Genomic DNA, 57,671 nt, shown 5'->3' with positions numbered 1-57,671 from the left:
TTATTCTCATTTTCAGATTTTTCATACACATATCATTAAAATCCAACATTCAAACCAATAGTCACAGACCGGGAAACCGGATAAGTAGCTCCCGGGACCTCCGGGTCTATTCCGGAATATTTCGTTATGGTGAAAAAATTATTCAATGTCAGGTTCAGTGCGGCAGAAGAGAAATTTATCCGTTCTAATACTCTTTGCGGCAAACTATAAGACAAGGCAATGGTATTGATCCGCAGATAGGAAATATCTTCCAGTAAAGCTCCCCTTGTAATCGTAGTTAAGGTGGGATTAGTCAGGTCTAATCCCAATTTTTTTCCATAAGCATCTATTAAACGGGGATATTTCACTCCCGTCCTATTTTCCGGAGTCCATCGGTTACGAACCTCACGTTTTACATTCAGATGATTTCTGTACAAGTCATTATGGGGAGTCGGGATAGATTCCAACTTACTTCCACTGAGCAATTCATATCCAGCCGGAGATTCTATATTATCCACCATCTTTGCCTTTACTGAATAACTTCCGCCTACACTCAGCCCGATATTTTTATAAGAAAAGTTCAAATTAAATCCACCGGTAAAAGGAGCTACCGAAGTCCCCAGATAATAATAGTAATTATTAGGCTCACGTAAATATCCGTCTTTATTCGTCACAGCATCCGGACGAAGCTTAAATTTATACATCCCGGTTTCAGGGTCTATTCCTTCATATTTCCCGGAAAAGACGGCTCCCATAGGATAACCTACATATTTATCCAAAGCCAGCGAAGTATTAGGTGAATTATATTTTTTCAGTTTGTTTTGATTCCAGGCAACATTGGCCGATACCGACAAATTATAATCCTTACTTTTAAGAACTGCTACCGATAATGAAAATTCAACTCCATTATTCTGCAATACAGAGGTATTATACGACTGGTTAAAAAATCCGGTAGTTACCGGAACATATTCACTGGTCACACAATCTTTACTTTTCCGCCAGTAAGCTTCAACAATACCGTTAATCCGGTCTTTCCACAATCCGAAATCCAAAGCCACTTTCACATCCCTGGTCTTTTCCCATCTCAATTTCGGATTCGGTGCATTGTTAATATACCCCATGCGGTAATTCTCATCGTCGGATATCCGGAAATTTTTATAATACTTCATCATCAGGTTGGGTTTCACCGTCTTATTGATATTTCCGGTATAACCGGTAGCAACCCGCAATGACAGCCGGCTTAATACCGGACGAACAACTTCCATAAATGTTTCTTCACTCACATGCCAGACAGCACCTGCCGACCAGGTCGGATTAAACTGTTCATCACTACCGAAATTATTAGATCCGTCTGTTCGGAACGATACATTCAAAACATACCGGTCAAACAAAGAATAATCCAACGCTCCATAAAAAGAAGCAAAACGATTTTCTTCTATTTCCTGTCCTGACAATTGATCCATTGCATTGGCATAAGACACCAGATCCGAATATTTAAAACCTTCTCCATTACCAGGATCTTTAGGAACCGGCATAGCTGAATTACCGGTCACAGGGTCATATCCGTAACGTTTTTCAAAAATACCTTCGGCTTTCTCGCCACGAATCTCAGCACCTGCCAAAACAGAAAAACGGTGTATTTCCCTGTAGACATCGGAATAACTCAATTGACCGCGCAGACTGTAACTTGAATTGTTGGTATTGGATTGCGATATCGAAGAATACGTCCGCGAACTATTCCCCTGGGTATCGAAATACAAACGGTCAACAAACGCAGCGTAAGTATCTTTCCCTTTATAATTATCGCTTTTATTGTTCGTAAAAGAATAAGAAGCCAAACCCGAAAATTTGAGCTGCTTAAAAAAAGAATAATCGAGGTTAAAACGGGACGTTATTGAAAAATTATCAGTTTTACTTTCAGTTTCATTCATCTCCCTCAACATATTAAAACCATTGGGAGGGATAGTGGGATCATAACTCCCGTTCACTTTGGGTAATTTGTAATAAGTGTAATCTGCACGATATGAGCCATCTTCATTAAAAGGACGTTCGTACGGATTTGCAAAATAAGCATAACTGAATGGATCTGTTGATGGTCCTGTAGAATTTTGCATAGCCATATCGAATCCCAGTTGGAAATGCAAATGTTTGTTCGGATTAGCATCTATTTTACCACTTAAGTTATAGCGGTCGTAATCTGTTTTTTTTACGGCACCGTTATCTTTTGAATAACCGAAAGATACATAATATGTATTTTTCTCACTTCCTCCTGAAAATGATAAATAATGATTGGTAGACACCGCTGTCCGGAATAACAAATCAATCCAGTCGGTATTCACAGAAGCCAGCTCTTGAATATATGCCTCTTGTTCAGTGACACTCATATCCCTGAACTCTTCTTTTCCCGAACGGATCATACCGACAATCCCCACTACAGGATAACGATCTCCCCCGGCATATCCCTCTGCCGCAAATTCATCCCACAACTCCTGTTCCCATTCCAATTTCTCCCGGGAATTCATAAGCTCCGGGTCGCGTCCGGGTTTCATCACCATCGAAACATTCATAGAATAATTCACTGCCATCTTTCCCGATTTTCCGGTCTTGGTCGTAACAACAATCACTCCTCCGGCAGCCCTGGAACCATAAATAGCCGCTGCTGCCGCATCCTTCAGAATCGTTACATTCTCTATATCATTGGGATTGATACCGGCAACTCCATTGGTAAAAATATCGCTGAAATCTCCGGCCTTGATCTGTCCTGTAGAAATAAGAGGAATATTTTTTTGCAAGGGAACCCCATCCACGACCCATAAAGGCTCTGCATTCCCCGTGATGGTATTAGTTCCCCTGATCCGTATTTTGGCAGATTCTCCCGGACGTCCGGAGCGGGCTTGTACACTGACTCCGGCAATCTGTCCCTGCAACAGCTTATCCATCGTCGGCAAAGCTTTATTCTCAAACACTTTTTTATCCACAACAGCTACCGATCCGGTTGCCCTCCACTTGGCCGTCTGTGTATATCCGGTACTGACAATCACTTCCTCCAACTCGCTGATATGCGGACGCATCACAACATTCAACTCATTCATCTGCGGAGAAATCTTAATCTCCTGAGTCTCCATTCCGATAAAGGAAATTTGCAGGACTTCAGTTTCTCCGGGTAAATCCAGCGTAAAACTTCCGTCTATCGCCGTAGAAACCCCTATCAAAGTCCCTTTGATCAACACAGTAACCCCCGGTATAGGTTCTCCATTTTCATCTCTCACCGTCCCCCGGAGTGTCCGGAAACGAGGTTGTTCTACCCTATTTTCCTGAAGGATAATGATATTATCCTGAATCCTGAAATTCAATCCTGTTCCCTTCAACACCTTTTCCATCACTGTTTCCAGAGGTAAATTTTTTACTTCCAAAGTAATTCTACCCACATTTCTGGTAAACTTTTCGTTATACATAAAATTGTATCCCGACTGTTTTCTGATCTCTTCCAAAACCTTGACAAAAGGGACATCCGATACTTTCAGGGAAATCAGATCCTGTTGCTGTCCCAAAGCATATCCCGGGGACAAAACCACAAACATCAGCCATCCGCAGATAACCGCAACTCTATTTTTTTTACCCATTTTGAGAAAAATAAAATTATACACTTCTTTTCATTATATTTGTATTATAGGATGCGGTTCGGCAAAATCAATCAAACAAGTTTGTTGTTTTTGCTCTCACCTTTCACTATATTTGTGGGACATGTTTGTATAAAACATTTTGTGTTAAAGAGATTAGGAGAAAGGCCAAATTCACCCTAATCTCTTTTCTTTGTGATATACACAGTCCTGTTCACTATTTTAAATTGAATATCCGTTGTCTGTGCGCTAATAGCCCCGAGCAATACTTCCAAAGATACGTTCCGGGAGATATCACCGGTATAAGCTTCTCCTTCAGCATCTTCCAGATTCATAAAATGCACATCATAATACCTCGCCACCTGTTTCAAAATATCCGGCAAAGAAGTTTGTCTGAAACAGAACAAACCTTTTTTCCAGGCGACCAGTTGTTCTACCGATACCTCCGACATCCTGACACATGCTCCCGGGCGGCGTACATCCAGTTCGGCAACCTGTCCGGGAGCCAGAATCAAAGTATTCTCCCTGCCACAGTCCATCTCCACAACGCCACTTTCCAAAGCCGTATAAACTTTGCCATTATCACCGAAAGTATTGATACAAAAAGAAGTACCCAATACTTTTACATTAAAATTTTCTGTTTGTACAATAAAAGGCTGACCAGAATTCTTGGTAACTTCAAAATAAGCCTCTCCGGTAAGAATTACTTTCCGGGCATTACCTGAGAAAACAAGCGGATAAGTGATTTTTGAATCTGAATTCAACCACACTTTTGTACCATCTGAAAATATCAGATGATAAAAAGCTCCTTTGGGAATAATCAAAGTATTGGTCTCTTCAGAATTCCGCTTTACAGAATCACTACAATATTCCAACTGCCCGTTATGCAGAATGACTTTTCCTTCGATTTCGCGTACATCTACATTTTCACAGTCCGAAAGGTCCAGGATTCTCCCTGAAGAGAGCACCAACCGTACAGCTTCCGGAACCGTTGCTGCAATTTCCGGCTGAGGAAAAAGACGGGCTTGCCGGTAAAACAACCAACCCGTTCCCAACAATAAACATATTCCGGCAGCAACAACACCGACTCTCCACCAGATATAAGTACGCCAGGCCGTCCGTTTCTGAAAATTTTTCCATTGACGGTCTATGTCTATCTTTTCATAACGGTCAGCTAACCCCTCCGGGTCAATATGCTGTAGATTTTTAAATGCTGATTTATCACGTGGATTCTCCTTCAGCCATGCTTCTAACTGCTCTGCTTCTCTCCCGTTTAACCCCCAAAGCCGGCGCTTGCAAATCAGACGGGCCAGCTCAATGTATTTCTGAATAGTTTCCATTTATTCCTGTTTTATACCATAAAAACAATTCAGAAAAAAAAAGGTATGAGCTAAAATTGATTTTTTTTCACACTATTTACACAAACAAGCAAAATAAAAGAAACAGAATGTGCTAATATTTTTCTCAATTCCTTGTAAGCCATCATTTTATGAGATTTCACCGTAATAACACTAATCCCCATTTCTTCAGCTATTTCTTTATTTTTTTTCCCTCCAAGATGTAATTTTATGACAGTCTGACATTGCGGAGTCAAACACCGGATGGCCTCATAAAGGACATAATGTGCTTCTTCATCCAATACGGAGCTGAACATATACTCTTCTGATTCCAGCTCTTTCAAATATTTCTGTGAATATTGTTCTCTGATTTTATGGTGTTTTAAGTAATTGAGCGCTTTGTTACGGATAGTTTTATAGATAAAAGCATGCAGCATTATCGGAGAATCGTACTGATTACTACCCGACTCCCATACAGAAATAAATGTTTCCTGAACCAGATCTTCACAAATATAGCTGTCTTCAACAAAACGAACAGTAAAAGCATAAAACTTGGAGAAATTCTCCTTGAAAAACTTTTCAAAAGACAGAATTTCTCCGGTACCAAACCTTATCTGTTTATCTTTATTCAATGGCACCTCCCAAAAGATGTTCTGCAAAATAATGCCGTAATAAATTAAAATAATACGGGGAATCTATACTGTGGTCAGCTCCCGGAATAACCATCATATCAAACAATTTATCCGCCTTGATCAAAGCATTTGCCAGACGGAAGGTATTCGCAGGATGTACATTAATATCCATATCCCCTGTCACCAGCAATAATTTTCCCTTTAAATTCGCTGCCAATTCCATTATTGTAGGAATCTTCGATTCAAAAATATATTTTTTTATACCATCTGCATCTTTTTTGACCTTCATTTTTACTCCATGATACATCTCTCCCCACCATTTGGTATAAATATTATTGTCATAGTTACCGGAAGCAGCCACAGCCACCTTGAAAAAGTCGGGATAAGTCAGGATTGCTGCTGCTGCCATCATCCCACCTCCCGAATGTCCGTATATTCCCACCCGATCCCGGTCAATATAAGCATAACGGTCGGCCAGTTGCTCAATGGCAAATTTGCAATCGGCCAAAGGATAATCCCGCAAATTACCATAACCGAAATTATAGAAATTTTTCCCCCGGAACATAGAACCTCCCCGGTATCCGATATGGATCACAATAAGCCCCAATTGTGCCAGAGCCTGATTTCCATTATCATCCATAGAAAAAGCCTGGGGTACCTGATCCTCCTGAGGCCCAGGATAAACATAAACAACCAAGGGATATTTGCGGGTAGAATCCATGTCAAAGGGGGTATACATCACGCCATACAAATCAGTTATTCCGTCAGCTGATTTTACCGCTATTTTTTGCGGTTCCCGCCAACCGGTGCTATACAATAAACTCAGATCCGCTTTTTCAAGCGGTAAAATCTCCTTCCCTTTCATATCGCGGACAACCGATACCGGCGCCATATCCACTCTGGAATAAACATCCAGCAAATAATTTCCCTGTTTGGACAATTCGATAGAATGATATCCATTCCCCGGAGTCAGCAAAGTCAGGCCGGAACCATCGAAATTTACCCGATAGAAAAAACGATAGGCGGGGTCCATCCCTTTTTCACGTCCATACCCTTCAAAAATAAAACGACGTTTCAGTTTATCCAAATGGGAAATCCTGCAGGCGGTAAAAGTACCGGAAGTAATGGTATTTTTCAATTTTCCATATTTATCATACAGATAATATTGCCCCCAACCGGTACGTTCCGACCACCAGATAATATCTTCCCCACCGTTCAGAATCCGGCAATCAAACAATTGTTCGGTAAAATAAGGCATGGAAGTTTCGCTGATCACTTCAAAAACGTCTCCCGTACGGGTATCCACCCGGCATAAATCCATTTTATCACAAGTCCTGCTTTTACGGGTAAAATAAAGATCCTCCGGACAATTTTCCAAATCAGATGCAACAATCCGAACCTCCTGATCGGGGTATTTATCAATATTCACAACAATATGTTGGCAGGTTTCCGGATAAAACAAATGCAGATCGTAGGTAAAAACATATTTTTCACCCGGCATAGGGAATTTATAAGTACGCAATTTAGGACGTGGTTCGGCCAGATTATCAACTACCCAGCAATTTTCAACCTTACGCCTGTCCTGACGTAAGCAGTAAAACACCTTAGAATTTCCAGCCCACACAATATTGGGAGTTGTATTTTTATCCGAATCGCTGTCCTTCTGATTACTATAGGAATAATACTTCTCTCCATCTGTGGTCAACTGTACCGGAACCGTATCCTGCCTGTTCAGCAGATACAGATTGTGCCGGTAAGCATATATACTGTAACTACTGTCAGGGGAAAACTTTAACCAATAAGGGGATGCCGGAGGATAAAAACGGCAGGCTTGTTCAGGGTCCAGTTTTTTCAGCTCCCGGGTTCTGATATTGTAATGAAAATCCAGTCCTCCCTTGGAAAAAGAAAAACAATACGGATCCCCCTCATCAAATTTCAGCCCTCCCAATCGGAAATCTTTGATATTAAATGATATCCCCGTAGCTTGGGTTAATTTACCGATCATATCTTCCATGTCAAACATTTCCAGTTTTTTTTTACGGACCGGATCGACCAGATAGTATTTAGCACCTCCGGGCGTAATATAATTATACCAAAACATATCTGTCCCGGATATCCAGGAAGGAAATACACTCAAAGAGTGATAATACTTCTTCAGATTTTCTTCCGAATACTTGTAACAATTTTTTAAATCTGCTTTCTGTGCATAAGAAAAAAAAGCACAACAGAAAAAAGCGAAAAAAAGGATCTTTTTCATCATGTTTACATTTTGCGTTCTACTTATTATCATATACACATACTTTCATAAAGGCCAATAAATAAAAGTACATGGTGACCAAAAGTAGTAATCTTTATTTATTCTTTTTATAATTTGGACAAAATTAACAGGATAAAGTGCCTAAAATACTATCTTTGTAGCAGCATCGGTATCCCCGCATGGGAATTTGGGAATTCGGTGAAAACCCGAAGCTGTCCCCGCAGCTGTAAAGTCATTACTGTCATTTTGCAGGTCTTTTCAATGATCCACTGAAACCCGGGCGTTTTGGGAAGGAGAAAAGATGACAAGCCAGAAAACCTGCCGATCATAGCTAATAAACAAATTTCTTTCGGAGGAAAAGAGCATGAAAAAGATTTATTTTTTATCACTGGTATTTACCATCGGTTTTTGTCTGGCCTTAGGTTCCTGTCGTTCAGGTAACCGCAAAAAACAAAACCCTGTCGCTACACAAACAGATCGTTCGAATATTCGTTATGCACAAGGCTTCTGGCTGGAACAACACGAAAATTACCGACTCCTTCATATCAAAGATCCTCAAAGCGAAACCGGTTCGGAATATACCTTCGCCCTAAGACAGCGAGGCACACATCCTGAGCTTCCCCCGCATATACCTGTACTCGATCTGCCGATCCGGGGCGTCATCTGTATGACTTCTTTACAACTCTCTAATTTTATCAAGCTCGGAGCAACTTCCCAAGTCGTGGGAATCAGCAGTACCCGCTTTTTGAATAATGCAACGATCAAACAACAGTTAGCCGAAGGGAAAACTCAGAAAATCGGTATCGAGGGTAATTTCGATGCGGAAATCATTATGAACCTCGCTCCCGACCTGATCCTCATCTCTCCCTTCAAACAAGGGGGCTACGACGCTATGAAAGAAGTAGATATTCCACTAGTCCCTCATTTGGGTTATAAAGAAACGACTCCATTGGGACAAGCCGAGTGGATTAAATTTGTCGGTCTTTTAATCGGAGAGGAAGAAAAGGCGAATAAAATATTCAATGAGATAGAACAAAAATACAATGATCTGAAAAGATTGACAGCCCGGGTCGAACACCGGCCGGTCGTGCTCAGCGGTGAAATACACGGAGGAACATGGTATGCCGTAGGAGGACAAAGCTTTCTGGCACAAGTATTCGAAGATGCCGGAGCCGATTATTTCCTGAAAGACGATCCCCGTTCAGGCGGCGTATATCTCGATTTCGAAACGGTATACAATCAAGCCGACCAGGCAGATTACTGGCGCATCCTGAATAGCTACCCGGGACAATATACCTACGAAACACTTTTAGCCCAGGACGAACGTTACGGTGACTTTAAGGCTTTCAAACAAAAAGGAGTGATTTATTGTAATATGCGTGAAAAACCCTATTACGAAAATATGCCCATGGAACCGGAATTATTACTTGCCGATTTCATTAAAGTGTTTCACCCGGAATTATTACCGGATTACGTACCGGTATACTATCATCAGTTAAACGACTAATCACTATGGCTTCAACCGGACGAAATACAACTTTTATCCTGCTTATCATATTGAGTATTGTTGTATTCTTATTCCTCAACATGGTATTGGGTTCGGTTCGTATACCGATGAGTGCGGTATGGCACATCTTCACCGGTACAGGAGATGAGCCTCAAACCTGGCAGAATATCATTTGGAAATCGCGTTTTCCGCAGGCATTGACCGCCTTGGTCGCCGGAGCAGGTCTGTCGATCAGTGGTTTGCAGATGCAAACGGTATTTCGCAATCCCCTGGCAGGACCTTCTGTATTAGGAATCAGCTCAGGAGCCAGTATGGGAGTTGCTTTCGTCGTACTTTTTTCAGGTAGCATAGGCGGAGTAGCCCTCAGCCACCTCGGTCTTTTCGGAGAAGTGGCGCTTTCGATCGCTGCCGTCGCCGGTTCGTTATCCGTTATGGCACTGATTGTTTTCGCTTCACATAAAGTAAAAGGAAACGTTACCCTGCTTATTATCGGAGTGATGATCGGTTACCTGGCGAATGCCATCATCGGTATTTTAAAATTTTTTAGTGTAGAAGAAGATATTAAAACCTATGTTATCTGGGGGCTGGGAAGTTTCTCACGGGTATCCGGTAATCAAATGATGCTTTTTGTTACGATCATGGCCATCTTGATCCCCTTGTCTTTTTTGTTGGTGAAAACATTAAACTTATTGATGCTGGGAGATGGTTATGCCCGGAATCTGGGATTGAATATCAAACGGGCCAGAGTTCTGGTGATCACCTGTTCGGGCGTATTGACGGCTATTGTTACGGCCTATTGCGGTCCGATCATCTTTTTAGGCTTGGCAGTCCCTCACCTGTGCCGGGCTGTTTTCCAAACTTCGGATCACCGGCTTTTGATGCCGGCCTGTCTGGTTATGGGCGCCTCCCTGGCTTTGGCCTGTAATCTGATCGCACGCATGCCGGGTTTCGAAGGAGCCCTGCCGGTTAATTCGGTCACGGCACTCATCGGAGCTCCGGTTGTTGCTTCGGTATTATTCCGTAAACGTAAAAACGAACTGAATGAATAAGACCGCCACCATACAACTCCGTAACCTGACGATCGGCTATAAAGGGAAAGTACGCCCTAAAATTGTAGCCGAAAATATTTGCAGTGATATTTATGCCGGTGAACTGACCTGTCTTTTAGGAACGAACGGTATTGGAAAATCCACCCTACTGCGCACCCTTTCGGCCTTCCAGCCCAAATTAAGCGGAGATATTTACCTGGCTGGAAAAAAATTGGAAAAATATACGGACAAAGCCTTATCCACGGTGATCAGTGTCGTTTTGACCGAAAAATGTGATATCCGCAATATGACGGTCCGGGAATTAATCGGTATGGGCCGTAGTCCTTATACAGGTTTTTGGGGTAAATTAAGCCGGGCTGACGATGAGATCGTGGATAAAGCGATCGGGCTGGTCAATATTCATCCTCTGGCTTCCCGAATGCTTCATACCCTAAGTGACGGTGAACGTCAGAAAGCAATGATCGCCAAAGCTTTGGCTCAGGAGACACCGGTCATTTATCTGGATGAGCCGACCGCTTTCCTCGATTTCCCAAGCAAAGTCGAAATCATGCAACTGCTTCATCACCTGACCCGCGAAACCGATAAAACGATTTTTCTTTCGACTCATGATCTGGAACTAGCCCTCCAGATCGCCGATAAGATTTGGCTGATGGATAAGGTGAACGGTATCACCTCCGGTACGCCGGAAGACCTTGCCCTGGAAGGATACCTCAGTCGTTTTTTCGCCCGCAAAGGGATTACTTTCGACATGGAATCAGGACTTTTCCGCATCACCAACAATTATCGGTACGAAATCCGTCTGACCGGACACGGCTATCGCTATGCCATGGTACGTAAAGCCCTTCAACGAAATGAGATCCTGGCCAATCGCGATATTGACTCAGCTGTTTACATTGAAACCAACAGGCAGCCTGATCAATTCATATTGCATTTTCCTCACCAGGAAGATATTATAGTCCATACAATAGAAGAATTATTAGAAAAACTAACACTGTAACATACAGAGACAGGGGTTTTGTGCTAATTCGATCGACGCATTGTTGGAATAAATACTGTCCTGTCTCAAATAATCCGGTCGAAATATCTATATACAACTCCCTATTTTTAGGGTATTTCTCTGATCAATTTCACTAAAAGAGGGGATTTTCCAACCCGATAGAATCGCGTATTTTCGTTCCGATCTTATTAATTAAAACATGAAATATGAAAAAGATTGGAATATTTTACGGTTCAACAACCGGAACAACCGAATCAGTAGCGGAGCAGATCGCTTCTCATCTGGGGGTCGGTAGCAGTGAGGTGTACAATGTAGGAAATACCGATGCTAAAGTAGCTGAAGAGTATGAACTGCTCATCTTAGGAAGTTCGACCTGGGGATCGGGAGAATTGCAGGATGATTGGTATGATTTTCTGGAACAATTAGCCGGAAAAAATCTAAGTGGTAAAAAAATAGCCCTATTCGGTTGTGGGGATGCCATGTCGTTCGGATCTACTTTCTGTGATGCCGTCGGGATCATCTATGAAAAATTACAGGGTACAGGAGCTACGTTTATCGGAACTGTCGATCCTTCGGATTATACCTATGATGCCTCCACTGCCGAAATCGACGGACAGCTGGTCGGATTATTGATCGACGAAAACAACGAAGCGGATAAAACGGAACTCCGTATACAAAACTGGACCGATGCGTTGAAAAAAGAAATTTAATGCCCTGATCATGGATAGTTGCATTTTATCCGGAGACATGAAAATATTCGTACACCATATCTACGAATTACAAAAAGGTATACGGTACATGGCATTGTGTACGATAGACAAAACCGATGAATCTTTTGCCATACAAAGATTAGAAAAATCAGGTCTTGAATATGAAATCTGTCCCATCAATGCCCACCGACTGAACTTGTTTTTCGGAAAAAAAGAATGTATCGATATTGTCCGGTTAATCTGCAACCGTCCATTAAACCTGTTAACCCCCGAAGAAGATTTTATCCTGGGTACCATGCTGGGATATGATGTGTGTCAGCAATGCGAACGTTATAACCATCGTAAAACTTTAATCCAAAGTGCCTGATAATCAATCATAAGGACTCTTCAGAAATCAGCATCAGTTCAATTATACACTTTTTTTCTCCCTTTATATAGGAATAACAAACTTCCTCGCATTTTTTCAAAAGGAAGGAGAAAAACGGATGATCGGCCGGTAACATGTTCCATAATTCCCGGGCTAAAGTCATTTCAGAAATGCGGGCACAAATCCCGTCATCACAACCGGCTTCCTTCGCCAAACCGATGATAAAATCGCGGTTCATAACTACATTCCGGCTATGCGTATCCCCATGCCCCTCGGCCAATTTCACCGCTTTGCCGATCATAATCCCCATCGTTACCCGCCCGATACCTTCTTCCTCTATGATTTTCAAGGTCTCTTCGATATAATTACCATAATGGACAAAAGCCTGAGGTATCATTTCAGGGAAACGTTCACGGAGGATCCGCTCACTTTTAGCTCCCGAATTAATGACGATATGCCGGCATCCCAATGCTTTAGCTACCTGTATTTCTTTACGGATGGTCGCAACGAAAGCTTCGGACGAAAAAGGACGGACCACTCCGGAAGTACCGATAATGGAAATTCCCCCGACAATACCTAATTTCGGATTGAAAGTTTTGAGAGCCAGTTCTTCTCCATCGGGTACCGAAATCTCGATGACTACTCCTTGTTTCGGTATACGATGAGCTTCCAGAATTTTTTCTGTCTCGGCGGCCATCATCTTTCGGGGAGTCGGATTTATAGCCGGTTCTCCTATCTCCAAACCCAATCCGGGCAAAGTTACGATACCTACTCCTTTCCCTGCGGCAAAACGAATACCGGTTTCTTTAGAAAGCATTACTTTTGCACAGATTTCCCGTTTATTAGTCACGTCAGGATCATCTCCCGCGTCTTTGACCACCGTGCAGATTATACTCTGTCCGTCCTTCTCTGTACGGCTCACAGGCAATTCGACTTCTTCGCCGTCAGGTAGAGTGATCGTCACCTGATTCAACACTTCTCCCGTCAGCAGAGTCGATAAAGCCGCTTTTGCAGCAGCACAGGCACAGCTACCGGTCGTAAAACCACTATGCAATGGATAAAATCCGGGCAACAGACGTTCTATGCGGTGCCGCAAACCGTTGTTCCCGGTTACGACATAGAATCCCTCGGGCAATGCCGGACGTTTGATCACGACAACCGGAATACCTGATTTCCGGGCAGCTTCGACCTTTTCACGGAAATAACCGGACCGACCGCTCTCCTTGGTCAGGATAGCATCGGGGCGTAATTGCAATAACACCCCCCTTTCCTCTTTTCCCTCTTCCCAAAAAATCAGCTTCCCTGCCGGAAATCCATATTTTAAAGCCAATTGCCGGGACTCCGGCCGATCGAGTACCCGGAACCAACAAGGATTTTCCAACCAATAAGCCTTCAATTTAGGTATGGTCTGCACACCGGACAACGCCAGTAAATTCCGTATTCCCTGATTTTTCAACCATACACAAGCTTCTGCATACGAATCACACCAGATCAGGTCCGGATCACGGGGAGGATAAATCCGTTCGTAACGAACAACCGGAATATTCAATTCTTCAGCAGCTTGTCCTATATTCTTGTGCAGTTGTTCGGCAAACGGATGAGCAGCATCTACCAACAATTGAATCCCATGTTCCCGGCAGAAATCGATCATCTCTTTCACTTCCATAGCTCCCGCCAACCGAATGCCGTGTATACACTCCACTTGCTGTCCGTTTCCCCGGGTTGAATAATAATAAGTTTGCCCGGCTTCATCCAAAGTCTCTACTGCAGCCCTACCTTCTGTAGTTCCACCAAATACCAATATCATTTTTACCTTTTTAAAACAAAGGGACGGGGGTAATGTTTCATTTACAAACGATGGATTATACCTAAACTGATCCCTGTAATACGGGCAAGTTGCCGTAATCCAATGTTCGGATTCTGTTTCAATACTTTCAGCACCTGTCTCTGTTCAACTTTAGTTAAAATCTCAAAACTTTCCCCTTCCAACATTTCTTCCAACAATTTCCGGACCTCATGATCTTTAAATTGATATCCCGCTTCCATGAATTCCCCGTCTTCATCTTCTAACATATAGGCCTGAAAATCTGCTTTACTATCGAAAAACAAAGTTAAAAATTCAGTGGAAACAAAAGAATCCACCGGATTAAAATATACCGAATAACTGTTCCACCGGTATTCCGAAATTTCATGACACAAACCTGCTTTCAAGGGATTTTGCAGCACATACCGAAAACAACGCAACAAGTAACCCTGATCTTCAATGACCTCACTTTTAAAACGATCTTGAAAAAGATAACCCTCCCGTTCATATTTATGATTAAACCATATCGCATACGCCGTCAAAATCCGATGAATATAAAAACTCAAGCGACTGGTTTTTACGATAAGATGAATGTGATTATCCATCAAACAAAAACAGTACACTTTGAAAAATTCACCAGCCTGTGATTTCAAAAGATCGAGAAACATCCGTCGATCAGCATCTTCATGGAATATCAACATACGATTAACACCACGTTGGATGACGTGGTATACACCTGTATTGGACTGTTGACGAGCCTGCCGGGACATTTTTTTGCCAATTTAACTACAAGTTAAATTTACAAAAAAAATTCCAGAAAACAAAATGAAACATTATCCCCGTCCCTTTGTTCCACGAAACAGGTGGGTGAAATGGCTGGAGTAGAGTTTTGACAAACCTTCCCGGTTACCGATTGCTTCGCCGACTACAATCATGGTGGTCAAGGTCAAATTGTTCTCTTTCATTATTGCCGCCAAATTACGGAGTTCGCCCCGGAAAATCTTTTCGTCTTTCCAGGTCAGGTGATAACAGGCTGCCACAGGAGTCTCGGGAGGATAACATTCCAGTAATTCACGCTGTACTTCTTCGGCAATCGAAGCACTCAGGAAAATGCACATCGTGCTTTGTGACCGGGCCAACAGATGGAGTTTTTCCTTTTCCGGCATCGGTGTACGCCCCTCTCCACGGGTGAGAATAATACTCTGAACCTTTTCAGGTATGGTAAACTGTGAACGCAATGCAGCAGCAGCAGCCAGGAAAGAAGAGATTCCCGGTGTAATCCGGTAACGCATACCGTACCGGTCGAAAAAGGCCATTTGCTCCTGGATAGCCCCATAAATACAAGGATCCCCGGTATGTAACCGGACAATAAATAATCCCCGGTCATAAAACTCTTTCATCAATGCAAATTGCTCTTCCAGGGTCATGGAAGCCGAGCTACGCACAGTCGCCCCCGGCTTTGCATAATAAGTAAGCTCGATTGGCACCAGACTTCCTGCATAAAGAATTAAATCGGCTTTTTCCAATAACCTTTTCCCCCGGACAGAAACCAGTTCCGGATCACCGGGACCTGCCCCGACGATCTCGATAAAACCGCTTCGTTCCGCCTCTCTATCCAGAGCAACGGCAAAAGTAAAATCATTCCCCGGAGTAACCTGTCCCTTCTGTTTTTCCAGCAATAATTTCGTATTCCCGGCACTTTTCAAAGCAGTTGCTTCGGAAACACTATAGGCGCCTGTCACCTCGAATACCTTCCCGGAGGGATTCGGTACTTCTATATCCTTCAGTTCCTCAGGCCTGTAAATCTGCATTTTAGCAGACAGATTCCGAACCAGATCGGCGACCATAGGTTCATCTTTTTTCAACTCAATAGTTGTCACTACCTTAACAGCTAAAGGAGAAAGTCCATGCCGTTTCAATTCATCACCAATATAAGCCCAAATACCGGTCGGGTTACACTGCTTACGGCATCCTACCCCCAAATGAAGTACAGCCGGATGATAATATAAAATCGGTGTTTCACATTCATACAAACAGGGAGTAACGGCAATAATCAGCTCATAACGTCCTGCCGGAATATCCTCGAAATGATAATAGACATCCACATGGGCCGGTCGTGAATGTTCGAGCCGGTCGGTTCCCTCATCGCGTATATCCAACAACAGGGCCGTCGGCCGCTGGTTGACGAAAATGGAAATCAGCTCATTCAAGGAACGCCGGTATTCCATTTTCCAGCCATTCTCTTTACCTAACAAATCCAAAGCCCACAATCCGGTATTATCACTTTGGGTCGTAACCACAGGCTGAGCCCCTAATATACGGGCTAACCGTTCGGTCAGGGCATTTGCGCCACCGACATGGCCGGCCAGAACCGACACAACAAAATGTCCGGTAGCGTCCACATTGACTACGGCAGGATCTGCATATTTCGAAGTCACACAAGGAGCGATCGCCCGTACACAAATTCCCATCGCCCCGATAAAAACAAAAGCTTCGTAATCCCCGAAATGCCTTAAGGTAAAATCAGTGATCGAATCGATCCGGACACACCCGCTCCGTTCCGATACAGAGAACAGGTCCACTTCCTTACCTAGTTCTTCCCGGATAATTCCGGCAGTTCGTGCCCCGGCATCCGAAGCGATTATCATAGCTGTTTTCATTGTATTTATTATCATATTTAATTAGCTACAATTATAATTCAATTATATTCTCATCCAATAAAGTCATTTTTTCCACACCGGAATCTGTCACTAAAAATGTATTTTCAATTCCCACGGCTCCGATTCCTGCCAATACGAACTTCGGTTCAAAAGCAAAAGTCATTCCCGGTTGTAGTATATCCTTCGAGCGGGTGGTCAATACAGGCAATTCATTTATTTCCAATCCAACCCCATGTCCGACGAATTTCGCCTGCAAATGAGTACCCATAAAACAATCCTTCAGCCCTTCTTGTCCGGCCATTGCCAAAGCATCCCTATACAATTCGGCACAGGACACCCCGGGTTTTGCCGTTCGTTCCATGCGAGCCTGTATTTCCAAAGCGACACGATGCACCCGGTAGGCCCGGTCCGGTAATTTCCCGATTGAAAACACCCGGGTCATATCCGTTTGGTAGGCGGTATAGTTTCCCGACATATCCGCCATTACCGTAGTTCCTTCCCTCAACAAAGTCCCGTTCGCTCCCAAAGGCCCCGAAGCATGTATTCCTTTCCCCCCCAAGGCAAAGTCAAAAGGGGAAGGTTCTCCGGCATTTTCTCCTGCCAACAGACTTCCCATAAAGATATCCATATTCGAACCAAAAGCCCGGAAATAACCCAGGGAACCATGCATCCGCATCCGCTTTTCAATTTCGATCTGCAATTCAATATCCCTCATCCCAGGCCGGTAACAGGCCGGAATCTCACGATAAACCGCCTCATGCCTCCTGGCAGAGATACGCATTTGCTCTATTTCCCAAGGCGTTTTGATCATTCGGATGTGCCGTATCAGGGCAGAAGCGTTACCCGTTGCTTCAGCCCGGAATACATGTTGCAAACGGATACATTCATTATAAGAAAGCTCGTCCTCCTCAAGAAGTAGCTTGCGGGGCATTGCCAGATTCAGGTCCCGAAAAAGTTCCGGCATTTGTTCCGGTTTCCGGATAACATGTACCTGATTTGTTTCGGGTACAGTCAGTCGTTTGACAAACCAATAAGGCCGTCCCTCCGCCGGAAGATAAAAATAACCGTTAAACACCTGCCCTGACACATAGTACAAATTCATATTCATCGTCAGCAAACATCCATCAGCTTCTTCCTGCCGCATAGCCTGCTGAATCCGTCGCCATTTCAACTCCAACTCGTTCTCCATTTGCTTTCTTTCCATCTATCTTCAAAACATACTGATAAATAACATCACATTCAATACGGTCACAATCCCTCCCAAAATATATAAGATCCATTTTGTAGAAGTCCGGTTTTTATATTTACCCATGACTTTCCCGGAAGAAGTCAGATATACCTGCAGGAAAATCGTAACGGGCAACTGAATACTCAGGATCATTTGGGAATAGATGAGTCCCATAAACGGATTAGAAACCAGCATGATAATAATCAATGCCATCACCAGTGAAAGCAATACCCCCCAACGGGAATGACTGTCTTTTATATCGTAAGGCTCCCGGTAAATGCCGGCAAAGATCGAACCGGCAGCCATTCCCGAAGTAATGGTCGAAGCGATGCCGGCAAACAACAAAGCCACGGCAAAAATCACAGCGGCATTATTTCCTAAAAGCGGTTGCAATAAAGCACTGGCATCCTGTAACTCATTGACCGTACTACCGCTTTTGAAAAAAGTGGCTGCCGCCAATAGGATCATGGCACTATTGATTGCCCAACCGATCATCATGGATAAGAAAGTATCCCAAAACTCATAACGCAACTGCCTGCGAATCACTTTATCGTCTTCCAGATTCCATTGCCGGCTCTGGATTACCTCCGAATGGAGAAAAAGATTATGCGGCATCACCACAGCTCCCAAAACACTCATGATCACGACCATCGAACCTTTAGGAAAAGAAGGAGTCACCCACGCGAGAACCGCTTCTCCCCAATCGATATGTACCAGGGACAGTTCGTAAATAAAAGATAATCCGATAATAGACACAAAAGCGATGATCCAACGCTCGATCACCCGATAGGAATTGGTAAAAAGCATAATACATACGAAAACGGTAGTCAATATAGCTCCGATCCGCACCGGAATACCGAACAACATTTCCAAAGCGATCGCTCCTCCCAAAATTTCGGCCAGGGAGGTGGACACCGAAGCTCCCATAGCCGTCCACAATATCATTTTAGCATATTTCGGCCGGATATAGGTCATGGTGGCTTCGGAAAGACACAGCCCGGTAGCAATCCCCAAGTGAGCCACATTGTGCTGCAAAATGATCAACATGACCGTAGACAACGATACCATCCACAAAAGGGTATAACCATAATCGGCACCGGCAGCCAGATTCGAAGCCCAATTCCCCGGATCGATAAATCCCACAGTAACCAATAAACCGGGACCGATATATTTTAAAATCTCCAGTCCTCCTAACCGGGGATGGTGTTTTGCCGTTTTCAACGACTTACGGATAAAGTGAAACATAAACATTCATTTAAACTTAGTTTTACGACTCAGGCCTGTATTGGTTTAAAATACGACTCAGCACAAGCTTTCAATACCGTTATCGGATTGTGATCGTCCACAGCGATCCGGCATTCATCCGTCAGACGGAAACCGGACCGGACCGCTTCCTGACGAAATAAGTTCAGACTCTCTTCGGAGACCGAATTAAAAACGACAATACCTCCTACAGGCATAATACCGGCTAATATCGTCAGGATACGGGCAAGTTTTCCACCGTGTCCACCGATAAAAACAGCATCAGGAACCGGATAAACCGATAAATCGGCTTCCGTAAAATCACCGATAACTCCCGTTATTCCCGGAGTACCGAATTTCCGGCTATTCTTTTCAAGCAATTCACGCCCTTCCTCCCGAACTTCAAAAGCCGTGATATGCAAATGAGGAAATTGCAATTTGGCCTCGACAGACACGGAACCTGTACAAAAACCGATATCCCAGAAGCTATGCCGGTTATGTAAATCCAGCATACTGAGTGTAAGTAAACGGACAGGCATCTTGGTAATCATTTTAGCACGCCCGTCCAATAGACAAAATCGATTTTCAGGAATACCGAAAGGGCGGCTCCGCAGCCCGGTCCTTTCAAGCATCAGACAATTCGGAAACGCAAAATCCGAACGCAACACCTCAGGCAATTCCATCGTCCGTACCCGTTCGGTCACATTTCCCAGCATTTCACCGATATGCATCCGGTAGCCGGCATACCCGTATTCCAACATACGCCCGGCAATCGCTACCGGAGTATGCTGACGGTCGGTCAACACCCCGATCTTTTCCTTTCCTGCAATCAAAGCCCGGTCGAACTCATGCCACGGACGCCCCGTAAGGGAAACGACCTCCATATCCTGATAAGGAATGACCAAACGATGAGCCAGCATTTGTAAAGAATTGAACCAGGGGAAGACTTGTATCTCCGCTTCCGGTAAACGGCTCTTTACCGTATTGGCAAATCCGAAAAAAAGCGGATCACCCGAGGCAAAAACCACCACTTCGCAATAAGCGGCATATTTCTCAAAAACCTCCTCCAGAGGTACGGTGATATCGATCCAAACATACTGTTCCGGCAGACGGTCGCGCATTAACTCATAATGACGCTTCCCCCCGGAAAATACCCGATGAGTTGTAATGATCTCCCGAACTTCAGCCTGAAATTCCCTTTGGCCATTATCGTCGATGCCTATGATATAGAATTTTTTCATTTATCTCTATTTTCATTCCGGATTCATCAGAAAACTATCGGTTCAACAATCGCTGGAATTCCTTCAAATACAATCCGATCTGATAGCCGCTGACAAAACCGTGGTTAACCGATAAAGCCACCGGCATGATCCGCTTACCTTCCCGTTCTTCGATCTTACCGAAAGTAAAAATCGGAATATTCTGGTGAGGTTCTCCGGGAATAGCAAGTTGTACATTTGTAAAACGATACCAGGGATTCACACTGATCAGCAAAATATCCCTACCTTGTCCGGCCTCATTATGTACCTCTCCTTCTCCACGCTTTGCAGCCTCGATAAGAGGCCGGGCAGCAGCCAGGAAATCTTCGAATGTTTCTATCGCAGGCAAACGGACAGAACGATAACTGCCGTCGGCATTTTGTACAGGCGTAAATAAATCGATTCGTTCATAAAGTATGACCTCTTCTCCTACTTGCCGGTAACGAAATTCCTCGATGCGATTAGCCGCCGTTACAGCTGCATGCATATAATACAATGAAAAGGGCTGTTGTCGTTCTTTTGCCTTTCGGTAAGCCGTCGTACAATCCACCTCAACCGTAACAGAAATCATCGGATTAAGAAAAGTCCTGAAAAACAGGTATTCTTCTTTCCGTGTCCAATTTTGTATATCGATTACCTTATCCATCCTACACCATCTTTAAAGGTCTCTCCCCGGCAATAACTGCCCTGCATCGTCGAAACAAAGAATGGCATTCACAATCGTTGCAGCCAGATTGCTCCCTCCTTTCCGGCCTTCGATAATAATTTTAGGAACAGCCGTAAAAGATTTCAGCATATACTTGGATTCACGTACGTTTACAAAACCGACCGGAGCACCGACCACGCCGACAGGACAAGCCTTTCCTCTCCGCATCAGGGAACACAATTCCATCAATGCTGTCGGCGCATTACCGAAAATATAAAGTGCATCGGGATGCTCTTCCGTAGCCAGCCGGATACCGGCTTGTGTACGGGTAATATTCATCCGGGAAGCCATCTCTGCAACCCGCGGATCGGCCAAATAACACTTCACTTCCAAACCTAAACGTTCGAGTGCCCCTTTCCGGATCCCCGAAGCAGCCATCGTGACATCCGTGACGATAGTCTTTACTTTCCCCCCGCTTAAAGCCCGGTAGATCGAGTCCACCGCCCCCTCGTCGGCATAGAATATATTTTCCATATCGAAATCGGCAGTGGTATGTATCGTATGCAATAAAACCCATTTGCGATCCAGCGGGATATCGGGATGCTTCAACTCCGAAGCGATCGTCCGGAAACTACGGATCATGATCTCCTGACCTGGTTTTGAAACAAAACCCCCGTCCCCGTGTTTCATTTTTTGGTAATATCCACGGGGGGTGATCATTTTTCCTTCCCAGTTATAGGACTGGGAATTTCCCAAAAGTACTACGGTGAACATATCTATCTGTTCCGGATCGAAATCGGCCAGGGTGGTCACGGTTACCTCCTGCTCCGGCCGTCCGGCCTGACGGACATAACCCACCGGGGTATTCCCTGCCCGTTGTTGCAGAAAGATTTCTTTCAGACGGTATAATTGCCAATAACGCCCTTCGCTTTTGGGGTTGTATACAGCAGTGATAAAATCGGCAGCGGCAGCAGCCTCAATCCGTTTTTCTATTTTTTCCCAGGGAGTCATCAAATCAGACAGCGAAATCACACAAAAATCATGTCCGACAGGTGCTCCAAGCAAAGAAGCCGCTTTCTGAAAAGCACTGATACCGGGTAATACTTCGATTTCGATTTCAGAACCTCTTTCCCGTTTCATCTCCCAGACTAAAGGCGCCATTCCATAGATTCCGGCGTCACCGGAACTGATGACACAAACGGTTTTACCCTGTTCGGCATACCCGAACGCCATCTGAGCCCGGTCCCATTCTTTTCTCATCCCGGAATCGACACACTCTGCCCCTTCCATGACAAAGGGCTGTATAAAAGAAAAATAATAGTTATATCCGACCACGACATCCGATACCGACACCGCTTTCTTCACTGCAGGAGTAATATCATCCTCACAACCGGGCCCGATCCCGGCTACATATATTTTACCGTTTTTCATTTGAATTCATTTTAAAGACAAAGATAAAAATAATGTGATAATCCATTTCATCTATTATTATAAATAAAGAGACAAGGATTCTGTGGCTATCTACCACAAAACCCTTGTCTCTTTATGCATTTTTAATCAAAAACGGTAAGATATCGTTCCGGTAAAATTTCTCGGTTTACCATATACCGTCGTACTTTTAAAATATTCTTTGTCAAAAAGATTATCCACATTTAAAGCCAAAGTGACTTTTTGCTTTATCGTATAGAATAATCCTCCATCTACAAGAAACAGAGCAGGATTATAAACCCGGTTAGCTACATCGGTAAATATTTTATCCTGGAAAGTTCCGCTCAAATGGAAGGACAAATTTTTCAATAATCCTTTAGGTATGGTATAATCGGCATACACATAAAAAGTAGTGCGGGGAATTCCTGTAGCCCGTACATTTTTACCAGGATCGGTATATTCCGGATAGTCTTTACTCTGATTGATTTTCCTGATCCGGTAGTCCTGCCAGCCCAAGCCACCCGTAACAGCCAAGGTAGAAACGGGATGTACCGTCAACTCCAGATCGAATCCCCGCGAATCGGCAGTACCCACCTGAGCTTGTATCGTTTTTTGAACCATTTCACCGGTTGTTTCATCTTTCTCTTCCTGGGTTCCTAAATTTTTCACCACATTATTTTTCCGGATATAGTATACACTTCCTGAAAAATCGATCCGGTCAGCCCACATATACCGTACTCCGATTTCAGCCTGGTATCCCTTTTCAGGCTTAAAGACTTCACCTCCGTCTTTAGAAGGATTAAACCGCTTTCCATTGCGGTCGAGATAAATTACCCGGCTACTGTACATCGTATTATAAGGTTTGAAATGAGAACCAAAAGAAGCATAGAGAGAAATCTCCTCCACCGGAATATACACTAAACCTGCCCTACCGGTAAAGGCAGAAGTCTTTACTTTCTTCCATTCACTCCGGTCTGCCTCATCGTATTCCTGCCGTCCGTCTTTTACTTTAGCAGTAGCAGTACGGTAATTATAAAAATCCATACGGGCAGATCCCATCGCTTTCCATTTGTTATTTATATCGATCACGTCATGTATATATAATCCTGAAGTTCTCCAATCCCGAATGGATGCTTTGGAATATTTATAATCCCACCAATTTCTTACCAGCTGCGGATTATGCAGCGATACCAGCTGATTCAAGCCAGGTCCCCATACATCTCCTTCATTCCAGCCATTATACTGTGTATAATTAAAATAGGAATAGGTAAAACCCAATATATATTTATGTCCCACTATTCCGGTTTTAAAATCTCCCGTTAATTCCAGCATATTGGTCCATCCCCGGCTGTCAGGACTGAAACAAAGCGGAGAACCTGTTTTCAGGGAGTCGGTAAGATCAATATAATATCTTTTACTGCCGCTTTCATAATAATATCCCCCACTGAAACGGTTCACCGTATCTGTCCGGTAACTCATTCCTTCAACCGCAGCATAATCCAAATCACTATGATTCCAGCTGAACCGGTCCCGTATTTTCATAAAAGAGGCGAGTTGCTGCGTATAGGATAAAGAAATATCAGTCACCCGGCGTTTCATCATATTATTATTGAAATCATTATATATGGTATGGTAATCGGCAAAGGGATTCCGGGAACCTTTCGCCATAACCACCTTCCCGTCGGGACCGAAAATATCTGCACGATTATAGGTTGGAGCAGACCCTATTTCCGTATCGTATTTGTCATCACTATAACCTAACGTTCCCTCGAAATAACCGGTCTTACCAATATTTGCCGCCAGTGATCCCGTTGCTGAAAAACGGTCAGCACGTACATGCCGGTATCCATCTCCTGTCGAATAATGTGCTGTTGCCCGATAAGTCAAAGGACCTGCCAATTTCCCACCGAAATCCAGACTTGTCGACTTCACCCCCCAATTCCCATAACTCAACCGGGCTCCGGCAGTAAAATCAGGAACGGCTTTTTTACGCACAATATTAATCACTCCACCCATGACAGAATGCCCGCTCAACACGGCTGCCGCTCCTTTCAACACTTCGATAGATTCTACGGAGGACAAATCACCGAAAGGTACATTGTTTAATAACGAACGCTCATCTCTAAAACCATCTACAGCCACTACCGTCTCATTCGATCCCCGAACCGAAAAGCGGTAAAAAGCCCCCAACTGATCTTTCACCGTAACTCCCGGTAAAAAACGGACAGCATCCTCAAGATTCAGAATATTCTTCCGTTCCAAAACATCCGACGACAAAGTAGTCACCGTCATCGGTAATGTTTTTAAAGGAACATCCAGATTCAAAAGGTTTACTTTCTTCTTGATTGTTTCTTTCACAATGGCTTGATCTAACTGGAAAACCGTATCCGTTATACTTTTCCGCTGATTTTGTCCAAACACAGACACCATCATCGGCCACATTACAAAAACTAAAATTAATTTTTTCATTTTTAGCACTATTAATAACAATTCAATTCTATTACTTTATCTATAAGATTATCGGAATAATTTCCGGATTTTTCTTCCCAACCACTTGAAAGTCAACACAACCCCGGATAGAGAAAGGAAAGTTCCTCCGAGCATCAACACATACATCACAACGTTCCATAACAACGGACGTTCGGCCAGAAATTTAAAATTCAGACTGTGCAATCCACTATACAAAACTCCTCTCAAACGTCCATTATCATCGATTTGCCGATGGTATAAAGTTTCGGGATTGAAATAATGGCGGGTATGCAATTCATCGTCTATCACCACTTTATACACCGGAAGTGTCAGCATATTCCGGCGGGAGAAATAATCATCATCCCAATCCGTCATCCATTCCAGAGTATAAGGGGTATCCTGACCGTGAATTTCACGAACCGTTTCACGCACCATCTCTTCGGTCAGGGTAAAAGGCGACAAACAGCTCGTATCCGCAGCATCGATAAACTGTTTTTTACTGCCCGAATTCACGACATAATAAGGATATTTTCCAAAGGATGCCCACTCGATACTTTTCACATCAGACAGACTATCCACGATTTTCCGGTAATCCAAGGCATACAGATCGGCGGCCAACATTCCCCCCTCACGTCCCCGAAAACGTACTTCACGGTTCCTGGTTTTACCTTTCTGCATCCAGGAAGGAATATCCACCAGCGACATCATTCCGCTAAATACAAATGTCAGAGCAAAAACACCGAAAACCACACCGGTGATATGATGCCAACGTAACCACCATTTTTTATAAGGCGAACGCAACCCTTTCTTCCGGTTTTTCCAAAATACCCAAATCCCGATCCACAAACCGGAGAAGCACATGATAGCTCCCAATCCGGACGCCCAGATCATAAAATTAATCCAAAGCGCTTGATTTTGCCGTAGAGAAGTAAAATACACCCAATGAGGAATAGCCCCCAGCCAAGCCCAAAAGCGGGAATTCCGGTCAGTCCATTGCAACACTTTACCGCTTTTCGAAGATATATACATCTCTTGCCGGGCATCATCTTCGAACGAAAACTTATAAATCGGAAATTCTTTGGTCAAATAACCGAAAGGAATCCACTGATCCAACCGGTTTAAGGAATCTACCCGATAAGCAACCGATCCACCCAATTGTCCGGCAATCCGGCAAATCTCGTTAAAATCAGGTTTACCGACAACCTGCAATGAATCGGCATACAAACCGGCAGGTAATTGCCGCCCTTTCAGATGAAATACCGGCCGGTCGAGATACATATCTACAGACAAACCTCCTAAACGACTACTGTCGGGCAGTACCTGCAATAAAGAATCTACAGCCGGAAGCGGACCTGTCAGAGACTCCTGACGGGCTAATTTCAATTTCTGATTTACCCGTGGGAAACTATGATAAATCATTACAATCCCAGAGATAAACCACATCAGAAACAAGATACTGAGTAATAAACCGAGTATCCGATGAATTTTTCGGAAAATTTTTGTCAACATGTTTTTATCTATAATCTTATTCCTGTCCACGGGAATAGCATTATTATTATTTTCGGCAGGTTTCCTGACTCAGTCCGGAAAAGTAACCTTCCAGTCGCGTCGACCGTGGTTGTAAGAAAACTTTTCACCTTATACGAACCTCACAGTAGCGGGCACTGTTCCGGAATTGCACCGGATTCCCTCTCATTTTATGCAGAAAACATAAAATTCACCGAAAAATTAAGAAACACCAAATAAAACGTTCGTTTAATTTAGTTGAAAATCTATGAATTTCATAATGTTTATAAAGTCATGGAACCCTGCGGGCACCTGGTTAATTGACAATGAAACAGTATACCCGAAGAATAGGATATATTGTGTTGATTGTCAATGATTTTATTCTCATTTTCTTTTCTCATTTTTCTTCCCTTCTTTATCTTTTGATGGAAGCAAAGCTTCCAATAATTGTCCATCGTCCATTGACATCTGTCCATTATTCTTTTTGCGGGTTTCCGCAAAAAGAATCGACCTTTTATTTTCCCTGCATATACCCCTTTTTCCTGGTAGCCATATCCACCGCTTTATGTCCGGCAGCAAACCGGGCATGTTGGATGAAGAGTTGCTGAACAGTTGGATTTTCTCCCAACCCTTTCAGGTAAAGATTCACTTTATAACCCTGTTTTTCAAGATTTTCCTTCCATTCGCCTGCTATATCATTTTTAGCATGATCTCCGGCAACAAACATCAGGGGGGCCAAAGTCAATGTTTTGGATTTTCCGTTTTTCAATAGCCGCAAAGCGTCTTCGTATTCCGGATACCCTTCTACAGTTCCGACATGATATTCCGGATGTCCTTCCGCTTTCAGCATATAATCGAACATAGCATACGAAGCTGTTGCAGGATCGGGGGTCCCATGGCCTACCAATAATTTTTGTCCACCTCTATCAGCCTGATTCATGGCCTCCGTAATTGCCTTTACGACCACAGCATAATCCTCAGGAGCATACAACAAAGGATTTCCGACACGAATATCTTTAAAATTCAGCGAAAGCCCTTCCACTTCGCGACGCAATTCTTTCATCTCCGTACCTTCGATTATATTCGTAGATTGTATTAAAATATGCGTATAACCTTGTTCATGCAGCTGAATAAGTGCCTGAGCCGGATTCAGGCGCTCTACTCCCCTTTCCTTCAATTTCTTCAGGATAATCCGGGAGGTCCAGGCTTCCCGGACTTCGATACCTGGAAAAGCTTCTTTCATCTTTGCATTGATTGCATCGATTGTCAAAGCCCGGGTATCGTCATGAGTGGTACCGAAATGGATGATCAGGATGGCTGCCTTATCCCGCTCTCCTAAATTTCCGAAAAGATCCGATTCTATAAAATTTTCATCGGAATGGGCCATACACACCGACCCGATAAACAACGCTATTACTAAAAACAAATATTTCATATGATTATCATTTTATTTTCAACGATCCAATATACCTCTTATCCTGCAATTAGTTCGGATTGATCCTGTTATTTGTACCGACACATAACCGATGGCAAATAACCATAGCATTACCAGCATACACCATTTTTTCATGAAACGATTAAATTAAGACATTAATAATAACTTTTCTGACCCCGGAAAAGCTTTATTACCTATACAATCATGGCAGGTCTCCTGACTTACCCCAGAAAAGCAACCTTCCCATCCTTACATCCGGACAGTGGTGTAAGACGCTTTTCTACACACAGGGTTCACAGTAGCGGGCACTGTTCCGGATTCCAACCGGATTCCCTTTTAAACAGCAAAGAAAAATACTGCATTACCACAACCGGCCGCAAAGGTATAAAAAATCTCCGGAATAAATGAGAAAAACGGGAGAAATAAAGCGAAACGGAGGAATCGGCTGCCGAAACGTCGTTTGCGCACATCGAAAAAACGAACGGGAGGAAGCCCGACACTCAGGATTTCCTCTCGTATGAATAAAATCTCGCATCTATATACTTTAATGTTTAGGGTGTTTGCAATTCGGCTCTTAGATAATTTTGTCATCTGATCCAATTAAATTTTTACTGTCATAATAGATATTTCTGACTGATTGAGTTAATGACTGAATGGTTGGCTGGATTACTGACCTACTGGTTATATCCGACCAACAATCCAATATCAAATTGCTTTTGGTCATACTTAAATTACAGACAAATTTACCTGCTTTTTTATCTTGATTTTTATGTTCAAACGAACATCAAGTTGTGTTTTGGGGCACCGGAAATATTTCGGGAGCCCCAACTACTTGCTAAAGCCTTTCCTTCCAAGGTCGGTAAATATGTGCAAAATAAAAAGTGAATTACTCCTATTACCGAACAAAATTAATTCATTACCTTTACGTAAAATTCAATTTAATGATTGGCATGGAAGATATAAATAGACTTAAGTTGGTTTTGGTAGAAAAAAAGAAAACAGGAAAGTGGCTGGCAGAACAGTTGGGGAGGGATCCATCAACAATATCAAAATGGTGTACCAATGTTTCACAGCCTGATTTGGTTACTCTTTCAAGAATAGCAGAACTATTAAATATTGAACGGAGAGAACTTATCAATAAAAGTAAGTAAATATTATCTGCCACAAGAAATTATTTGATAACATTAGAAAGAGTAATATAATAATGACAAGCATACAGCAAAGAGAACAGCTGCAATCTCAGATTTGGAAAATAGCCAATGAGGTGCGTGGGGCTGTTGACGGATGGGACTTTAAACAATTTGTTTTAGGCACATTGTTCTACCGTTTCATCAGTGAAAATTTTACTGACTATATAGAGGGTGGAGACGATAGTATCGACTATGCTTCTTTGCCTGATAGTGTTATCACTCCTGAGATTAAAGATGATGCTGTAAAGACAAAAGGATATTTCATATATCCGAGCCAGCTTTTTGGTAATGTGGTAAAGACTGCCAACACCAATCCCAATCTTAATACGGATTTGAAAGCCATCTTCGATTCTATCGAAAGTTCGGCCAATGGTTATGCTTCCGAAAAGAATATCAAAGGACTGTTTGCCGATTTTGATACAACCAGTACAAGGCTTGGTAATACCGTTGAAAACAAAAACAGTCGATTAGCGGCTGTTTTAAAAGGTGTAGAAGGATTGAATTTTGGAAATTTTGAGGAACATGAGATAGACCTTTTTGGTGATGCTTACGAATTTCTCATAAACAATTACGCAGCCAATGCAGGAAAGTCAGGAGGCGAATTTTTCACGCCGCAAAATGTTTCAAAACTCATATCACAGCTTGCTATGCACAAACAGGCTACTGTCAACAAGATATACGACCCGGCCGCAGGTTCAGGTTCATTGCTCTTGCAAGCCAAGAAACAATTTGAAGATCGCATCATTGAAGACGGTTTCTTTGGTCAGGAAATAAATCATACCACCTACAACTTGGCTCGTATGAATATGTTCCTGCACAACATCAATTACGATAAGTTTAACATTGCACTCGGAAATACGCTTACCGACCCTCAATTTGGAGATGACAAGCCTTTTGATGCCATTGTTTCCAATCCTCCCTATTCGGTAAATTGGATTGGTTCGGATGATCCCACGCTTATCAATGACGACCGCTTTGCTCCTGCCGGAGTACTTGCCCCGAAATCAAAAGCCGATTTTGCTTTCGTACTTCATTCGTTGAGTTATCTGTCAAGCAGGGGAAGGGCTGCTATTGTATGTTTCCCCGGAATCTTTTATCGCGGAGGAGCAGAACAAAAAATCAGAAAGTATTTGGTTGACAGCAATTTTATTGAAACTATCATCTCTTTGCCTTCCAATTTATTTTATGGAACTTCCATAGCCGTTAATATCTTAGTTCTCTCAAAACATAAGCCGGATACCAAAATCCAGTTTATTGATGCAAGCGGAGAAAGTTTCTTCACCAAAGAAACAAACAACAATGTCCTTGAAAACAAACATATAGACAGGATTATAGATTTTTTCGACAAAAAAGAAGATGTTGATTATATAGCCAAGTCTGTTGACTATAAATCTATTACTGAGAATGATTATAACTTGTCGGTAAGCAGTTATATAGAAGTGAAAGACACTCGTCCGAAGACCGACATCAAGGAGCTGAACGAACGGATTCGCCGCATTGTGGAAAGAGAGAACGAGTTGCGTATAGAGATAGATAAAATAGTTGCGGAATTAGAGGAGGACGAATTATGAACAATGAATTACTTACAGCCGGCAATTTATATGGTTCGTTGATAAACGATATAGGCAATATCCTTGTCGAGGCACGTGGCAAAATATGTCGGGAAATCAATTCTGTAATGGTAGATGCCTATTGGAATATAGGCAAATACATTGTAGAATACGAACAAAAAGGAGAAGAACGAGCTGAATATGGGAGTAACCTCTTGAACCGTCTTTCCAAAGATTTGACGAGATTGTACGGGAAGGGATTCGGGAAAAGCAATTTGTTGTATATTAGAAAGTTGTATCTGTATTTCCCAAAAGGTGGGACAGTGTCCCACCTTTTGAACTGGAGCCATTACTATGAGATACTTAAGTTGGATAATGAATTAGAACGTTCTTTTTATGTAAAAGAATGTGAGAAGCAGCATTGGAGTGTGCGCGAACTCAAGCGTCAGATGAACAGTATGCTGTTTCACCGCATAGCATTGAGCAAAGACAAGGAGGGTGTATTGAGACTTGCAGAACATGGAAATGAGGTGCAAAAGCCGGAAGACATCATCCGCGACCCCTTTGTGTTGGAATTTGCCGGATTGCCAGACATTAATCATTATGATGAAAACGATCTTGAAAAATCGCTTGTAAGTAATTTGGGACAGTTTCTGCTCGAACTCGGTCGGGGATTTGCTTTCATTGGACAACAATACCGTTTCAGTATAGCCGGCAGACATTATTATGTAGATTTGGTATTTTATCATGTGATATTGAAAACTTATGTGCTGATTGATTTGAAACGCAATGAGGTACAACACGAAGACATCGGGCAGATGAATTTCTATCTGAATTATTTTTGTAATGAAGTATGTACAGACGGAGATAATGCTCCGATAGGCATCGTTTTGGGAGCTACAGCCGACAAAATGACTATGGAATATGCCATGGGAAGCATTTCAAACCAACTTTTTGTCAGCCGATACCAGCTGTATCTCCCGGACAGGAAGTTGTTTGAAGATGAATTGTGGCGGATAATGAAGAAGCAGGAACTTGAAAAAGAAGAAAGGGAGGACGAACGATATGAGTAAATCGCAAAAAGATTTGAATATTGTGACACATACAACCGAATTAAATCCCAAACTTCTGACTGATGTTCGGAAGAGTATAGTTGTAATCAGGGATATTCCTGTAATAGCCGATGCCGATGTGGCAAGTCTTTATGGCGTCGAGACAAAGAGGGTCAATGAAGCTGTGCGTAACAATCCGGATAAATTTCCGGAGGATTATATGTTTGTTTTGTCTTCTGAAGAATCAGATGTTTTGCGGTCGAAATTTTCGACCACAAAAGTTTCTTCCAAAAGCCGAACACTTCCAAAGGTCTTTACAGAGAAAGGATTGTATATGCTTGCTACAATCCTAAAGAGCAAAAACGCGCTGAATGTCACATTTGCCATTATTGAAACATTTACGCAAGTAAGAAGTCTGAAGCGTGAACTGGTCGATTTACATAAAGAAACCGATCCTGAAAAACAGACAACGAAAATGCAACACTTCGGTAAAGTGCTGTCGGATATTGTGATGCCTGATTTGGAAACTTCTGAAACAGAATCCACATTGGAATTAAATTTCTTTATCGGTAAGATAAAACATACTGTCAAACGTGTCAAAAAATCAAGCACTAAAATTGAATCGGAGGAGGATGAGCGATGAGTAAATTGCAAGATTTGATACAAAAACTTTGCCCGGATGGAGTTGAGTATAAGAAGTTGGGAGATGTATGTGAACTATCTCGTGGTAAAGTATACTCAAAAACATACATTGTTGAAAATGCGGGGGAATATCCAGTATATTCTTCACAGACAGCAAATAATGGAGAATTAGGGAGAATCTCCACATTTGATTATGATGGAGAATATTTAACTTGGACCACTGATGGAGCCTACGCAGGTACTATATTCCACAGAAAAGGCAAATTTAGTATAACCAATGTTTGTGGTTTAATATCAATAAAAATAACAGATTTGTCAATCCGTTTCTTGTATTATTGGTTAAGTATAAAAGCAAAAGAACATGTATATAGTGGTATGGGAAATCCGAAACTGATGAGCAATCAGATGATTCCCATAGAAGTTCCTATACCACCTCTTAAAGTTCAAGAAGAAATTGTAAAAATTCTCGACCGCTTCGCGGAATATGCAGCGGAGCTGCAAGCGGAGCTGCAAGCGCGACAGGAACAATATGAATATTATAGAAATAAACTGCTGAGTTTCAGTGACATAAACAGAGAACACACAGACGTGACTTGGATGAAAATGAGTGAAATAGGCAGCTTTATAAGAGGCAAACGATTTGTAAGGACGGACATTGTTAATGATGGCGTTCCCTGCATTCATTACGGTGATATGTACACATATTACGGACTATATGCAACTCAAAGTAAAGGGTGGCTTAGAAATGAGCTTGCCTCAAAAATGAGGTATGCTCAAAAGAATGATGTAGTAATCGTTGCCGCAGGTGAAAATAAAGAAGACATTGGAATTGGTTTAGCTTGGCTTGGAGACGAACCTGCTGCGGTGCATGATGCCTGTTTCATATTTAGAAGTAATTTATATCCTCAATATGTTTCCCATTATTTGCGGTCAAATTATTATCACAGGCAAATTGTTAAGTATGTGTCTGAAGGAAAAATATGTTCTATATCGGCCAAAGGTTTAGGTAATGCTATTATTCCTATTCCTACATATGAAGAACAAGTAAGAATAGCAACATTACTTAATAATTTTGAGGCACTGGTTAGTGATCTTTCGCAAGGTTTACCTGCAGAAATAACCGCCGTGCAAGAACAATACGAATATTATAGAAACAAATTATTGTCGTTTCCAAGAAACGAGAAAATAAGTGCATAATATGGGACAGTCATTAAACGAAATAGCACAAAAACTTCGAGATACCGATAAGAAGGTCCAGCTAATCTATGCCTTTAACGGTGTCGGTAAAACACGTTTGTCTCGCGAATTCAAGGAACTGATTTCTCCAAAGAATCCGGATGATGAATTGGAGGATACGAAAATAAAAATTTTGTATTATAACGCTTTTACGGAAGATTTGTTCTATTGGGTTAATGACGATTCTAAAAAACTCAAAATACAGTCAAACGGTTTTACTGACTGGATTCTTAAGGAGCAAGGGCAGGAAAGAAACATTGTAACTCATTTCCAGCATTACACCAATGACAAACTGACACCACGTTTTAATGAGGAATATATAGCCAAAGACACAAATGGCAAAGATATAACTATCAAGGCTTATTCCGAAATTGTTTTCTCGGTAGAAAGCGGTGATGATGAGAAGAGAGAGAATATAAAAATATCAAAGGGAGAAGAGAGTTGCCTGATTTGGTGTGTTTTCTACAGTATGCTTAGGCAAATTGTAGAAATTCTGAATATATCGGAACCAGATGAACGAGAAACCGAGCAATTCAATGACCTGAAATATGTTTTTATTGATGACCCTGTAAGTTCATTGGATGAAAATCACCTGATAGAATTGGCAGTGAATATTGCAGAATTGATAAAGTCAAGTCAATCAGAGTTGAAGTTCATCATTACTACACATAATCCGTTGTTTTATAATGTGCTGTACAATGAATTTAATAATGCTGATAAACGTTATGGCTATAAACCTAAGCACTCCATAAAACGTAGGCTTGAGAAGAAGAATGACGGGACATATGTTCTCGTGGAACAAACGGCTGATTCGCCGTTCTCCTATCATCTATTTCTGTTGACAGAACTTGAAAAGGCTATAAAGTCGGGTGAAATCAAGAAATATCACTATAATTTTCTGCGTCAAATATTGGAGAAGACTTCCACTTTTCTTGGATATACGGGTTGGAAAGAACTCTTGCCTCATGATGCGCAAGAGGCATACTATAACCGTATCATAAATCTATGTAGTCATGGAAAACATTCAGGTGAAGAGACTTCGTTGATTGATGATAACGATAAAAGGGTTTTAATCTATTTAGTGGATAGCATTAGAACGATGTGTCATTTCAGAGACGAACAAACCAAAGACATAAATGAAGATGAAACAATATAATACCATAGCAGAATCAAACAATTTTATAGTCCTTGATGACTATACCAAGTATAATGAACTTCACGAACCGTCGGTTACATATCAATCGGAGGCAAGTCTTGAACGGGAGTTTATTCAAGATTTAGTAAGTCAAGGCTATGAATATCGTCCTGATATTTCGTCGTCCGAATCATTATTGGCCAATGCCCGAGTACGGATTCAAGAACTGAATGATATGGAGTTTTCTGATAAGGAATGGTTACGGTTTGTTGAAGAATATTTGGATAAGCCGGGAGATTCGTTGGTGGATAAAACCCGAAAGATTCACGATAATCATATCTATGATTTTGTTTTTGATGATGGGCATATAAAAAACATCTATATTGCAGACAAGCAAAATATAGCCCGAAACAAGGTAGAGGTAATCAATCAATTTGAACAGACCGGAACACAGGCTAATCGGTATGATGTGACGATATTGGTCAATGGTCTGCCATTGGTACAGGTCGAGTTGAAAAAACGTGGCGTCGCTATCCGCGAAGCATTCAATCAGGTACATAGATATTCCAAAGAGAGTTTTAATAACGAAAATTCGCTGTTCAAATTTATTCAGGTGTTTGTCATATCGAATGGTACGGATAGCCGTTATTTTGCCAATACGGTGGAGCGGAACAAGAACAGCTTTGACTTTACGATGAACTGGGCAAGGGCAAATAATGCACCGATAAAAGATTTAAAAGATTTTACAGAAACTTTTTTCCAGAAAAATACATTGCTGAATGTGATTTTTACCTATTCGGTGTTTGATGTAAACAATACCTTGCTAATAATGCGCCCCTATCAGATTGCAGCGACAGAACGGATGCTGTGGAAAATAAAGAGTGCATATCAGGTAAAGAAATGGGCTACAACAGAAGGTGGCGGATATGTGTGGCACACAACAGGCTCAGGAAAAACGCTTACCAGTTTCAAGGCTGCACGATTGGCGACACAATTGGATTTTGTTGACAAAGTATTCTTCGTTGTTGACCGTAAGGATTTGGACTATCAGACAATGAAGGAGTACCAGCGGTTTTCGCCCGACAGTGTGAACGGATCGGAAAGTACGGCAGGATTGAAACGGAATATCGAAAAAGACGACAACAAGATTATCGTCACCACTATTCAGAAGTTGAATAATCTGATGAAGAGTGAGGATAATTTGCCGGTTTATCAAAAGCAGGTTGTTTTCATTTTCGATGAATGTCATCGCTCCCAATTCGGCGAGGCGCAAAAGCAGTTGAAGAAAAAATTCAAAAAGTATTATCAGTTCGGATTTACCGGTACGCCCATATTTCCGGATAATGCTCTTGGAGCGGAAACCACGGCAAGTGTGTTTGGCAGAGAATTACATTCATACGTGATAACTGATGCTATCCGCGATGAAAAAGTTCTGAAATTCAAGGTCGATTATAATGATGTACGTCCTCGGTTTAAGGCTATTGAGACAGAGGTTGACGAGCAGAAATTAAGCGCTGCTGAAAATAAACAAGCATTACTTCATCCTGCCCGTATCAATGAGATTTCACAATATATTCTACAGAATTTTAAGATTAAGACACATCGTAATCAAGGAGACAAAAAAGGTTTCAATGCCATGTTTGCCGTTAGCAGTGTCGATGCTGCCAAATGCTATTATGATGAATTGAATCGATTGCAGAAAGACTCTGAAAGACCTCTTAAGATAGCAACGATATTTTCTTTTGCGGCAAACGAAGAACAAAGTGCAAAAGGCGATATTCCGGACGAGAATTTTGAACCTTCTGCAATGGATGTCAGTGCCAAAGAGTTCTTAGCAAAAGCCATTGATGATTACAATGCCATGTTTGGCACTAATTATAGTGTTGACAGCAAAGAGTTTCAAAATTATTACAGAGACCTTGCTAAGAGAGTGAAAAACAAAGAAGTAGATTTGGTGATTGTAGTGGGTATGTTTCTGACAGGATTTGATGCTCCTACGATGAATACATTGTTTGTAGACAAGAACCTGCGTTTTCACGGGTTGATACAGGCGTTTTCACGCACAAACCGGATTTACGATTCAACCAAGACTTTTGGCAATATAGTAACTTTCAGAGATCTTGAACAGCATACCATTGATGCTATAACTTTATTCGGGGATAAGAATACTGCAAATTTTGTCCTGGAAAAGAGTTATAGGGAGTATTTGGAGGGCTTTAAAGACTTCGCTTCAGGAGAGGCTAAGAAAGGTTATGTTGAAATTGTAAAGGAGTTGGATGACAGATTCCCTGATGTAGATAAGATTGTTACAGAACAAGAGAAAAAAGACTTTGTCAAACTATTTGGAGAATACCTGCGTGTAGAAAATATTTTGCAAAATTATGATGAATTTACCGCACTTAAAGCATTCCAAACATTAGATGTCAACAAGTCGGAAGCAATTGAGACATTTAAGGACGAGTATTTTGTTTCGGATGAAGATATTGCCGAGATGCAAAAAATGGAGATTCCATCAGATAGAATGATCCAAGATTACAAATCGACATATAACGACATAAGGGATTGGTTGAGAAGAGAAAAAGATGGAAAACAGCCTGAAAACTCGAAATTAAATTGGGATGACATAGTTTTTGAGGTTGATTTGCTCAAATCGCAAGAAATAGATTTGGATTATATTCTTGAATTGATATTTGAGAAGAAGAAAAAGAAGATGGATAAATCTTCATTGACAGAGGAAATCCGTAGAGTTATCAGGTCAAGTGTAGAAAACAGAGCCAAAGAGGGTCTGATTGTTGATTTTATCAACAACACAAATTTGGATGTTTTTACAGATAGAACGGATGTGATAAAGGCATTCTATGAATATGCACAAGCCGAATTGAAAAAAGAGGCTACCGCTTTGATTGCAGGTGAAAATCTGAATGAGAAAGAAGCCAAACATTATATCGAACTCTCTTTGAAACGTAAATTTGCAAGTGAAAACGGGACAGACTTTAATAACATATTGCCTAAAATGAGTCCTCTAAATCCGCAATATTTAACGAAGAAGCAGACGGTTTTTCAAAAAATTGTTGCCTTTATCGAGAAGTTCAAAGGTGTAGGGGAACAATTATAAGTTATTGATTAGTATATATATATTATGGATACATTATTTAAAATAACTGCGGTTCTTGGTGCATTAGCCTGGATGCCACAAATTATTAAATGGATTGTGAGTTGGCTTAGGAAACCCAAACTTAATATTATTTGCGATAATGAAGCCCAAGTTGGTTATATCGCATTTGGCTCCGTTCTAAATGTGAATTTATCATTCATTTCAAAGCATAAATCTTCCTTGGTAGAGAATATGGAGTTAATAATCAAGGATAATAATAATTCTACGTATAATCTTAATTGGGCTTGGTATGGAGAAACCTATTATGAGCTAAAAGCACCATTTGCATCTGCAACGATGGGTAAACAGCAGAAAGCTATAGCTTTTGTTTCATATAGGGATGCGTTGGTTGAAAAACTTGTAGGATTCCAATCGGTATATTTTAGAGAGAAGAAAAAAGAGTTGATCAATAAAATTAATCAGCTGATTGAAAATCAAAAATATACAGGAAATATAAATGTGGATACTATAAAACAATCAAGTGAATACATCGATTTAATGCGATTGTGTGATGACTCTATAATATGGAAGAAAGGAAGTTATACGGCATCATGCAAAGTTTATATAGCAGGCAATAAGTCTCCATTTATCTATAATTTTAAGTTTTCACTAACTGAAACAGATATTAGTAACTTAAAGAGCAACATTAAATTAGCGAAACTTATTATTGAGAAGTCTTATTTCCCTGATGAGAATAAAATTGAGGACAATTGGTTATGGGCAAGTCCTACAATAGAAAAGTTATAAGTATATATACTGAATTTACCGCATTTATGAGACGAATTAAAATATTCATAAGCAGTGTACAGAGTGAGTTCTCGAAAGAGCGAGCTATGCTTTGTCATTATATCCGAACAGATGTATTGTTGGGGAAATTTTTTGAACCTTTCATTTTTGAGGAGGTTCCAGCGAATGAGTATCCGATAAGTCATGTATATTTGAATGAGGTGAAACTATGTGATATATACTTGGGCTTGTATGGTAATTTGTACGGATATGAAGATGCAGAGGGTGTTTCACCGACAGAACGAGAATACGATTTAGCTGCGGAATTACATAAGAGCCGTTTAATCTATATCAAGAGCATTAATGAAGACGATAGGCATCCAAAAGAGACTGCTCTGATAAAGAAAGTGGAGCGTGATATTGTTCGCAAGACATTCGTGGATTTAGAAGGATTACGTACATCTGTATATGCATCATTGATTCGTTATCTTGAGGAAAAAGAATATATAAGATGGCGACCGTTCGATGCCTCATACGACAATGGAGCTACACTTGATGATTTGGATGAGGATAAAATACGTAGTTTTCTTCAAGTTGCCCGTTCAAAACGAAATTTTCCACTTTCGGTAGATACTCCCATAAAAGAGTTGCTTACTCATTTGGATTTGATTGATGAAAACGATAGGATTGCCAATGCTGCAATTCTGCTTTTCGGCAAGAAACCTCAGAAATATTTCATACCTTCAGAAGTTAAATGCGTTCAGTTTTATGGTAATGTGGTGAGAAAGCCTATGCCAGCATATCAGATTTATCGTGGAGATGTATTTGAATTGGTGGATCAATCAACGAGTTTTGTAATGAGTCGTGTGAATAATTGGGTGGGTACTCGTGATGAAGGAGAAACAGCATCTGTTCCAACTCATCCTGAATTGCCTATTGATGCAGTTAAAGAAGCGATTGTCAATGCCATTTGTCATAGAGATTATACGAGTAATGCAAGTGTTCAGGTGATGCTATTCCGGAATAGGCTGGAGATTTGGAATCCAGGACAACTACCGTATGGACTCACGGTGCAGAAACTTCAAGGACCTCATAAGTCTCTGCCGACTAATCCATTGATAGCCGATCCGATGTATTGGAAGGGGTATATCGAGAAGGTTGGTACTGGTACAGAAGATATTATTGAGAAATGTCGCGATTATGGGTTGAAGACACCGGAGTTTTACCAGGAGGAAGATTTCAGAGTAGTCATTTGGAGGACAGAAGAGCAAAGCGATCCAAAGCGATCCAAAGATGATCCAAAGATGATCCAAAGTGATCCAAAAGAAGTCGAAGACCTTATTGGACTGATAAAGAATAATCCTTCTATATCAAGGGCAGAACTTGCAAGAAGGCTTGATTTAAGTGAACGGCAAGTTCGTAAGATAATGGGGCAATTACGAGCAGATGAAAGGCTGACTAGAAAGGGAGGTAAAATAGGAGAATGGATAATAACTGATAAATAAGATAAAATAGCCAATCTCTTTGCCCTTTATATCAAAATACAATTTAAGGGACATTGTCTCGGATATGTGAATGGAACTACCGTACTTCACCTTAATAAAAAAGCATTGCCCGAATTTGAAATCAGAATACCCTCCGAATATGAGGCAAGAACGATGAACGACACCTTTGCCATTTTGAGCAAATGGCAAAGGTGTTACAAGAAAATGACAGGCCTATTTGCCTTCGTGACACACTTCTTCCGAAACTAATGTCGGGCAAGCTGAAAATCAAAGAGATAGAAGCTAAACTAGATGGTCAAACCAACTGCTAAATTCTCATTTATCTTTTTTTCCGCCTCCAGATTACCACTAAAACCAATAGTATCCCAACGATCAGCATCCCGGTAAATACAGGTTTCAGACCGATTAAGGTATTCCGGTTTTCTTGCGCCGGCTGATAAGAAGCCTCTTTTTTCAACACCACCGCATTCTGCCTATGTTCGGTTTGCACTTCCCGGGTCCTGTCCAATTGTTCCTGATATACTTCACGACCATTTTCAGGTATATGAGAAATTACAAATTTCTGCAATTTCTGATTATCGCATACAAATCCGGAACAGGCCGGTCCATGCTCACTGATAAACCGGACATGCAAGCCGGATATTTCCTTCAATTGCTCCTCCGTTGCTTTCCAGTATCCTTTCCGTGCTGTTTCTAACATCACTGCTGTAATCTCCTGCAACGCTGCCGGATTTTCCGCTTCAAAAAAACGGTGTATCCCCAGATTGAACTCATCTTTTACATACACTTGATAGATACGATCCCAAATATCGTTTCCTATCACCGAAGGCTTCATCACATTCCATCCGAAAGTATTCCGGATCGTTTCACCAAAAAGAGCGGCCGACGAAGCTCCTCCTTTCATTTTTTCACGAATATACTCAGGATTAAAAAGAGTAGTACGTCCTTCTACCCCTATCGCCTCTTTCAGGTCCTGCACGCGCATGTGGTTCCTGTTCCGGTAGTCACTCAAATAAGTTTCCGGATCCTTACCCGTAACCTGCCTTATCGTAAGATTCAGACCACCCATAAACTCATAAACATGATCCAAACTCAAAGCTCCCCATGTATTACTCTGACGGGGTTGAACGACCACATCCGCATCATGTAGAGCCGCTTCAAAAACCTCTTTACCATACTTACCCCAGGCTTTACCGTCACTGTACATCATCCCCATATTCGAAAGATAACGGGCAGCAATCTCGGATTCCTTTTCCCAGGCATCCCCTTTTTCCACCAATCCCGTGATTCCCGTTCCATAACCGGCTCCACCGAAAACACGTACTGTCGACAGTTCACGGGCTTCTTTCGGAGAGAAACCTTTTTCCAACAAAATTCTTTCTGATTCTACCGTTCCTTCCGACACATAATTCCCGCAAGTGTCATTTTCCGACTGAGCCACCATTTTCACAGCCTTAGTCAATAATTCCAAACGGGAAGCAGCCACATCACGTAATTGTCCGGAGGTCTGAACCACAACGTCTATCCTCGGCCGACCCAGTTCAGCCGATGGAATCAAACGCAGATCTGTCACACGATTCATTCCGTCACGAACAGGGGCAACCCCCAACATATACAAAGCCTGAGCCAAAGTCGCTCCCTCAGTTTCGATAAACTCCCCCGCCCAAAAAGTGTAACTGACTTTACGCGGATATTCACCATGCTTACGATAATACCGGTCGAGCGTGGACTTGGCCAACGCCTTCCCTTCGTCCCAGGCCCTCACACCGGGTGTTGCTTCGGCATTAATACCGAAGAGATTACGCCCGGTCGGCAGTGTATTCGGATTACGCACAGCATCCCCTCCCGGCGACGGAGCTATAAATCCACCGTTCAACGCATTCAACAACGAACGCATTTCCCGTTCCGGAGACTCACGCAATTCCTGTACATACTGTTGTATATTTTCAGCTGTCCGCTCAATCTCCCCAACCGCCTGTGCAAATTCTTTTTCTTCCGCCGGAACTTCCGGCATCTCCGCTTTTTTCCCTTCCGCTTCCGCCTTTTTCCGGGCTTCAATCCTTTTTTTCACCCAATCCGGCATCTTACCGACTTTCGGAATTCCGGCCGGCATTTTCATTCCTCCCTCACTTTTTTTCACGCCTTCGGAAATATTATTACCTGCTTCCGAAGCCATCGCCATCATCTCACTCATCGACAATTGCCGCGGACTTACAGCCATTTCCGTCGCTTTCGCCCGCATCACATCTTCCATATTCACCCCCAACTCCCCGAGCGACAAATTGCTGCCAGTCCGTAGTGCCTTTCTCACCAACTGACGGGAATCTGACAAATAGTATCTGGATATAAACACATTATCATTATATTGTTCCGGTGTAATTTTCCCTTTCTGCCGGTCAAGCCGGGCCAGACTATAGGCCAGTGGCTCGGCACTCATGGCAACGACAGTCTCCTCCATTTCTTTCCCGGCATACACTTGCCCCATTGTATAAAGCTTGCCCGTCATCTTTTCATTGGCAATTTCTTCGGCAAAACTCTCTACCTGCCGAATTTCCTGCTCTGTACTCGGTATAGTAATCACACTATCCAGCTGCAAATCATGATGTAATCCCAATGCAACCACCTTCTGCTTAATCTGCAATGCCACCTCCTGTCGTTGCGCTTCCGAAGTCCGGTCGTAACGAGAAATCAAGTCGAAAAGTTCTTCATACTGTCCGCGTGTACGGCTCTCCATAAACGGAGGTGTCAGATAAGACACCAGTGAAGCATACGTCCTTCGCCTGGCTACGATCCCTTCACCCACATTTGCAATGGTATAATAATAAAAATGCGGTAAAGTTCCTACCATCCGGTCTGACCAGTCCTCCCGCGACAGAGCGGCCTGCTTACCCGGCGTAAATTCCAGGCTACCATGCGTTCCGAAATGGATTAAGGCATCCGCTTTAAATCCGTTCTGAATCCAAAGGTAAGGAGCCATATAAGCATGAGGTGGTGCCACCTTTGCACCATGTACAATCTTAAACTCATCATCCCCGGATGCCGCAGGTGGCTGTGGCATTAAAACCACATTTCCAAAATGCAGACAAGCAAATGCCAAAGCCGGTTCACCATCTTGTTCCCCAACCATATAACTACCGGGAGCCTCTCCATAACGCTCCACCACCTCCGCATATTTTTCCGGAGTCAACACCTTTTGCGCCCACGCTTCATAATCCGATTTTTTTATCCACTCAGGATGTCCCGTCGCCATAAACTCCGCAATCCGTCCCTTCGCATAACTACCGAAAACACTACCTTCCCGTTGGAGCATCGCCTCGAATTCCTTTTCCGTTTCCGGAATACCCTCTACTGTATAACCTTCCGCTTTCAACCGTTTCAGCAATTCATACAACGAAGGTGCCACTTCCAACCCTGCTGCTGTCAGAGCACTCTGTCCCGGTCCCTTCAGATAAACAACAGCAATACGTTTATCCCGGTTTGGCATCCGCTGTAATTTCACCTGCCGGCAAATTGCTTCTACCAAATCATCTACCCGGTCATCCACCGGCACAAACTGATAATATCCGTTTTCATCGGCATCCTGAACCGACAATACCTCCGGACGCCCTCCTCCGTCAATTTCCGGCAGCACGACACTAGCCGAAAGATAACTACCTGTCAACCCACGCGGATCAGCTTCCCACTCCTGCCGTTTTTGCAGCAAAGTCAATGGACAAAACAAAGGGATATTCCGCTCCTCAAGCCACTTCACTGCCCGATCGCCTCCCAAACGTCCCATCGGCAAATAAATCACGGCATCCGGTGATACTTCTTTCAACATTTCCAACCGTTTCCGCGCCGCATGAATCGGATAAACGTTCATTCCGGCACGCTCCAAACGGCGAATCAAGGTATCTACATTTGCCCGGTTACCGCTCAAAGGTGAAGTCATCCCGGAAACAAGAGCTACGGAAGGCGCTCCTTCCTTGTAAAAACCATGCTCGCGACAATAGCTCTTGTACCCGTTCAAGTCCGTGAAAAAATTTTCCTCACCCAAATGCCAGTAATAATCAGAAGGCAAATGCACCGGTCTGTCTACTGCCGGCGCAAACCACTTCCGCCGGTCCAATGCCGTCCGGCAGAAACCCAGTAAATTCTTATAATTCGTTTTATTTCCATTCCCGTAATAATCACCGATCAACTCCTGCTGTAAACTATCTACATGATGGTTTGCAATAACTCCCGATGGAAAAATCAGTGTATAAACCGCCGTTCCCTTAGCTCCCGCCGCCTCAATATCCGCCGCCTGATCACCATTCAGCCGCAACCCCGGTCCGAAAAACAAAGCTACATCATAGCGGCCTATTTTTGCGGCCTCCTCTACTGTCAGCACATCCACCCGTACCCACCGGCTTTCGTTCGCCAACGCAATACTCGATGCCTGATAAGCGGGGAAATTAACCAGAGCCACCCGTGTCGGCGAAACATAGCGGATATAAACCGCCCACAAACAACACAATACGACAACCCCGGCAACCACCCGCCGCACCGTTCTACGATGCTTATATATCCCTGACTTTAAACTCATAACACACTACATTTATAAATTAAGAGTATCCCCGATAAATCATCTCTACCGGGGACTAATCATACTACTATCTAATAACCACTTTAACGTGCAGGATAAACAAATTCAAAAATAATCTGACTACTTCCGTAAGAACGCATAATCAGTTTTGCTTTCGTTGTTCCGTCGGCACACAGGATACCGAATACATTGTTATTGTACTCATATCCCCCTCCCATACCTGCTACATAAAACCACGTTCCTTCCACCTCATGGCATACAAAAGCCGGATTGATGGCTGTTTCTATCTCTTTCTGCGAAGACATCGGACTATTCTGTATGGTAGCTGTTTTATCCTTCTCATACCCGCTGGTCGGCAGATTGGGCACATCGTCGAACTCCGTCTTATTCATGTCCAAGGCTCCGCCATTACCTTTGCAACCTTCCCCGCTGTTCGTCCGGATATAATTCCGGTCAAAAGCGATATCCCACTCCAAACTTTCAGCAGCTTCCTCGTCTGTCATATCAACAAGCTCTCCCTTAGCAAAAGAATAATAATGCCACCGGTGGCCGCCCATATAATTGCTTACCACCGTATCTTTCGTCACGCCTGCCGGAGCGGGCTCTTCCGGTTGTTCCGGCTCTTTCGGCTGTTCGATATCGGCATCCTGCTCTCCGTCATAAATATAACGGAAAGTTATATGTCCGCTGTTTCCCATTTGATCTTTGTAGGTATCGAAAATCACCTTAGCACAATTTTGTCCGTCTGCCGACCGGAAAATGAAAACATGATGGTTATAATACCAGACGCCTTCCATATATTTATACCATGCCCAACTATTAGATCCCTCACACTCTATCTCCGGATTATAAGAATCCTTACCATTCTTTCCCATCGTAGTCATAATACTCAAAGAATCGTCTACTGTAAAAGCTGCATTTTTGTCAACAGTAACAGCATCAAAACCGGTTTCTTCGGAATCGATACATCCTCCTTTACCTTTACCTGAAGTCCCGCTGTTCGTTTTCACATAATAACGGTTGAAAGCGACATCCCAATCCAAACTTTCATTAGGTTTTGCCGGAGTTTCTATAAAATTTCCTTTCTTAAAAGAGAAATATTTCCATCCACTTGCATAATCATTGGAAAAAAAAGTACGGGTTCTTTCCCCCTCAGTCGTTTCGCCGCCCGGTAATGTTTTTTTCTTATCATCATCGCAAGCGACAGCAGCCAACGCCAATACAACGCAGGCCCACTTCATCAAATTCAGTCTTAAATTCATGCTCTTCATTTTATTGATTAATTAGAAAACTATTTATCAAAAACGTAATATCAACGAACCGAAAAACCGCCGTCCCGGGTCGTAAATAATACTCGTATCGACGAAATCGAACAGATTATCGACACCACCGGTCACCGACAGACGCATATATTTCCATGTCCAGGGTGTATATTGCGCCGTCAGTTTCCACATCGTATAACCCGGTTTGGTCCGGGTGGTAATCACCTCCACTTCCTGCCCGGAATCATCTGTTTCTGTCCGTCTGCTCTTGGAGATTCGCTTCGAATCCCAGCGTCCGGACAAGGTTACAGCCCCTTCGTGTTTTAACAATTTACCATGCAGCGAAGCACTCCAATTCATCGCATGTTTCGAGTTACCGGACAATTGCAATCCAGTCTCCTTATTCAAAGCATCACAGAAAGCATAGGATGTCCGTAAAAGCAATGCCGATACCGGATAATACGTTGCTGTAGCCTCCGCCCCCCGGATACGTACCCCCTTGACATTTTCATAACGAAGCTCTGTCCCCAATTCTCCCGGCTTCGGATCCTCTATATCCACATTATAACTATTGATCTTATTGTCCACCGTATTTTGATACAACTCAGCCGTCAACATCAACCGTCCCTGCCAGGTATATTCACCGGAAACCGAAAAATAATCGGAATGTTCCGCTTTCAGATCGGGATTCCCGATATTATGCGACACGCTTCCCATATTAAAATCCGAATACAACTCTGTCAGGCCCGGAGTCTTGAATCCCCGGCTGTATCCTGCCCGGATCTTGAAATTACCCGGAGAATACATCAGATTTATTTTCGGTGTAAAGGCACTCCCGAATTCGGAATTGTGTGTATAACGGAATCCGCCAATCACCTCCAGCCGATCGGTAATCATCCAGTCGGCTTGCGCAAACAGATTGGCATCGTCCATATCCCGGATCGTTTTTTCTTTACCATACTGCATTTTATTATAGTTTTTCGTCCCGTTCCATTCGAACCCCTTAACGATCACCAAATTGTCCCAAGGCTTAAATTCATCCACCAAACGGACGGTCTGCTCGTGTGACCAGGCGTTCGTGCTATCCGGAAGGTAGAGAAAATCATATACTGTCTTACGTGTATAAAAATCTCCTGCATAAGTACCGTACAATTTATAGCGGTCATTAAAAGCATGTTCGGCGTTCACCTGTAGTGTTTTGGTCAGACTACGGTAATGTGTCGGCGCAGTACTTTCCCAGGGATTTTCCACTTCACCCCAATACAACGAACCTTTCACCGTGATGCGGGAATACTGGTTATTCCAACCCAATTTCTCTTCGATGGTCATATGGTGAGAAGGATTTTCTGTAAAAGATTCCGGAGTTTCCGGTGTCAGGTCATATCCATCCGAAGAAGTACGATTGAAAAGTGTCTGAGCGTAAAATCCTTTGTATTTCATCCCCACTCCGGCATCTAATTGCAAATCGTTGTACTTTCCATAACGCACCTTCGCCCAGCCTTCCAGCGGACGTTTCGGTATATCCGTGATGATATTGATAACCATCCCCATCGCGCTCGATCCATACAAGGCCGAAGCAGCTCCCTTCAATACCTCGATTTTTTTGATATTGGCAGTCGTCAACCGGTCGAAATCGATCGGTCCGCCCGGTGTCGTCGACAAACGTTCTCCGTCTACCAGGATCAAAATATAACTGTTTTCCAACCCCTGTACCTGAATATTATTTCCACGAGGATCGGTATTAAAACGCAAACCGGGAATATTATACTCCAACACATCGATCATACTCTCGAAATCGTTCCGTTGCAATACTTCCGATGGCACAATCCGTGTCATTACCGGCGTTTCAGCCACCGTTTTTTCCGTTCGCGTACCCGTTACCGTCACCTCATCCAGGTTCAGCAGGCTTTTCTTCAGCCGAACGACCAGATTCCCGGTGACATCCGATTCCAATACCAGTGTCTTCGTCTCGTATCCCACAGAACGCACTGTTAATTCAGCAGGCTGATTCACAGGCACTTCTACCTTGAAATAACCCTTCATGTCACACACCGTTCCCCAGCCCAAACCAGTTACACTAATCGTCGCCAGCGGAATCCCATCACCGGTATTTTCATCAACCACCTGTCCGGACACCTTTGTCATCCGAACCGCACTCTCCGGGATCTCCGGTGCTACGGACTGCTGTCCGGATAGCGGAATCCCCCACAGCATAAGCACACCGCCTATGACCCACAAAAACTTTTTCATGTCTATATTTTGTTGAATAAACACGACACCCATCAAGCAACGGGCATTTACTCTACCTCTTGATTTGTATCCGTCATTGTTAATAAAAACAATAGCTGTTTATGTTCTTCATTCATTGTTCTTGATCCACGAAAACAATAAAGATTGTCCGATTCCGGCAGGTTTTCTGACTTTCTCCGTCTACCTCGCCTTCCCGGACAATCTCCAGTGGCATAAGGTGAGTAGATATTTCCAACAATATGGAAAGAGATTACAGCAACGGGCATTGTTCCGGATTTTCACCGGATTCCCTCACATTTCATACAGAAAATATGAAATTCACCAAAATCGATGTGAAGATATAATATTTTACAATGAATTTCTTGAAAAATAAGTTAAAATTTTTATTCCGGTATATAGATAATTTCTCCATTTTCTAATTCGTAAGCAATCCCTATTTTCTTTCCCTTCTTTCCAACTTCTCCCTCACTGTCAGATGGTTTATACCGATTTATTTTTTCCCCTTCTTTGGTAATGATCTCCATATTTTCTTTTCCCGGATTTTTTACAATTGTAAAATCATCCTTCGAAAAGATCTCTGTCATATTAAACTTGGTGACCAAAGCCACCATCAGCGCTACAGCAAATACCATAGCGACATCGAACAGATTAGACAGCATCCCTACAGGATCATGTTCCTCCCGATGATTAAAATGCCGGCGACTCATCGGATCTCCTCCTTTCCTGCCTGTTCCTCAAGCCTTCCGGCCAATCCCGCCAAAAAATCCAGATTCAACAGATCCCGGTCGATCCACCGTTGTTTCACTTGTAACAAAATATAACCTATCCCACCCGAAAATAATCCGATAACAGTAGTTGCAAAAGCAACCTGCATATTATAAGCCATCGATGCCACATCCCCGGTGGAAAGTCCCACCAAGGCCGGTCCCATAGGGATTAAAGTACCCATCAATCCCAGAATCGGACCAAATTTCGTCAGATTTTTTGCCATATTCAAACGGGCACTTTCCTGTATTTCATATCCGCCGATCAGACGATCCCGGTGAATGGAAGTCATCCCGTCAGCCAACAACTTCCGGGCGGTAAAGACAAAAGGAGTCGGTTGCATTTTCCCCAAATCCGTCCGAAATCCATACACCTCCTCTTCAGCCATATTTTCCAACTTTTCATTCAAATCCCGTTCTGTTTTTTTACGTTCGAGATATTCCCCGTAAACTCCCCCTAAAAGAAACAAAGCCCGGATAAAAAAATATAACAAACCTACAATGACAGGTACCAACAAACCGTTAGAGATCCAAAACAATACATTCGAAATATTTTCCATGATTTAAAGATTTATATTCTGAATTTCATTTTTTACACTTCCGCCATTTCCACAGGATAAAACCTCCGAAAATCAAAAATAACATTACTCCGGCAACTTCAAGCGTCTGCCTCCAATCCGCCGTCCGGATGGCAGGAACCACTTGTATCGAAGGATGCAAGACCGTACACACCACAATCCCTGCCAAAAGAAATAAAGCCAAAAGAACGGTCAATTCCAAACGCAGCTCCACCTCAGGCAACAACTTCTTTACTCCCCAGGTTCCCCCGCTCACTATACCCAAAATACAAACACCGAACAGACCTGTCCCTTGTCCGAAACTCAGGCCAGGAAACCAATAAAAAAAAGAGAAATGAAGATAAAATAAGACAGGGAAAATAATTACCGGTGGACAATACAATAGCATTTTTTCCCAAAACTTCAGAGAACCGCCGAACCGGTATTGCATAGCAACCCGGCATTGAAAAGCAGTCAGTAAAAGATCCGCCATAGCCCACAGGGAAAGATCCAGTAAAGAATCATAATCAGAAATCCACCGGTCAAAGACAGGCTTTCCCAGTTCTATGACACAATCATGGACTGAAACGATAAAAACCACACATATGCAACCAAATACTAAAACACACCGTTTCCCGGGCCACAAACTCATCACCCACACCGACTTTACCAGTGCCAATATTGCTAAAAGCAAGAGGATATGTTCCATATAAAATTCAAAAACAATATAGTCGCATCAATTAAATCTTACAGACAAACTGACATAAAACGAACGACCGGGATTCAAAGTCGAGTAATTACTATTCCAGGGGCGGTCGTCGACTTTGTCGAAAAGATTTTCCACCCCGAACCCCGGTTCCAATACCACCGATTTCAAGTTAAAAGAATGCCGGGTATTCAGATCCCATTGTGAAAAACCGGGAGCAGGATCGTAATAATAGGTCTTAGAGTAGCGCCCTTCCTGGATGCGACCGTTAAGGTTGACATTCAGATGATATAATCCCCAGCGGTGTCCCCAGCGGGCATTGGCCGTCCAGACATTTTTCACACTTTTATCGATCGGTTCCTGAGTTGTCTTATCTTCGGTATCCATAAAATGATAACTTCCCCCCACCGAAAAACCGGCTCCGGCATATACATTCAATACTGCTTTTACCCCTTTTACCTCAGCCCGGCTTATATTATCCCGCTGTTGGGCCTCATTGTGTTTACCATACCCCAACTGTTCGGCTATAGCCGGATCGATTCCCCGGTAGTTGATCATATCCCGGATTTTATTGATATATCCGGATACAGAAAACGAAATTCTATTGTGTACGTATTCTGCATTCAGCATAAAATAATCACTTTTCTCGGATTTCAGGTTAAAATTAGGAATCGTCACCATATCCGTCGTTTTCGCCACATCCGTGGCATACAACTGGGATAAGGTAGGAGTCCGGAAACCGGAAGCATAAGATGCCCTGAAATTCAGGTCGCCCCACTTATAACTCAAGACAACATTGGGAGTAGCATAGTTTTTAAAAAATTCGTTATAGATATACCGCAACCCGACCACAGCCTGAAAATTCTTCCACAACCGGATTTCATCCTGCAGGAAAAGAGCCATCGTATACATATTTTCCCCATCCAGATCATCGGTAGCACTCATCAATGTCTCTTTCACATACTCCATACCCACAGAAAATTTTTGTGCCTGTCCGAGTTTAAAAATACCTTTTAACGAACCATTGTAATAATGTACTTTTTTCCGGGTATCTTTCCCCCGGGAAGCTTCTCCGGGCTTACTGACCGAGTCGTAACGCGAAGTGAAATTATCGGAATAAAAATCGGCATCGATATAAGCAGATTTATTGATCATATATTTAGCTCCTGCGCCATAAGTATACGTTTCATGCTCCATATTGTATTTATACACCGATGCCGGCCGATCGTTCTCCCAATTATAATACGTACCCCTTATCCCCAGGGTGAGACGATCGTTCACCGCATAGGTAAAACGTTGATTCACTGTATTGGAATAAAAGGCTGTCGAAGCTTCCTTATCCGTTGCCTTGTCTTTTTCCGGATTACGATATTTCCGTTTTGTCTCTTTATCCGTCGCATAAGCAGCCTCCAAAGCATTCAATTGCCATCCGTCGGCCTGCAAGCGTTGATAGGAGGTATACGAACCGAATTTACCCCGGTTAAAATCTGCATTCACAGCCTCCGAGAAACGCCCCTTACTCCCATAACGGGTATCACTGGAAACCTGCATCACATTCTTCGCATCGTCGGTAATAATATTGATCACCCCTCCTATCGCATCGCTTCCATAAAGCGCCGAGGCAGCACCGTTCAAAATCTCGACCCGCTTGATGTTAGCGACATTGATACGGGAAATCCGGTCATCCCCGGCCAGCCGGCGCCCATTTTCCAACACCAGTATATAATCGTCATTCAGGCCGTTCAAACTCATGGTTGTCCCCATACCGCTCGTCACAAAAGCAAACGAAGCATTCATCTTAGTCAATACTTCTTCCATGGTCGAGAGGTTGGCTTCCCGGATATCCTGAGCCGTAATAACCGATACCGGCACCGGGCTGTCTTTCATCCGCCGGTGTGTTCCCGTTCCGGTGACTACAACCTGACCGATATTGATGTAGCTGTTTTCCAATTGCACAACGACCTGGCTTTCCCCGCTCTTTACCGTAACCGATCTGGGAGCATAACTGACATGAGTCACCCGCAACTCATGGGTTCCTTCGGGCAGATTCCGAAGGACAAACTCTCCTTTAGCATTGGTCGAACAACCCGCAAGACTATGGTCTACCCGGATATTGGCACCATCTACCGGATTCCCGGATTCAACACTCACCACTTTACCGCTGATAGTCGTTTGCGACCATACCTGACCAATGACAAACAACAAAACGCTTGTCAGCGCACACCACTTTTTCATTAATCGATAGAAAATTAGACATTTAACGATCACATTTCTGACCCCGGGAATGCTTATTTTCTGTATAATTCCGGCAGGTTTCCTGACTTATCCCTGAAAAGCGACCTTCCCATCCTCCATTGGACAGTGGCATAAGAAACTTATCAATTACGGGATTCACAGTAGCGGGCACTATTCCGGATTCTCACCGGATTCCCTTTTATGTAACGGATGAAATCTATTACATCACCAAAATTGTGACAAAGGTAGAAAAAATTAAAAAAATCTCCTGCAACAAACCGGGAAATTATTCAATGAACTACCGGGATACGCCCAGGAAGCCTACGACTCAGGAACGACAGTCGAACCGAATCCGGTCTTGTTAAAAGCGAAACACCGGTAAAAAAAGAGATGGCGTTTTATATTATTCTCCTATTACTTCGGGCACGTGTTTGTTATTTTATTTGCATGTGTTATTTTTGTAGTTATGAAATGGTTATTATGAAAAATTTATTTAGAACAGTCAGCGTGATTGCTTTAGCCGGCTGGTTTTTAGCGTGTTCAGAGAGAAAGAGTGAGGCGTGTTACGAAATTATTCCTGCCCTGCTGGAAATCCGGGAGAATTTTTCAGGCGGGGAATTCGTGTTGGATGATGGCGTGTGTATTGTTTACCCGGGAGAGAACGAGGCAATGCGCCACAACGCTTTGTTTCTGGCGGATTACCTGAAAGCGGCTACCGGACGGGATTACCGGGTGGAAACCGGTTCGCGCGGGAAGAAAAATGTAACGTTACAATTAGATTCGAGTATTAAAAATCCGGAAGGGTACCGTGTGAATGTGTCTGCCAGCGGAGTAGTGATTGCCGGGGCAAGTGAGGCAGGCGTATTCTATGGCATACAAACGTTGCGCAAGGCTATCCCTGTAAAGGCGAACAGTGTTCCCGTATTAACCGCTGTCGGGATAGAAGACGAGCCGCGTTTCGGTTACCGGGGGGTACATCTCGATGTGTGCCGCCATTTTTTCACGGTAGACGAGGTGAAGAAGTTTATCGATATGATGGTTTTGCATAACATGAACCGATTACATTGGCATATTACCGACGACCAGGGATGGCGCATCGAGATAAAGAAATATCCTGAGTTGACAACAGTAAGTTCCCGTCGCACGGAAACGGTGATCGGGCATAATAGCGGTAAATATGACGGTAAGCCGTATGGCGGTTTTTACACGCAGGAGCAAGCACGGGAAATAGTGGACTATGCCGCCGAACGCTATATTACCGTGATCCCCGAGGTCGATTTGCCGGGACATATGCAGGCGGCATTGGCCGCGTATCCGTATTTGGGGTGTACCGGAGGTCCGTACGAAGTGTGGAGAATGTGGGGAGTGTCCGAAGAAGTGCTTTGTGCAGGGAACGACAGCGTGTTGACTTTTATCGATGACGTATTGACAGAAATTATGGAGATTTTTCCTTCCGAGTACATTCACGTAGGAGGAGACGAGTGCCCCAAGGTGAGATGGGAAAAATGCCCGAAATGTCAGGCCCGTATCAAAGCATTGGGTATCAAAGGTGACGACAGGCACACGAAGGAGGAATATTTGCAGAGTTTTATTATTTGCCACGCGGAGAAATTTTTAAATGAACACGGGCGCCGGATGATCGGCTGGGACGAAACACTGGAGGGCGGTTTGGCCCCGAATGCCACGGTGATGTCCTGGCGCGGGGAAGGTGGAGGTATCGAGGCCGCACGCCAACATCATGATGTGATCATGACTCCGGACACTTACTTGTATTTCAATCATTACCAGAGCAAGGATACCGAGGAAGAACCGGAAGCGAATGGAGGTTACTCCCCGCTAGCACACGTGTATGGTTACGAACCCATACCTTCAATGCTCACTTCTGACGAGCAGAAGTTTATCAAAGGCGTGCAGGCGAACCATTGGACGGAATATATCACCACTTTCCCGCAATTACAATACATGGCTTTACCGCGCTGGGCGGCTCTTTGCGAAATTCAGTGGAGCCAACCGGAGAAGAAAGATTACGCTGATTTTCTAGAACGATTGTTGCGGCTGACTCGTTTGTACGATGCCCTGGGATATAATTACGCGAAGCATATATTCGATGTGACGGCAGATTATCGCGTTAACACGAAAAACGGGACGGTGGATATTTTCACGGGCACGATTGACGACGCACCGATTCATTATACGCTGGACGGGACGGAACCCACGGTTCAGTCGCCGGTGACGGCGGGGGTGTTGTCTGTCAGTCAAAGCGGAACGTTTCGGGCGATGGCGGTGCGTCCCTCAGGAAACAGCCGCGTAGTGACGGAAAAGATCACTTTCGGCAAATCGACTTGCAAGCCGATAGTCGCTAACCAGCCCATAAACGAGCAGTACAAGTTCAACGGAATCACGACTCTTGTCGATGGTTTGCAGGGGAATGGCAATTATAAAACGGGGCGTTGGATCGCTTTCCGGGGTAATGATATGGATGTGACGATCGATTTATGCCGGGTTGAGGAAATCTCTTCCGTGACATTTCACAATTGCGTAGAAAAAGGGGATTGGATATTCGACGTGCGTTCCGTGGCCATAGAGGTTTCGGAGGACGGGAAAAATTTTGAGCGCGTGTTTTTCGGGGAATACCCGGAGATGCAGGAATCCGACCGTAACGGATTGTACGTGCATAAGCAGACATTTGCCCCGGTGAAAGCCCGTTACATGCGGATTATGGCTTCTCCCGAGAATGTAATGCCCGATTGGCATCCCGGGAAAGGTTACCCGGCGTTTTTGTTTGTGGATGAAATAGTAGTGAATTAAAGAAAGATTCGGAAGATATGTCGTTTGTACGGAATCTGTTTTTCAGCGTGTTCCTGGGTGTCTGGGGAACATTGTCGGCACAGGAGGAAAGGGTGATTCCTGTCCCGAGGGAAGTACTCCCGGGAACAGGAGAGTTCCGTATATCGGAAGTTACGGCATGGCACACCAATCTGAGTGGAGCGGAGAAGGAAAGTTTAGTCAATTACGCGGCAGCGGAGTTATCTACGGGGAGACAAGAATGGCACGGAAAAGATCATACGGGCAAGGATGTCGTATTTTTTCAAAAAATATCCGATGCGGGCATTCATCCCGAAGGGTATGTTTTGGAAGTTAAACCGGAAATAGTGACGGTATCGGCCTCTACCGCAACCGGTTTGTTTTACGGTTTGCAGTCATTGCTGCAATTGATGAAGCCGGATGAACGGGGAGGCTGGACAGTTCCGGCGGTGACGGTTAAAGACTTCCCGCGGTTCGGGTACCGCGGATTCATGATAGATGTTTCGCGTCATTTCCGCCCGAAGGAGTTTGTCAAGAAGCAGATAGACGCTATGGCCCGTTATAAGTTGAACCGCTTGCATTTGCATTTGACGGATGCCGCCGGTTGGCGTATCGAGATCAAAAAATACCCGAGGCTCACAAGTTTTGCAGCGTGGCGCCCGGAAGCGGAATGGAAGAAATGGTGGAATACTGCCGATGGACGCAAGTATTGCGAGCGGGAGGATCCTGCCGCTCAAGGCGGGTATTACACGCAGGAGGATATCCGGGAGCTGGTGCGTTACGCGGCGGAACGCCATATCACGATAATTCCTGAGATAGAGATGCCTGCCCATTCGGAAGAGGTATTGGCGGCTTATCCCGGTTTATCGTGTGCGGGTGAACCTTATAAGGGGTCTGATTTTTGCGTGGGTAACGAGGAAACGTTTACTTTTCTGGAAAATGTACTTACCGAGGTGATGGCGCTTTTCCCGTCGGAATATATTCACATCGGGGGCGATGAGGCTGGCAAACAGGCATGGAAGAGTTGTCCGAAATGCCGGCGGCGGATGGCGGACGAGGAGTTGAAGAACGAGGATGAATTACAGAGTTATCTGATTTGCCGTGTGGAGAAGTTTTTGAACGGCCACGGGCGTAAGTTGTTGGGATGGGACGAGATCATGGAAGGCGGGTTGGCTCCGAATGCCACGGTGATGGTGTGGCGGGGCGAGGAAGGCGGAGTAAGGGCCGTGAAAGCCGGGCATCGTGTCGTGATGACTCCCGGAAAATTTTGTTATCTGGATAGTTACCAGGATGCACCGCAGTTTCAGCCGGAAGCAAGCGGGGGGTATTTGCCACTGGCTAACGTGTATTCGTATGACCCGGTATCTCCCGCGTTCACAGAGGAAGAGGCGAAATTGATTTATGGCGTGCAGGGCAATTTGTGGGCGGAGTATATCCCTACCGATGAACATTACGAATATATGGCTTATCCCCGTTTGTTGGCTATCGCTGAAGTGGCGTGGAGTGAACCTGCCAACAAGTCATATCCTGATTTTCGCAGGCGGGTATGCCGGGAGATCGGATGGTTGCGTGACCGGGGGTACCATCCTTTTCCCCTGGAGCAAGAGTTAGGGGAACGTCCCGAAGCAAAGGAAAAGGTCGTTCATTTGGCATTGGGGAAACCGGTGGTGTACAATGCTCCTTATAACGAACATTACAAAGCGCAGGGGGATAAGACCCTGACGGATGGCATCCGCGGGGGATGGACGTATTCCGATGGCGCGTGGCAGGGATTTATATCGCGGGACCGCCTCGATGTAACTATCGACCTGGGGAAAGCCATTTGCATAACTTCCGTGGAGGCAACTTTTATTCAAGTGGTGAATCCCGAGGTGTTTTTGCCGTGCGAAGTGATCGTTTCTTTCTCGACAGACGGGAAGAATTTCGTGGAAGCGAAGCGAGAGGAATACAAGGTATCGAAAGAAAAACCGGTCTGCTTTGGAAACTTCGGTTGGACAGGATGTGCCTCGACCCGTTACGTGCGTTACCAGGCCCGTTCGGACAAGGATTTACGCGGTTGGTTGTTCACGGACGAAATCATCGTGAAGTAAAAATGAATCACTATCTATTGCGGAAAATATGCATACATCTCAATTTCTCATCGGTGCAGCTTCGTCGGGCAGCGGAAAAACCACTTTCACGCTGGGATTATTGCGTGCGCTGA

At 43.4% G+C, this 57,671-nt stretch carries 39 protein-coding genes and 5 riboswitches (1 of these 44 running past the window's edge); of the genes, 16 read left to right on the top strand and 23 right to left on the bottom strand.

Annotated elements, in window-relative coordinates; genetic code table 11:
* From AC5RDS_RS04550 to AC5RDS_RS04530, 5 genes are all read right to left on the bottom strand, one after another.
* On the bottom strand, positions 1-25 hold the 5' portion of the coding sequence (locus tag AC5RDS_RS04550; protein ID WP_041557372.1) for a RagB/SusD family nutrient uptake outer membrane protein. 1,352 nt of this gene lie to the left of the window's left edge; 25 of the gene's 1,377 nt are visible here — the first part of the coding sequence; the start codon lies at positions 23-25; its stop codon lies off the left edge, out of view.
* 10 nt (positions 26-35) lie between these two features.
* Positions 36-3,602, bottom strand: coding sequence for a SusC/RagA family TonB-linked outer membrane protein (locus AC5RDS_RS04545; protein WP_013612592.1), 3,567 nt, complete (start codon positions 3,600-3,602; stop codon positions 36-38).
* A gap of 176 nt (positions 3,603-3,778) precedes the next feature.
* Entirely contained in the window at positions 3,779-4,939 is a 1,161-nt protein-coding gene (locus AC5RDS_RS04540; protein WP_013612593.1) for a FecR family protein, read from the bottom strand.
* A gap of 50 nt (positions 4,940-4,989) precedes the next feature.
* Positions 4,990-5,595 carry an RNA polymerase sigma-70 factor gene (locus tag AC5RDS_RS04535; protein WP_022160267.1) on the bottom strand — a complete coding sequence of 202 codons (606 nt, stop codon included), beginning with the start codon at positions 5,593-5,595 and terminating at the stop codon, positions 4,990-4,992.
* On the bottom strand, positions 5,561-7,828 hold the full coding sequence (locus tag AC5RDS_RS04530; protein WP_231964156.1) for a S9 family peptidase: 2,268 nt from the start codon (positions 7,826-7,828) through the stop codon (positions 5,561-5,563). The genes AC5RDS_RS04535 and AC5RDS_RS04530 overlap by 35 nt, the downstream gene beginning before the upstream one ends.
* Positions 7,829-7,975: 147 nt before the next feature.
* A riboswitch (cobalamin riboswitch) is annotated at positions 7,976-8,166 on the top strand.
* A 23-nt stretch (positions 8,167-8,189) separates the two neighbouring features.
* On the opposite strand from AC5RDS_RS04530, the gene AC5RDS_RS04525 reads away from it, so the two are divergent.
* The 5 genes from AC5RDS_RS04525 to AC5RDS_RS04505 all read left to right on the top strand — a co-directional run bounded on the left by AC5RDS_RS04525 (position 8,190) and on the right by AC5RDS_RS04505 (position 12,455).
* Positions 8,190-9,332, top strand: coding sequence for an ABC transporter substrate-binding protein (locus AC5RDS_RS04525; RefSeq protein WP_118107890.1), 1,143 nt, complete (start codon positions 8,190-8,192; stop codon positions 9,330-9,332).
* A 5-nt stretch (positions 9,333-9,337) separates the two neighbouring features.
* Entirely contained in the window at positions 9,338-10,381 is a 1,044-nt protein-coding gene (locus tag AC5RDS_RS04520; RefSeq protein WP_013612597.1) for an iron chelate uptake ABC transporter family permease subunit, read from the top strand.
* The gene (locus tag AC5RDS_RS04515; RefSeq protein ID WP_013612598.1) at positions 10,374-11,378 is read left to right on the top strand and encodes an ABC transporter ATP-binding protein; all 1,005 of its coding nucleotides are present in this window, start codon (positions 10,374-10,376) and stop codon (positions 11,376-11,378) included. The genes AC5RDS_RS04520 and AC5RDS_RS04515 overlap by 8 nt, the downstream gene beginning before the upstream one ends.
* A gap of 206 nt (positions 11,379-11,584) precedes the next feature.
* A complete protein-coding gene (gene fldA / locus AC5RDS_RS04510; RefSeq protein ID WP_013612599.1) occupies positions 11,585-12,088 on the top strand; it encodes a flavodoxin FldA in 504 nt (167 codons plus the stop codon).
* A gap of 10 nt (positions 12,089-12,098) precedes the next feature.
* Entirely contained in the window at positions 12,099-12,455 is a 357-nt protein-coding gene (locus AC5RDS_RS04505; protein ID WP_013612600.1) for a DUF2023 family protein, read from the top strand.
* A gap of 7 nt (positions 12,456-12,462) precedes the next feature.
* Here AC5RDS_RS04505 and cbiD read toward each other — a convergent pair whose 3' ends face one another.
* The 11 genes from cbiD to AC5RDS_RS04450 form a co-directional block, all read right to left on the bottom strand.
* Positions 12,463-14,262, bottom strand: coding sequence for a cobalt-precorrin-5B (C(1))-methyltransferase CbiD (gene cbiD, locus AC5RDS_RS04500; protein WP_494222228.1), 1,800 nt, complete (start codon positions 14,260-14,262; stop codon positions 12,463-12,465).
* A gap of 41 nt (positions 14,263-14,303) precedes the next feature.
* Positions 14,304-15,029 (bottom strand): transposase, encoded by a 726-nt coding sequence (locus tag AC5RDS_RS04495; RefSeq protein WP_118112717.1) that lies wholly within the window; start codon positions 15,027-15,029, stop codon positions 14,304-14,306.
* Positions 15,030-15,092: 63 nt separating this feature from the next.
* A complete protein-coding gene (cobM, locus tag AC5RDS_RS04490; protein WP_202194470.1) occupies positions 15,093-16,919 on the bottom strand; it encodes a precorrin-4 C(11)-methyltransferase in 1,827 nt (608 codons plus the stop codon).
* A gap of 31 nt (positions 16,920-16,950) precedes the next feature.
* Entirely contained in the window at positions 16,951-18,123 is a 1,173-nt protein-coding gene (locus AC5RDS_RS04485) for a M24 family metallopeptidase (RefSeq protein WP_494222227.1), read from the bottom strand.
* A 6-nt stretch (positions 18,124-18,129) separates the two neighbouring features.
* Complete coding sequence (locus AC5RDS_RS04480) at positions 18,130-19,392, bottom strand: Nramp family divalent metal transporter (protein ID WP_013612605.1); 1,263 nt, start codon at positions 19,390-19,392, stop codon at positions 18,130-18,132.
* A gap of 29 nt (positions 19,393-19,421) precedes the next feature.
* Entirely contained in the window at positions 19,422-20,630 is a 1,209-nt protein-coding gene (gene cbiE, locus AC5RDS_RS04475) for a precorrin-6y C5,15-methyltransferase (decarboxylating) subunit CbiE (RefSeq protein WP_118404702.1), read from the bottom strand.
* Positions 20,631-20,664: 34 nt separating this feature from the next.
* Positions 20,665-21,294 carry a CatA-like O-acetyltransferase gene (locus AC5RDS_RS04470; RefSeq protein ID WP_118108282.1) on the bottom strand — a complete coding sequence of 210 codons (630 nt, stop codon included), beginning with the start codon at positions 21,292-21,294 and terminating at the stop codon, positions 20,665-20,667.
* Between the two features lie 12 nt (positions 21,295-21,306).
* Positions 21,307-22,725, bottom strand: coding sequence for a precorrin-3B C(17)-methyltransferase (gene cobJ / locus AC5RDS_RS04465; RefSeq protein WP_368323615.1), 1,419 nt, complete (start codon positions 22,723-22,725; stop codon positions 21,307-21,309).
* Between the two features lie 126 nt (positions 22,726-22,851).
* Positions 22,852-25,191 (bottom strand): TonB-dependent siderophore receptor, encoded by a 2,340-nt coding sequence (locus AC5RDS_RS04460; RefSeq protein WP_172719820.1) that lies wholly within the window; start codon positions 25,189-25,191, stop codon positions 22,852-22,854.
* Between the two features lie 48 nt (positions 25,192-25,239).
* Complete coding sequence (locus AC5RDS_RS04455; RefSeq protein ID WP_217504933.1) at positions 25,240-26,700, bottom strand: PepSY domain-containing protein; 1,461 nt, start codon at positions 26,698-26,700, stop codon at positions 25,240-25,242.
* Positions 26,701-26,737: 37 nt separating this feature from the next.
* A riboswitch (cobalamin riboswitch) is annotated at positions 26,738-26,931 on the bottom strand.
* A gap of 280 nt (positions 26,932-27,211) precedes the next feature.
* Positions 27,212-28,132, bottom strand: a complete 921-nt coding sequence (locus AC5RDS_RS04450) for a sirohydrochlorin cobaltochelatase (protein ID WP_172719822.1) — start codon at positions 28,130-28,132, stop codon at positions 27,212-27,214.
* Positions 28,133-28,321: 189 nt separating this feature from the next.
* A riboswitch (cobalamin riboswitch) is annotated at positions 28,322-28,516 on the bottom strand.
* Positions 28,517-29,082: 566 nt separating this feature from the next.
* Between AC5RDS_RS04450 and AC5RDS_RS04445 the strand changes: the two genes are divergently transcribed.
* The 9 genes from AC5RDS_RS04445 to AC5RDS_RS04405 are packed head-to-tail and all read left to right on the top strand — an operon-like array spanning position 29,083 to position 40,322.
* A complete protein-coding gene (locus AC5RDS_RS04445) occupies positions 29,083-29,283 on the top strand; it encodes a helix-turn-helix transcriptional regulator (protein ID WP_087381349.1) in 201 nt (66 codons plus the stop codon).
* Between the two features lie 53 nt (positions 29,284-29,336).
* A complete protein-coding gene (locus AC5RDS_RS04440) occupies positions 29,337-30,893 on the top strand; it encodes a type I restriction-modification system subunit M (RefSeq protein ID WP_013612613.1) in 1,557 nt (518 codons plus the stop codon).
* Entirely contained in the window at positions 30,890-31,945 is a 1,056-nt protein-coding gene (locus tag AC5RDS_RS04435; protein WP_195446522.1) for a PDDEXK nuclease domain-containing protein, read from the top strand. Before AC5RDS_RS04440 ends, AC5RDS_RS04435 begins: the two co-directional genes overlap by 4 nt.
* A 22-nt stretch (positions 31,946-31,967) precedes the next feature.
* Entirely contained in the window at positions 31,968-32,567 is a 600-nt protein-coding gene (locus AC5RDS_RS04430) for an ORF6N domain-containing protein (RefSeq protein WP_306443615.1), read from the top strand.
* On the top strand, positions 32,564-33,763 hold the full coding sequence (locus AC5RDS_RS04425) for a restriction endonuclease subunit S (protein ID WP_172719979.1): 1,200 nt from the start codon (positions 32,564-32,566) through the stop codon (positions 33,761-33,763). The genes AC5RDS_RS04430 and AC5RDS_RS04425 overlap by 4 nt, the downstream gene beginning before the upstream one ends.
* 1 nt (position 33,764) lies before the next feature.
* On the top strand, positions 33,765-34,958 hold the full coding sequence (locus tag AC5RDS_RS04420; RefSeq protein ID WP_172719980.1) for an AAA family ATPase: 1,194 nt from the start codon (positions 33,765-33,767) through the stop codon (positions 34,956-34,958).
* Positions 34,945-38,052 carry a type I restriction endonuclease subunit R gene (locus tag AC5RDS_RS04415; RefSeq protein WP_494222226.1) on the top strand — a complete coding sequence of 1,036 codons (3,108 nt, stop codon included), beginning with the start codon at positions 34,945-34,947 and terminating at the stop codon, positions 38,050-38,052. The genes AC5RDS_RS04420 and AC5RDS_RS04415 overlap by 14 nt, the downstream gene beginning before the upstream one ends.
* A gap of 24 nt (positions 38,053-38,076) precedes the next feature.
* Positions 38,077-38,838 (top strand): hypothetical protein, encoded by a 762-nt coding sequence (locus AC5RDS_RS04410; RefSeq protein ID WP_022159591.1) that lies wholly within the window; start codon positions 38,077-38,079, stop codon positions 38,836-38,838.
* Positions 38,839-38,864: 26 nt separating this feature from the next.
* Positions 38,865-40,322, top strand: a complete 1,458-nt coding sequence (locus tag AC5RDS_RS04405; RefSeq protein WP_013612620.1) for a DUF4062 domain-containing protein — start codon at positions 38,865-38,867, stop codon at positions 40,320-40,322.
* A gap of 319 nt (positions 40,323-40,641) precedes the next feature.
* On the opposite strand, the gene AC5RDS_RS04400 is transcribed toward AC5RDS_RS04405, so the two are convergent.
* The 7 genes from AC5RDS_RS04400 to AC5RDS_RS04370 all read right to left on the bottom strand — a co-directional run bounded on the left by AC5RDS_RS04400 (position 40,642) and on the right by AC5RDS_RS04370 (position 52,663).
* A complete protein-coding gene (locus tag AC5RDS_RS04400; RefSeq protein ID WP_494222225.1) occupies positions 40,642-44,889 on the bottom strand; it encodes a cobaltochelatase subunit CobN in 4,248 nt (1,415 codons plus the stop codon).
* An 83-nt stretch (positions 44,890-44,972) separates the two neighbouring features.
* Positions 44,973-46,151 (bottom strand): HmuY family protein, encoded by a 1,179-nt coding sequence (locus AC5RDS_RS04395; RefSeq protein ID WP_049782911.1) that lies wholly within the window; start codon positions 46,149-46,151, stop codon positions 44,973-44,975.
* Between the two features lie 36 nt (positions 46,152-46,187).
* Positions 46,188-48,401: a TonB-dependent receptor gene (locus AC5RDS_RS04390; protein WP_162609970.1), complete on the bottom strand. Its 2,214-nt coding sequence runs from the start codon at positions 48,399-48,401 to the stop codon at positions 46,188-46,190.
* Positions 48,402-48,540: 139 nt separating this feature from the next.
* Positions 48,541-48,742, bottom strand: a riboswitch (cobalamin riboswitch).
* A 42-nt stretch (positions 48,743-48,784) separates the two neighbouring features.
* Entirely contained in the window at positions 48,785-49,108 is a 324-nt protein-coding gene (locus AC5RDS_RS04385) for a DUF2149 domain-containing protein (RefSeq protein WP_013612624.1), read from the bottom strand.
* Entirely contained in the window at positions 49,105-49,725 is a 621-nt protein-coding gene (locus AC5RDS_RS04380; RefSeq protein WP_494222224.1) for a MotA/TolQ/ExbB proton channel family protein, read from the bottom strand. Before AC5RDS_RS04380 ends, AC5RDS_RS04385 begins: the two co-directional genes overlap by 4 nt.
* A 25-nt stretch (positions 49,726-49,750) precedes the next feature.
* Entirely contained in the window at positions 49,751-50,431 is a 681-nt protein-coding gene (hmuT, locus tag AC5RDS_RS04375; protein WP_013612626.1) for an HmuT family protein, read from the bottom strand.
* A 27-nt stretch (positions 50,432-50,458) separates the two neighbouring features.
* On the bottom strand, positions 50,459-52,663 hold the full coding sequence (locus tag AC5RDS_RS04370) for a TonB-dependent receptor (RefSeq protein WP_013612627.1): 2,205 nt from the start codon (positions 52,661-52,663) through the stop codon (positions 50,459-50,461).
* 55 nt (positions 52,664-52,718) lie between these two features.
* Positions 52,719-52,911: riboswitch (cobalamin riboswitch) on the bottom strand.
* Positions 52,912-53,143: 232 nt separating this feature from the next.
* On the opposite strand from AC5RDS_RS04370, the gene AC5RDS_RS04365 reads away from it, so the two are divergent.
* Together AC5RDS_RS04365 and AC5RDS_RS04360 are read left to right on the top strand one after the other, a co-directional pair.
* Complete coding sequence (locus tag AC5RDS_RS04365) at positions 53,144-55,471, top strand: glycoside hydrolase family 20 protein (RefSeq protein WP_494222223.1); 2,328 nt, start codon at positions 53,144-53,146, stop codon at positions 55,469-55,471.
* Between the two features lie 17 nt (positions 55,472-55,488).
* Entirely contained in the window at positions 55,489-57,558 is a 2,070-nt protein-coding gene (locus tag AC5RDS_RS04360; RefSeq protein WP_494222222.1) for a beta-N-acetylhexosaminidase, read from the top strand.
* Positions 57,559-57,671 lie beyond the last annotated feature (113 nt).

The sequence above is a fragment of the Odoribacter sp. genome, from assembly GCF_985060555.1.
Note: the sequence above shows the minus strand (reverse complement) of the source record. Positions and strands in the feature narration are given on the sequence as shown.

Excerpts from the sequence above, each read along its gene's own strand:
- AC5RDS_RS04545 (WP_013612592.1), bottom strand. The coding sequence starts at position 3,602 with ATGGGTAAAAAAAATAGAGTTGCGGTTATCTGCGGATGGCTGATGTTT.
- AC5RDS_RS04540 (WP_013612593.1), bottom strand. The coding sequence starts at position 4,939 with ATGGAAACTATTCAGAAATACATTGAGCTGGCCCGTCTGATTTGCAAG.
- AC5RDS_RS04530 (WP_231964156.1), bottom strand. The coding sequence starts at position 7,828 with ATGATGAAAAAGATCCTTTTTTTCGCTTTTTTCTGTTGTGCTTTTTTT.
- AC5RDS_RS04525 (WP_118107890.1), top strand. The coding sequence starts at position 8,190 with ATGAAAAAGATTTATTTTTTATCACTGGTATTTACCATCGGTTTTTGT.
- AC5RDS_RS04520 (WP_013612597.1), top strand. The coding sequence starts at position 9,338 with ATGGCTTCAACCGGACGAAATACAACTTTTATCCTGCTTATCATATTG.
- AC5RDS_RS04515 (WP_013612598.1), top strand. The coding sequence starts at position 10,374 with ATGAATAAGACCGCCACCATACAACTCCGTAACCTGACGATCGGCTAT.
- fldA (WP_013612599.1), top strand. The coding sequence starts at position 11,585 with ATGAAAAAGATTGGAATATTTTACGGTTCAACAACCGGAACAACCGAA.
- AC5RDS_RS04505 (WP_013612600.1), top strand. The coding sequence starts at position 12,099 with ATGGATAGTTGCATTTTATCCGGAGACATGAAAATATTCGTACACCAT.
- cbiD (WP_494222228.1), bottom strand. The coding sequence starts at position 14,262 with ATGATATTGGTATTTGGTGGAACTACAGAAGGTAGGGCTGCAGTAGAG.
- AC5RDS_RS04495 (WP_118112717.1), bottom strand. The coding sequence starts at position 15,029 with ATGTCCCGGCAGGCTCGTCAACAGTCCAATACAGGTGTATACCACGTC.
- cobM (WP_202194470.1), bottom strand. The coding sequence starts at position 16,919 with ATGAAAACAGCTATGATAATCGCTTCGGATGCCGGGGCACGAACTGCC.
- AC5RDS_RS04485 (WP_494222227.1), bottom strand. The coding sequence starts at position 18,123 with ATGGAAAGAAAGCAAATGGAGAACGAGTTGGAGTTGAAATGGCGACGG.
- AC5RDS_RS04480 (WP_013612605.1), bottom strand. The coding sequence starts at position 19,392 with ATGTTTCACTTTATCCGTAAGTCGTTGAAAACGGCAAAACACCATCCC.
- cbiE (WP_118404702.1), bottom strand. The coding sequence starts at position 20,630 with ATGAAAAAATTCTATATCATAGGCATCGACGATAATGGCCAAAGGGAA.
- AC5RDS_RS04470 (WP_118108282.1), bottom strand. The coding sequence starts at position 21,294 with ATGGATAAGGTAATCGATATACAAAATTGGACACGGAAAGAAGAATAC.
- cobJ (WP_368323615.1), bottom strand. The coding sequence starts at position 22,725 with ATGAAAAACGGTAAAATATATGTAGCCGGGATCGGGCCCGGTTGTGAG.
- AC5RDS_RS04460 (WP_172719820.1), bottom strand. The coding sequence starts at position 25,191 with ATGAAAAAATTAATTTTAGTTTTTGTAATGTGGCCGATGATGGTGTCT.
- AC5RDS_RS04455 (WP_217504933.1), bottom strand. The coding sequence starts at position 26,700 with ATGTTGACAAAAATTTTCCGAAAAATTCATCGGATACTCGGTTTATTA.
- AC5RDS_RS04450 (WP_172719822.1), bottom strand. The coding sequence starts at position 28,132 with ATGAAATATTTGTTTTTAGTAATAGCGTTGTTTATCGGGTCGGTGTGT.
- AC5RDS_RS04445 (WP_087381349.1), top strand. The coding sequence starts at position 29,083 with ATGGAAGATATAAATAGACTTAAGTTGGTTTTGGTAGAAAAAAAGAAA.
- AC5RDS_RS04440 (WP_013612613.1), top strand. The coding sequence starts at position 29,337 with ATGACAAGCATACAGCAAAGAGAACAGCTGCAATCTCAGATTTGGAAA.
- AC5RDS_RS04435 (WP_195446522.1), top strand. The coding sequence starts at position 30,890 with ATGAACAATGAATTACTTACAGCCGGCAATTTATATGGTTCGTTGATA.
- AC5RDS_RS04425 (WP_172719979.1), top strand. The coding sequence starts at position 32,564 with ATGAGTAAATTGCAAGATTTGATACAAAAACTTTGCCCGGATGGAGTT.
- AC5RDS_RS04420 (WP_172719980.1), top strand. The coding sequence starts at position 33,765 with ATGGGACAGTCATTAAACGAAATAGCACAAAAACTTCGAGATACCGAT.
- AC5RDS_RS04415 (WP_494222226.1), top strand. The coding sequence starts at position 34,945 with ATGAAACAATATAATACCATAGCAGAATCAAACAATTTTATAGTCCTT.
- AC5RDS_RS04410 (WP_022159591.1), top strand. The coding sequence starts at position 38,077 with ATGGATACATTATTTAAAATAACTGCGGTTCTTGGTGCATTAGCCTGG.
- AC5RDS_RS04405 (WP_013612620.1), top strand. The coding sequence starts at position 38,865 with ATGAGACGAATTAAAATATTCATAAGCAGTGTACAGAGTGAGTTCTCG.
- AC5RDS_RS04400 (WP_494222225.1), bottom strand. The coding sequence starts at position 44,889 with ATGAGTTTAAAGTCAGGGATATATAAGCATCGTAGAACGGTGCGGCGG.
- AC5RDS_RS04395 (WP_049782911.1), bottom strand. The coding sequence starts at position 46,151 with ATGAATTTAAGACTGAATTTGATGAAGTGGGCCTGCGTTGTATTGGCG.
- AC5RDS_RS04390 (WP_162609970.1), bottom strand. The coding sequence starts at position 48,401 with ATGAAAAAGTTTTTGTGGGTCATAGGCGGTGTGCTTATGCTGTGGGGG.
- AC5RDS_RS04385 (WP_013612624.1), bottom strand. The coding sequence starts at position 49,108 with ATGAGTCGCCGGCATTTTAATCATCGGGAGGAACATGATCCTGTAGGG.
- AC5RDS_RS04380 (WP_494222224.1), bottom strand. The coding sequence starts at position 49,725 with ATGGAAAATATTTCGAATGTATTGTTTTGGATCTCTAACGGTTTGTTG.
- hmuT (WP_013612626.1), bottom strand. The coding sequence starts at position 50,431 with ATGGAACATATCCTCTTGCTTTTAGCAATATTGGCACTGGTAAAGTCG.
- AC5RDS_RS04370 (WP_013612627.1), bottom strand. The coding sequence starts at position 52,663 with ATGAAAAAGTGGTGTGCGCTGACAAGCGTTTTGTTGTTTGTCATTGGT.
- AC5RDS_RS04365 (WP_494222223.1), top strand. The coding sequence starts at position 53,144 with ATGAAAAATTTATTTAGAACAGTCAGCGTGATTGCTTTAGCCGGCTGG.
- AC5RDS_RS04360 (WP_494222222.1), top strand. The coding sequence starts at position 55,489 with ATGTCGTTTGTACGGAATCTGTTTTTCAGCGTGTTCCTGGGTGTCTGG.